The following is a 57,671-nucleotide window of genomic DNA, read 5'->3' on the forward strand; positions in this document are numbered from 1 at the left end:
TGATTCCTGCCGGCGTCTATTGCCGGATGGGAAAAAGATTACAATAGAACTTATCTTAGTTTATTCCGGTTGAAATGCGGACCCGCCTTGAACAGGAAGAATAGCGTGGACAGGATTGTCAGACATGCCCCGAACAGGTAAGCGTGGTTGAACCCTCCGAAGGCTTGCGCAATGCTTCCGCCCGCCATCAGTCCGATCCCGATGCCGACATCCCAGCTGGTCAGGTAAGTCGAGGTCGCCGTCCCGCGCTGGCTGTTGGGCGCCAGGTTCACAAACAGCGTGTTGAAAGCCGGGAACATAGTCCCGAAAGCAACCCCTTGTGAGAGCGCAATCCCGATATACAGATAAGAGGTAAAGCCCGGATTCCACCGCATCAGCCTTTCCAACGCCGCCAGCCCGAAGAAGCTCGCTGCTGCCAGATACATCCCTAATGAAATAACTAACGTGATCCTTCCTTTGTCCACCTGCCGTCCGGAGAATAGCCGGGAGACAGCCAGACCGATCGCCATAAAGGTAAAATAGAGTCCCGAATTGACGGAAATCCCGATTTCATCGGCATACATGGCGACGTATGTGGTTGTCATGCCGTATGGAATGGAGAGCAATAGCAGGGAGATTCCCGCCCAGGTCCCTTTCACTAAGAAGAAGCGGTCTAAGGAGATCGGCTCCTTCTTGATCGTTTGCTTCAGAGGCGTTTTAACCAGATAGGCCATGATGAATCCAAGAAAACAGGAGACGAGCGAGCAGGCAAAAATCGTTTCGTACGAGAAACTGGTGTGCATGAAAAGTCCGGTCATCGGCCCGAAACTCATGGCGATGTTGTTTGCTAACCCGTAATAACCGATCCCTTCGCCGCGGCGCGAGGAGGGCAGGATGTCGATCACGATCGTATTGCCCGACACCGTCACCATCCCGAAGGCGAAGCCGTGCAGGATGCGGAATACGATAAACAGGCTCAACAGGCTGGCAATCATATAACCGGCAAAAATAACCATGAAGACGGCGTAGGCGATCAGATACAGCGGCCGCCGGGCAAACGTGTCTAACAGATAGCCGGAGAACGGGCGGATGCACAGCGCGGCAATGGTGTAGCACGAGAGGATAAACCCGATCATCGACCTGTCCGCGTTGAACTGATCTTGCAGGTAAAACGGCAGGATCGGCAATATCAGATAGAATGCAAAGAACAGCAGAAAGTTGGCTGCCAGAATGTAGCAGAAGCTGGGTGAAACGAGTTTGTCTTGCGCCATTATATTACGTCTTATTACGCGTTATTATTGAATCCTGAATCCTAAATTCCGAAGCAGTGCGGCTTCGCCCGGCGTCGCGTGTGCGATTGTGTATGCCCGGTATTCCCGTGGATGGCGGTAATTCGCCCGGAACCATTCGAACTTGTCCGGCTCTTTGCGCAAAGCCTTGTCCACGGCGAGCGGGTCGAAGGTGGCAAGGATTGCCTGCTCGATCCGGTTTCCGGTGAATGCATTTAGGTCGATTATGGGGTTTGCGGGCGCGGGCGGCACGACTTCACCTATCTTTTCCACTTTCACGCCGAAGAAGGCTTCGATGTTTTCGAGGCACATACGCGTCCCGTTCGCTTTCCCGTCGGCGGAGAAACCGGCTATGTGCGGAGTGGCTATCGCTGCCGCCGCCAGCAGTTCGCGGTCGATGCGGGGCTCGTTTTCCCAACAGTCGATGATCAGTTCGCCAACCTTTCCTTCCTTCCGGGCCTGCAAGAGGGCTTGCGTGTCGTGGACGGCCCCGCGTGAGGCATTGATGAACCAGGGTTTGCGCCGGAGCTTCCCGAAGAATGCAGCGTCCGCCAGGTGACGGGTGGCAAAGCGGCCTTCCTTGGTCAGAGGCGTATGGAACGTGATGATATCAGCCTGTGCGGCAATGGTATCTAACGGTACGAAGCCGCTTTCCCCTTCCGCCTCTGCGCGTGGCGGGTCGTTGCGGAGCACTTTCATTCCGTAGGCTGTGCACAGTTTCTCCACCTCTTTCCCGACATGGCCGACACCGACGATCCCGATTGTCTTTCCCTGAAGTGTTTCCCCTTTGCGAAGTGCTGTCGTAATCAATCCGGCAAGCACGTACTGGGCGACCGAGACGGCGTTGCATCCCGGCGAGTTCTTCCAGGTGATGCCTACTTCGTCGCAATAGCGGGTGTCGATATGGTCGAAGCCTATCGTGGCGCTGGTGATCAGCCTGACACGGCTTCCTTCGAGCAGTTCGCGGGTGCATTTGTCGATGCTGCGTACGATCAGTGCGTCTGCATCGTGAATCCGGTCCGGTGTAAATTCGTTGGATGTGAGGTATGTTACATCAGCGATAGGCTCTGCGACCCCTTTCAGATAGGGAACGGTGTTGTCGGCAACTATTTTCATCTTTTTGTCCTTTTGTCGGGGACAAAGATAGACATTATTTGTTGAACTTGACATAATTCAGACGCGTGTACCTGACGCCATAACTCTCGTAAGTCGCCGCTATCCGGGCCGAGGCGATACGGAGAAATTCTCCCGGTTCGTAGGCATGTTCCAGCGAAGGCAACTGTCCGGATACGCGGCTCGGATGCCTGGACGGGAGCGTGAGACAGACCAGATTCCCGTCCCTGTCGATTGTCGTCAGGCGCTGGCGGACGTAAAAGAGCGGGATCGTGCCGTCGAGACCGGTCTTGTACGGATCGTCTTCTAACCTGACTTTGGTCACTTTCAGAGTCAGGCCGGTCAGCTTGTCGCCCGGCTTTCCTAAATACTGGCTTGGCGGGCGCGTCTGCTGTTTCTTTTTCAGCATCTTGTCGAGCTGTACCATATTATAGGCTTGTGCCATCTTGACGAACCGTTCCTGTTTCGGGATGCGCGCCGTGAACTTGCAAGCGATCCAGTTGATATAACCCGGATCGATCTTCGAGACTTCATACAGGAAATGTCCGCGGTATTTGCCGAACGGAACCAAGTCGTCGCCATGCGTGGACATCCTCTTTTCATTATAGTTGGTGATCAGGATGCACCGGTTGGAATACCACAGTTCCGACGTCACGAGCCGGAGCGAAGCGACGATGCCGGGTTTCAGGTCTTCGATGTACAGGAAGGAACGCCTGTCGAGCAGCGGCGTGTAAAACCAAAGGCTGTAGTTAGGATGTCCTTCGGTCGGAAGAACAACAAGATAGCATCCCGCCTCTTTGTAAGAAGCTTTTCCCTGATTGTAAGTATTCAACTTCTCATACAGAAGAATCTGTTCCTGCTCGGATATATCGGGTAACCTGGGATTTGCCATATCATTACCTCCTTTTTGTCAAATATAGGAAAAAGGATTGAGATATGCAAATTCCGGATTGCCGTTTACTTGCTCAGATTGTATTACTTTTTTCGATGCTCAGGTTAAAGAATAAACATGCATTATAGGTAATTCGGCAATTCTTTTTTCATTTGTCGGACTGTAGACAAGAGGGATATCAAATCTGTATTTATTATATTGAATATTTCTTCTTCATCAATCCGGTGATATTCATGAGCTATGATATCACGCAGCCCCATTATCTGATTCCACGGAATATCAGGATAGTTTGTTAAATAACCATGTAATGTTTTATTATCTATCGTTTTAATACTTTCTCCAATAAAGATTAGCTGCATACAAATTCCACTTAAAAGAAAAGTTCCTTCTTGATCTAATAAAAAATCATCTGGAGTTGAAATCTGTTGAACTTTACTTTGAATTAAGAGGATCGCACTCTCGACTCGATCCAACAAGGTCTGAATGCGAGCAATATCAAACATAAAGCAAGTCTTTTGATATATTTTGTAAAAAAGCAGTCCCCGTAAGTTGTTTACGCAAGCGAATGATATCGACTTTGCAGCCAAATAGAACCTCCAACTCCTGTTTCATTCGAGAACGTAGGAGAATATCGGGTTTCCCTTCATAGGCAACATCTATATCACTATCATTAGTCTGTTCACTACGGACTACAGAACCGAAAAGTGCCATTCGGACTACCCCGTAAGCTTTTGCCTGATTCTGGAAATAATCTCGCAACAACTCTATATATTCTTCTTTGGATCGCATAAACAGACTTTTTTACAAAGAAAAGCATAAATATCTATCTATACAAGGATGTAATTATATTTAATGTGCTGCTTTTGACGATTATTTTGCATCCCGCAGCCTGGATGTATTTGTTACCAAGCTTCGCAAATTGTTTGCGGACGATCCTTCTGTAGAGATCCAGACAGTCAGAGGGGTGGGGTTGATGCTGGTGGAAAACCCAGACGGTTTATCGTCCGGTACGCATCCTGGATGATTGCGGGTGGGAAGCCGTTTATCTCCAACAGGCGGATGGCGTTGCGGCGGTAGAGGGGGCCGCTTTTCAGTTTATAATCGAATGAGAAGGAGTTGCCGTGTATCACTTCGCTGAAATGATAGAGGTCGTATTCGGAGTCGAGCAGTGTGGCTAACTCCGTGTCGTGCGTGGAGGCGACGATGATGTTGTCCGGCGTGTTCAGGTAGGATAAGACAGATTTGGCTGCGGCGATCCGCTCTGTCGTGTTTGTCCCTTTGAATATCTCGTCGAAGAGGAACAGGTGGGTGTTTCCGTCCTGGCTCCGGTCGATCATGTCCTTGATTGTGTCGACTTCTTTCATATAAAAGCTTTTCCCTTCCGAAAGATTGTCGGCAAGCATCAGGGCGGAATAAATGTTTATGGGGGCGGAGAGGCGGAATGACCGGGCAAAGGCGGTGTGTAATGTCTGGGCCGTTAGGACATTGATCCCGGCTATGCGGATGAAAGTGGTTTTGCCAGACATATTCGAACCGTTCAGCAGCACTGATTTCCCTTCTATCGTAATGGAGTTTGCAACGCAGTCCTCGATCAACGGGTGATACATCTCTTCACTGGCTAACCTTTGCTTCCCTTCGGTTTTTCCCGGCAGGCAATAATAAGGTAGCTCTTCCCGCAGGAAATAAACAGACAGCAAGCTGTCCACCAGACCGACAAACCGGTATACCGTCTCGATTTCCCGGTTCTTGTTCTTCAGGATGGAGACGGATTGCAGGAAAGAGAGCGGTTCCGTCAGGAAGAATATATGGATCAGTTCGGTGAAAAACCAGACAAACGCTGCTATATCACTTTGCATCTTGTTCTCCATGCGGAGGAATAAGGCAGTCCGCCGGATGGGTTTGAGTGTGGCCAAAGCTTGGGGATATCTTTTGTCAGTTTGCTTAGTTCCGGATATTTGCACAGCTTGCCGGCGATACTCATAAGCTTGATCAACTGGGGAACGGAATAGATATAATCGATGCTTTTCATTTTAAATGTGTAATGAATGACAACATTTGCAATGATAGCGGTTAGGAACAGTATTCCGTACGCAGAAACTTGTGTTAACAGATAGAGAAGCAGGAACAGCGTTGGCAGGAATTTCAGGACTGTAAAGGCAATTTTCGCCTTTCCGGAAACGGTGGGAAGCTCATCTGTCAGCAACCGCACGATCATATAAGCCTCCGTGTCCCGCAAGCCGGACAATACTTTCGTCAGCCTCTCCCGCAGACCGTCGTCGGTTTGCAGGTGGCCGATGATGTCTTCGTTCTGTTCGATCTCCCCTGTCGTTCGGGGAACGGTGCATAATGTATGGTACAGGTATTGTTGACCGACCCCCGATTGTGTCCTGTCCACAAACGTAAACAGCTCCTCAGTCCCCAGGTCCGAGCAGGTCTGTTCGGACAAAGCATGACTCCCTTCCTCCTGCTTCTTATAAAGGAAGTAAGCCGCGATATCCATAAGGTTGAACTCCTCTGTCTTGATCTTGCCGGGGTGGTTGTTTGCTGTTTGTTTCATTTGTTGCACTTGCCTCTGTTATAGTTACAAAGGTAATAAAATATTCAGAACCTATACCGTGCCGAAACCATAAACTCGCGCGGGCGGATGTTGATCCAGGAGGTGTAGCTTTCGGTGGCGGAGTACTGCGTGTAGCTGTATTGCCGCTTGTTGAACAGGTTGGTGGCTTCGGCGGTGAACTGCCAGCTACCTGTTTTCCAGCGGAAGGAGAGGTCGGCGAAGAAGGCGTTGACGGCTTTGTCGCGGCTGACGTCGTTGTGGTAGTGGTCCACGGCGAGATTGATCTCCACCGGGAAAAGCTCGTAGGAGAGTTGCAGCTTCTGTACGACATTCAGCAGTGGGGTGAGGTCCGTATCACTGCCGATCTTCGATCTTCCTAAGTTGATGGTGGCCTGGTAGCTGGCGGCGAAACTGCGGACAGGTGTCCAGATAACCTTCGGTTCGTATTGCATGAAGTCGTATCGGTAAGGCAAGCGTTCGCCGGCACTCAACTGTTCCGCCTGGTTGCGACCTAAAAGGTAGTTGAGCGAGGTCTTCAGGCCGTAGTCGTAGAAGCCTTTGGAAAACGTCCCTTTCAGCGTCCAGCCGGAAGAGTGGTTCGAGAGGCGGTGGGAGACGAGGGCGATCTGTGCGTCGCGGACCTGTTGTTCGAAGATGCGGTCGGACCAGCCCCGGTTGTGCCCGAGCGAGAGGGTGGCGAAGAACTCGCGTATCGTGTTCTTATATTCCCCGTACAGCGAATAGCTCTGTGTGCGGTTGACCGGCATGATGGCGTTGTTTATCCGCACGTTGCGGTAGTCCGTGCGGTAGGCGTCCGGGTAGAAATCGGTGATGTCGCCGTACTTTTCCCTGTAGTTGGCATGGAAGGAGAAACGCCAGGCATAATTCAACTTATAATTAATGTAGAAGAACGGATTGACGGCCAATCGCGAAAAGTCCGCCTCCGGAAAGGCGGTCCATACGAGCGGAAGATTAAAGGAGAGATTCCATTTGTGCCGGTTCAACTGGTAGTTCGGGGTGAAATAGAGGCTTGTCCCGTTGCGGAGCGAGTTGAGATCGCCCGTCACGCCGGCCGTATATTGCCGCGTCAGGTTTCCTTTCTTGCGGAGGAAGGACAGGGAGTGGTCCATGTAGAGCTGCTGCAAGTCCAACGATTGCCTGTCCCCGTCGATGGTGATCCGTGCCGGCTGGTTGTGGTAGCGCAGCAGGGAACGGACTTCCAGTGTGTATTTATCCCGCGCCCAGATGTTTTGCAGATAGTTCTGTGCACCCATGTCCGGTGTCCGGATGCGCTGGTTGGCGGCCGAACTGCCGGTGATGTAAGAGGTGCCGTTCTCCCAGTTGCCGGACAGGTTGAAGTTGTTTGTCAAGTAATGGCTTTCGGCATTGTTTTCCAGGTTCACGGCCACTTCCGCGCGGTCGGTGCGGACGTGCGTATCGCTTTGCTCCGTCAGGGTGGCGGTGTCGCCCGTCTGGTAAAAGTTCGTGATGCTGCCTCTCTCCTGCCGCTTGAAGTCGTGCAGATAGTTGGCGTTAAGGCGCAGTTGCATCGTCTCGTTCAGCTTGTACACCCGGTTGCCGGAGAGGGAATGCACGTCGTTGAAGAGCAACCGCTCCTTCTTCAGCGGGGCGGAGAAAGATGGCTGGGAGAGGAAGGCGGGCAGAGCCGGTCCCGATTGCCTTTCCAGGCTGTTTTGTGTAAGGACATTCTGCTCGTCCGTCACATCTTTTCCCCGGTTGTTCCCTTTATAGATATAGGCCGACTGGCTTTTCCGGCTAAGCTGTAGCGCATTGCCCATGCCTTGCCACAAGAGGGGAGAGGCGCCCATGCCGCCTTCGACCGTCGTCATCCAGCGGTCGCGGAAGTTGTCTTTCAGCTTGAGGTTGATGGCGATGTCTTCGGTCGTCAGCTTCTTTTGCAGGGCGCGGATGGGCTGGTGGTTCTCCATCACCTGCACGCTCTTAACGGCGTCGGCCTGCAGGTTGTTGGTCAGTTGGTTATACCGTCCGCCCGTCAGGTCCATGCCTTCGACGTAAAACTTGCTGATGCTTTTCCCGTTGTAGGAAATCGTTCCCTCGTCGTCCACATCCACGCCGGGCAGCTTCTTCAACACATCCTTGATTGCCTCGTCACGCGGGCTGATGAACTGAGCGACGTCGTAATTGATCGTGTCCTGCCGCCCGTAGACGCGTCCCGGACGTATCTCGACCTCTTTCAAGGTGAATATCTCCGTTTCGAGGCGTATGTGGACTGTCGAACCGGCAGTGACTCTCTGCTGGACGGGCTTGTATCCCAATAGCGAGACATGGATCAGGAGCGAGTCGCCGGCCTGTCGGAGCGGCAGGTTGAACTGTCCGTTTGCGTCCGTCAGAGTGTAAGTCAGCGGAACCGGCTGTCCGGCTTTCCGTATCTGCACGGTCGCAGCGTCTACGGGTTGCCCGCTTTCGGCATCGGTCACGATCCCTTTTATGGATTGCTGGGCAGACAGGTTGCAGGCGATAAAGAGGAGAATGAATATGTATAGGAAGCTTTTCATCGTTTTATACTTGCTTATAATTTGAATGACTTAGGAGTAAATTAGCATAGACCCTTATCTTTGTTTGAATGGAGTCCCATCTAATCCTTGTCCGACCCGGGTCGAACGGTTGTTTGACCTCCGTCGAACAGCTGTCCCACCCTCGTCGAACAGCTGTCCGACCCGGGTCGGACAAGGTTTTTGTGGGAGCCGGATGGGAATGGGATGGGAACAGAGGAAAAATAGAAGGGAGCTGAGGGAAACTAAGTCCCTTGTGTTACTCTCTTTCTATGGGGTTGTAGGGCGTATTCTTCGGGTGATAGGGTTGCCCGTTCTCGTCTGTGACTGTGATCTGGACATGGGGCGCCGTATCTTTCAGGTAGCCGATCGGGTCGGCGGCGAAGCGTTCGTGCACCTTGCGGAGGTCTTTGCGGGAGATGGGCTCGTATTCGGTGCCGGTGAACTGGATCGTTTCTTCTTCGCGCACCTTCTCGATGCCGGTGCAGACGAAGGTGTAGTGCTGTTGGCTGTCGGAGGCTTTCAGGATCAGTCCGGGAAGGCCTTGCAGCTTCCAAGGACCTTCGCTCCGGGGAATCTCCGGCGTGTACCAGGCCTCGTAATCCCGTCCGCGGAAACGGCAGGTCGCTTTGTAGCAGGTGTACGTGAGGATGGTCGCCGTGTCGGGCAGTAATTCCCAGGCGGGTAGTTCGGTCTTTTCCTCGCAGCGGAAGTTGCTGGCGGCGATCGGTTCGAGCATGGTCAGCTTCCCTTCGGGATAGTTCTTGAAGATCTGGTAGTTCACATTCGCACTGCCTTGCTTCAGGTGTTCCTGGATGATTTCTTGTGATGCGCCGGATGCTTTGTCCGCCTCGATAAGCGAGTCCATGCGGAAGCGGGCGTAGCTGTAGAAGACGGAACTTTTGGGACCGACCTTCAGCATCATCGTCTCGTCGACCGGTTTGTCCGGATGGAGCGTATCGCCGACAAAGGTGGTGTTATACTGCGCAGTAAAGAGCACTTTGTCCACCGGCTTTGATTTGAGCACGTCATTGATATTGTACACATTGATATTAAATTGAGCCTGTGCGCCGAAGCAGCTCAACAAAAGAACTGTAGATAATACGAATCGTTTCATAACTTTATCGTTTTAGAGTGTTTGTCTGCTGCAAAAGTAGCGGGTAGCAGGGGGCCGGGACGAGTAAAGTTATTACTGAAATATTACGGCGGGATTATTATAGGCCTGCTTTCAGATGAGTAGCATATAAAAAGGTTGATAAACAGTGTTGTATTCGAGATAACATGGTTCTGTGCAAAAAACATCAAAATTAAAGAGGAAAAGTATATTTCGACCGAAAACTTTCTGGATGTCAGCCCTCTTTATTATCTTTGTAATTTTCGGTGTAAGTTACCCAAAGACGAGGATGTAATTTTTCCTCCGATAGAGTTGTTTGTTGAGATTTGGTACACATCGAGTATCAATTATAATGGATAAATTATGAAAGATTTGACAGTCTCCGACATCGAGCGTCAGAATGTGCTGAACAATCGTTTTGCAGTTGATGAGATACAAAAACATCTTGATATAACGGGAATGTTATTTGATGGAGAGTATCGATTTACAAAAAAAATGGTTGCCGATTTCTATGAAGTAGATATGTCTACCATAGACCGTTACCTTTCGCTGAATAGTGACGAATTAAAACATAATGGATATGTTTTATGTAAGGGTAAATCGTTGAAAGAGTTTAAGTTGCAGTTTGCTCACCTTATAAATGAGGCGAGCAAAACCACTCAACTCGGTTTATTCAATTTCCGAGCATTTTTAAACATCGGCATGCTGCTGACAGAAAGCGAAAAAGCAAAGGCTGTACGTAGTATGATTTTGGATTTGGTAATAGCTACCATCAATAAGAAAACAGGTGGAGGAACAAAATTCATCAATCGTAGGGACGTGTATTACATACCCGCTGCGATCACTGAAGAAAACTATCGTAGAAACCTTACTTCTGCAGTCAATCAATGCGTAAACGGGCATCAAACCTATAAGTATGCACAAGTTACGGACTTCATCTACAAAGCGGTATTCAAGGAGAACGCTAAAGAATACCGTGAAGTACTCAACTTAGATACCAAAGATAATGTGCGGCATACGCTTTATGCGGAAGTACTGCTTGTAATATCTTCTTTTGAAAATGGAGTAGGCGCAGTAATTCAAGAACGTTATAAAGCAAAACATAGTGTTAAGTTGACAATGAAAGAAGTCGAGGATATTGTCGATGAGCTTGCTGAGCATCCTATGCAGAAACCGTATTTAAATGATGCCCGAACAAAGATGGCTTCAAGGGATTACAGCTTCCGTGATGCTTATCATGGAAATATTGCCAATTATCTGAAAGCTGTAACGCCCGAAGAGTTCGAGCGTTTTATAGGCGACCAATCTATTGATTTTGATCACATCTTGGAGGAAAATAAGGATGTGCTTAAACGCTTAAAGCAAGCAGAGAATGAATGATAAAATAAAATATATCAACTATGACGAAACGTTGGATATTTATCATCGTATGATAGATGCCAGTGATGGTGGATTTGAAGGCGTGCGCGATGAAGGCGGTATCCTTGCCACCCTTGATTTCGTGCAAAATGATGTGTATTATCCATTGTTTGTAGATAAGTTGTCATACATTGTTTTTAAGTTTTGTTCCGGTCATTATTTCAACGATGGGAACAAGCGTATTGCCCTTACCCTGGGGGCTTATTTCTTACATAAAAATGCCTATTATTGGCAGGCGTGTGTTTTCATGCGTCAATTAGAATCTATTGTTTATCATGTTGCCGCTTCCAATATAGACCAAGAATTATTGTTGCGCATTGTGAATTGTTTCATGGATGGACAAGATTATGATGAAGAATTGAAGATAGATATTGCTAATGCAATGAGCAGAGGAGAACTTGGAATTAGAGGAGAGGATTACGAATTATGAATGGAAAACAATTTTTATTCGTCTATTCCACCGTTTTTCCGTAAGTTTGTGCAAACTTCTTCGCAGGAGGGGGTTAGGCGTTTGGGTAGCATGAAATTAAACAAACATTCATATATGAAGACTTTTAATGAACAGAAAAAGAGTGTCCGTGTTCTCACCCTTTGCGGGGCGGCGGTGGCGTCGTTAATCCTCTGGGGATGTGGTGGAACAGGCACGACGGCCGAATCGTTCGAGCGGTCGGACTATTACACGCGTGGTATCGGCCAGTATCCCGGCGATCCGAAGGAAGACTTCTCTCCTTCCTTAGCTCCGGATTGTTCGACTTACAGGAACATTGCCCTCCAACGGGCGGCTTATTCCTCTTCCAGCCATGACTACAACCTTGTAGCACAGTTGGCGACAGACGGGATCGTGACGGACAAGCAACCGCAGTATCTGAACCTATCGACTCCGGATGGCGACGTGCCGCGGCGTGAACGCGAGTGGATGATCGACGAAGGTCCGTATTCCCGCAACACCTTTCCCGGCGCGGATACCTATTTCCGGTTTACGCTGGCCAACTATAGCAAGGCGGTCGACAAGCTGTCGCTGGTAGGAACAGTCGTTTATGACGATGCCGTATCGAAAGGCGGTTATGAAATCGTCTGCGAAGGCTCCAACGACGGAGAGAACTGGACGGAAACCGGTAAACTGAGCGGAAACGACTTGCCTGGTAAGGCGGTGTCCGGACGGGTGACGGTGACCGACCCGAACAAGCAGACCGGAGAAACAACAATGCCGGTCCGCAAACTAAATGAAACGATTACATTTAATAAGGAGGCTAACTACTCGAACTATCGCGTCCGCCTGAAGATGGCAGGCGCGCACGACTGGGTGTTTACGGAGGCTAACTTCTACGATAAAGGGGAATTGGTGGAAATGAAACCGTCCCAGTTCTTCAACAGCGCCTGGATGAGCGCCACTACGGGAGAAGAATGGCTGTATGTGGATTTGGGCAGCACGTCCGAAGTAGACAAGGTCATCCTACACTGGATCAATAAAGCCGTTAAGGGTAAAGTCCAGCTGTCTGACGATGCCACGCAGTGGACAGACGCTTCCGAACTGCCGGGCGGCGACGGCCTGAGAGACGAAATCGACCTCGGCGGCAGACAGAAAGCCCGCTACGTGCGTGTCCTTATGCAGCAGCCGGCTAATGGCAGCCGTTATATCCTGAGTGAGGTGGAAGTGATGGGTAAAGGTGGACTGGTGGCACAGCCTGTTGCGACTCCTGCCGCGTCGAAAGGCGAGATCAACCTCTCCGGTGGTAACTGGAAGCTTCAGCGCGCTTCGGAAGTGAGCGCTTCCGGCGAAGAGATATCGACTCCCGCCTTCCAGCCTGCGAACTGGATTGTGGCGACTGTTCCGGGAACTGTCCTGAGCAGTTACAAGAATATCGGGGCGATCGGCGATCCGAACTATGCGGATAACCAGTTGCATGTTTCCGAATCATTCTTCTGGTCCGACTTCTGGTACAGGGATGAGTTTGAGGTGCCCGAAGGATTCAAGCAAGACCGCCTGTTCCTGAACTTCGATGGTATCAACTGGAAAGCGAATGTATATGTGAACGGTAAGAAGGTCGGACGCATCGAAGGCGCCTTCATGCGCGGCAAGTTCGACGTGACGGATGCCGTCGTTCCGGGAAAGAACGTGGTGGCCGTCGAGATCATCAAGAATACGCATATCGGAGCAATCAAGGAAAAGAATAAACAGAGCACGGACTTCAACGGCGGTATCTTAGGTGCTGATAACCCGACGTTCCATGCGACAATCGGTTGGGACTGGATCCCGACGGTTCGCGGCCGTAACATCGGTATCTGGAACGATGTCAGCCTGACGACTACGGGTAAGGTGACGGTTGCCGATCCGCTCGTACAGTCTGTCTTGCCGTTGCCCGACACGACATCGGCTACATTGACGGCTGAAGTGATCGTGAAGAACCACGATGCCAATGCCGTTAAAGGTACGTTGGAAGGCAAGGTCGGAGAGATCACGTTCCAGCAGCCGGTAGAACTGGCGGTCGGAGAAGAAAAGACGGTGGTTTTCGACGCCAAGGACTTCCCGCAGTTGAAGGTCGAGAACCCGCGCCTGTGGTGGCCGAACGGTTACGGAGCGCCGAACCTCTATGATGCGAACTTCACGTTCAAGATCGACGATAAGGTTTCGGATGCTAAAGACTTCAAAGTCGGTATCCGCCAGATGACGTTTAACGAAGACAATCATATTCTGACCCTCTTTGTCAACGGACGCCGCTTTATCGGTCGTGGCGGTAACTGGGGATTCGGTGAATCGAACCTGAACTACCGTGGCCGTGAATATGACATCGCCGTGGCTTATCATGCGGATATGAATTTCACGATGATGCGTAACTGGGTCGGCATGATCGGCGACAAGGAGCTGTATGAAGCCTGCGACCGCCATGGTATCATGATCTGGCAGGATTTCTGGCTGGCAAACCCGGCCGACGGACCTGATCCTTATTACCCGGAATTGTTTATCGCCAACGCGGAAGACTACGTGAAACGCATCCGCAGCCATGCCTCTATCGGACTGTATTGCGGACGTAACGAAGGTTTCCCGCCGGAGCAGATCGAAAAGGCGCTCCGCCGTATCATCAAGGCTGAACATCCCGACATCCATTATATTCCGAGCTCGGCAGACGATGTAGTGAGTGGCCACGGCCCGTACCGCATGCTCCCGGCAAAAGAATACTTTACGTTGAAGACCGGTAACGATAAGTTCCACAGCGAACGCGGTATGCCGAACGTGATGACCTACGAAAGTATGCTCCGCACCTTCTCACCGGAAGGAATCTGGCCGCAGGGCGACCAGTGGGGTATGCACGATTATACACGCGAAGGGGCGCAGGGCGCTACCTCTTTCAACGAGATTATCGCAAAAGGTTATGGCAATCCCCAAAGCGCCAAAGAGTTTGCCGAACTGGCACAGTGGGTGAACTACGACGGCCACCGCAGTCTGTTCGAATCGCGCAGCATGAACCGCAAAGGCTTGCTGATGTGGATGAGTCATCCTTGCTGGCCTTCTATGGTATGGCAGACCTACGACTACTATTTCGAACCGACAGCCGCCTACTTTGCTATCAAGAAGGCTTCCGAACCGTTGCATATCCAGTGGAATCCGGTAACCGACGAGGTGGAAGTTGTCAACTACAATGCCGGTGTACATAAAGGCCTGACGGCAAAAGTGCAGATCCTGAATATGGATGCATCCGTAGTCTGGGAAAAAGAAACGACACTCGACAGTAACGAAGACACAACCGATAAATGTATCAAGCTGGAATTCCCGGCCGACATCTCGAAGGTCCATTTCATCAAGATGACGCTGACCGAGAACGGCAAAGTTATTTCCGATAACTTCTACCACCGCAGCCTTGAAGAGAACAACTATCAGGATCTGGCCAAGTTGCCGAAGGTCGCTTTGCAATCCGACATCACGACGGATAAAGCCCCTGACGGAACCTGGAACGCGACAGCCGTTATCGAGAATACGACTTCCACCCCGGCCCTGATGATCCGCCTCAACGTGGTAGGTGAGCAGGACGGACAGCAGTTCCTCCCGATGTTCTATTCGGACAACTACTTCTCTTTGCTCCCGGGCGAAAAGAAAGAAGTCCGCATCCACTGGAAGGATGAAGACACCCGCGGCAATGCGCCGAAGGTGGTTGTTTTAGGATATAATGTAGAATAACAAAAGGATTATATTGTTTCTCATATATGGGGCAGGTTTCAAACCTGCCCCTGTTTGTTTTCGGTTATAATCATCAGCCCGATTCCTTTTACCGTCTTGATGCAGATTGTTTCGTCTTTTGACAACAGCTTGCGTAGTTTGGTTACGAATACATCGAGGCTGCGGGAGGCGAAATAATCGTCTTCCGTATTCCAGAACTTGTCTAAGATGACTTCGCGGCGGACCACTTCGCCCGGTTTGCGGAACAGGAGTTCCAGGATGCCGGTTTCGCGTGGGGTGAGCAGTTGGGTGCTGCCGGAGGTGTGGAGCAGTGTAGCCTAGATAGGATTCAAGGTGTAGTTGCCGACTGTAAAGGTTTGCTGTGCGGCGCTTTTCTCCGCCGTCCCTTGCTTCATGCGGAGCAGGGCGTGGACGTGGGCATCCAGCTCTTCGGGGAGAAAAGGCTTCTTTACGTAATTGTTGACTCCTAATTCGTAACCTTTTACCACATCTTTGGGTGAGACACGGGCGGAGGAAAACAGGATCGGAATCTCCTGGTCCGTTTCCCGGATGCGGCGTACCATCTCGTAGCCGTCCATGACCGGCATTTCGATGTCGGCAACAATCACATCCGGCTTGTCCCGATGGTAAGCTTCCAGCCCTTCTTTTCCGTTGTGGGCGATCGATACTTCATAATCGCCGATCATATCTTCCAAGGCGCTCTGAATAATATAACTCAGGTTCGCGTCGTCTTCTACTAATAGTAACTTTATCATATTGTTATTTCGTGTTCTGTGGGTAAAGGTAATGAGATCGTAAATTCGCTGTACTTCCCTTCCTGGCTCTCGACGCTGACGTAGCCGCCATGCGAGCGGGTGACGTTCATCACGTAGTTCAGTCCCAAGCCGAACCCGGTGACGTTGTTTGCCGCACTGCGACGGCTGGCGGAAGCGCGTTCGAACTTGTCAAAGATATGATTTTGTGCGGAGAGGGAGATACCGATTCCGTTGTCTTTTACCTTGATCTGTATAAATTTATTGTAGGTGCAGGAGCTGATTTGTATTTCGATTGTCTCTTTCGAGTACTTGATGGCGTTGTCTATCAGGTTGCTGACCGCCTCTTTCAGGTATTCTTCGTCTGCAAATATCTCTTCTGCTTCAATATTCAGGTTGAAGGTAACGGGTTTGCTTGTCTTGGCGGCAAACATCTGTGTCAGTTCCTCTATCATCGGACGGATGGAAATCCAATTCTTTTCCAGCAAGAGTTGCCCGTGTTCCAGTTTGGAAATGGTCAGAACCTTGTTGGTTAGCGCCAACAGGTGCTCCGTCTCCTTTTCCAGAATATCGAAGAACTTCTCTTTCTTCTCCGGCTTGTCGTCCAGCTTCCCGCTCCGGAGGATGCGGGCTCCCATCAGGATGGAGCTGAGCGGTGTTTTCATATCGTGGATCATGGCATAGGAAAAGTCTTCACGCATCCGGGCTACTTCATCCTGCCGTTTGATGATGTTGATTTGTTTCTGGATACCGATCAGCAGTATAATCAGTGCGATGGCTGTACCGAAAAAGTAATACAGCAGCCGGCCGATGGAGCCTGCGCGTGGATTGATGATATGGGCTTGTACGCCTTGCGTGTCGTTGATCGGATAGACAAATGTATGCCGTTCGTTGAACAACTGTTCGTAGTCGGAGAAATACCGGATGTCTTTCCTTAAAACGGTTTCCGGATCGCTGAGGGAGACGGTATCTATGCGGAACACAAGTTTGTCCAGTTCTCTTTTATTGAGTTCTTCCCTGAACAGGGCCGGAAATTCTTTTGTCTTATCTGCATCGTATTGTTCCGTCGTGTGGCAGAAGGCCTCGTACACTTGTCGTGCCAACAGCCCTTTTGTCAATGAATAGCTCCTGCCTATCCATTGCCCCATCAGGAAAAGGACGACAAAGACAGCGACGGCTGTTAATATAATATAGAATGATTTCGTCATAACTTCTTGATTTCACCGGCAAATATAGGTATTTCACCATTCCCTGCACCCTTTGTTTTCCATCTTAACGTAAAGATAACGTTGAGATAACTTTCTATCTCTTTCCTCTCCCGTATCTTTGCAGTGTAGAAATCAAAAAACAAATACGATATGGAAACGAAAGATAAAAGGATAGAAGAATATATACCTCGGGAGGAGTGGAAGTTAAGGCTCCTATGGGTAAGAGAAGGCTATGGATAGTTTTTTGTTTTGTACTTCTTATCATGAGTTTGATGTTATTCGATTATATATGGGGCGATTCGAAATATTCGGTTGGAGGTCTTGGCGGACTTTTCCTTATGTGTGCAACTTATATCTCTTTTCAGTTTCTTCTACTGTATTTTTTTACAGGAAGAGATATTCGGGCTCTTCGTTTTCGTATACATTGGGGAATAACAGGACTTTTTTTGAAAAAGCCAATGCCTTTGAAATATTATCGTGTGATGTTAGCACTGCCGGCTACAGTATTGGGTGTATTACCTTCCATACATGGATTGTGTACCGGGAATCCAACGTGCTATGCAGTAGGGTTGGTTCTACTATATACAGGTGCGATGGGTGATTTTGTCTATTTGTGGAAACTCCGCCATTTTAGCGGAGAAGACATGATCGTAGATGGAGAAGAACCTTATTCCGCAATAGTTTTTAAAGGGACATATATTAATTCAGATAAAATGTAACAACGATATGGAAACACAAGATAAAAGAATGGGAGAGTATATTCACCCGGAAGGAGTGGTAGTGGAAGTGAATGTTAGCCGAATAATTACGATATGTAGCTATTTATTTCTTTTCTTAGCTATGGCGGGAGGGCTATTATTTAACTCTGTATGGGGAGGAGTTCCCGAGTATCAGGCAGGGCGTGAAGTAGGAAAAATGTTGAGGATGTTTGTTTTCAGTTTGAAAGGCATATCGATTCTTTTTCTTTTTATGCTGGTTTATCACTTAATGCAATATGCATTGCTTTATTGGTTTTCCGGAAAAGACCGTCGGGCTATATGTTGGAATAAAGATTGGAAATGTTTCGGTCTCTTATTAGTGAAACCTCTCGCTTTGAGATACTATCGTCTGGTGTTGCTGGCTCCGTTCTTTATATTGGGTATTTTCCCTATGGTACATGGGTTCTGCTCAGGAAACCTGTTTATTTATGTTTTTGGAATTCTTTCTACTGGTATTGTTTTTGGAGATTGTTACTATTGCTGGAAACTCCGCTCTTTTAGGGCAGAAGATAAAATAGTAGATGGAAAGAAGCCTTATTCCTGTATGATTGTTAAAAGTACGTATTAATTCGGATAAAATGTAACAACGATATGGACACAAAAGATAAAAGATTAGAAGAATATATACATCCGGAGGGGATGGAGGTGAAAATGAAAGCTGGCTGGATAAATGGAAGAGGCGTGGTATTAATACTAATGGTCGTCATAATAGGTGGCTGGTTATTTAATTATATCTGGGGGAAAGGTTCTGCTTTTGATTCTGGCCATCAGTTGGGGTATGCAATCAAGTATATAGGGATTGTCTGTATATTGTTTGGTTTTGCAGGATATATTTTGATTCAGTATGCCGTGCTGTATTATTTTTCCGGCCGAGACCGTCATGCTTTACAATGGAAGATGGATCAGGGGGCGTGGCGATTTCTACTGGTTAAGCCAATGGCATTGAAGTATTATCGCGTGGCGTTATTATTGCCTTTCCTTGTGATGGGGTTACTGCCTATGTTACACGGATTTTGTATGGGAAACCCCTTAGTCTACTATTTCGGCGGTTATTGCCTTATTTGTAGCAGCAATGACTTTTGGTATTTCCTAAAACTTCGGTCTTTTAAAGACGAGGATAAGATTGTTGATGGAAAACGGTCGTTTAATGCTACTATTATCAAAGAAACTTATTAATACATATATATATTATGGAATCAAAATTACACCAACTGATTGTGCGTTATTACGAGGACAAGAGATACCGAAATGGCATAAATATACTGTTATGCTTAGTCTCTTTGGCAATGATCTATCGTTTAGGTTATGTCGTAGGGAGATTTTTCTATTATGTGCAACAAAATTTCTTTTCCTGATTTATTACTAAAATATTACGCTGCCCGAAAAAGAGCCGTCTCCATACGGGACTTATCGGGCAGCCTTTCTATCTTTGCCGGAAAGAAATAAGACGGGCAGATGGAAAAGCGGATCAAACTGATTTATATATTATCCTTGCTTTCGGCATTGGTAGCAATCGGCGTACAGGGATATTGGCTGTATAACCAATATTACTATGAGGCTGAACGGTATGCGGACGAGGTAGCTGCCGATGTATTGCGTGTCGGAGATGAAGAATTTGCCGGGCGTAAGAAGGTGGCGTTAGGGGATGATACTTCGTTTATTCTCGGCCGGAACTCGCAAACCAAATCAAAGCAAGATACTGTTTCACGGAATGTCCTGACACAGCTTAGCTTGAACTTCGACAGGAAGGGGATGCCCGATACAGCAAACGAAGACCAGGTGAATATAACAAAGCTTCGTATCTCTTTTGACCCATATCTTCCAGAGGACAGTATTATTCATGGCGTGGAGCGTAGTGTGGTCAATCACCATATACCTTTTCGGACGGAACGGCTCGACAGTCTACTTAGGGAACGTTTGCCGCAGTATGATTTCCGGGTATCATTTTTGCCGGAGGGAGATACGTTAAGCCGGTTCGCTTCTTGGGAAATCTTGCCGGGGCATCTATTCCCGCCTTGCTTAGGTGTCAAATACCGCTATGCGCCGTTAGAAAGAAAAGGAGTGATGATCGAGGTTGGCTTCACTGCTAATTCTTTATTGAAGAAGATGGCTTGGCAATTGGTATTCAGTCTTTTCCTGATTGTCTTATTATTGGGCTGTTTAGCTTTCCTGATCAAAACGATCCTTACACAGAAGAAGTTAGGCGAATTGCGCGAAAGCTTCGTCCACACAATGATTCATGAGTTGCGCCGTCCGGTGCAGACTATCAAGATGTGCATCGCTTTTCTGAATGACAAGCAGATGCGGACGGATGAGGCGGCGAGCGATGAGGCTGTGCAGGATGCGATGTTCGAGTTGGATAATCTTTCTGCTTATTTAGGGAAACTGAAGAATATGGTGAGTGCCGACGGTAGTGCGACGCTATTGCATCCTGTCGCGTTTAATCTACAGGAGTTGGTGGAAAAGGTCATTCGCCTGATCCATATCCCTTCCGGAAAACAGGTTACGTTCTCCACGGCTTTCCCTCCGGAACTTCCGCCTGTTACGGCTGATCCGGTACATATCGCCAATATCCTCAGTAACCTGATCGAGAATGCGATTAAGTACTCCGGTCCGGAAGTGAATATCCGGGTGGTTATTATCCGCAATGAACAGTCGGTCGTGTTGACGGTTGCCGATAATGGCGTGGGCATTGCTCCGGATGAACAAAGAAAAGTGTTTGATAAATTCTACCGTTCTGCCCGTCTGCCGGATAAACAGATTCCGGGATTAGGACTGGGGCTGAGCTATGTGCGCCAGGTTGTCGAGGCGCATCACGGGCATGTATCGCTCCGCAGTGAAGTCGGGAAGGGAACGGAAGTAACAGTGGAAATCCCTAATATAAGATGAGTATGGCAGCACCTTTGAAAATACTTTTTGCGGACGATGACCTGAAATATTCCCTTCTTCTGAAGCGTTTTCTGGAGAAGGAAGGATACGATGTGACCTATACCGGCAACGGGACGATGGCGCTTGAGCAGTTTCCGGTCGTTAAGCCCGACCTGGTCCTGCTGGATATCAATATGCCGGGACTGAACGGTTTTGAAGTGGCGGAAAAGATACGCGAAGCCGACCGCCATGTCCTCATCTTCTTCCTTTCCGACCGCTCAGACAAGAGCGACCGTCTGAAGGGCTTTAGCCTGAAAGGGAATGACTATCTCGCCAAACCGTTCTATCCGGAAGAGCTATTGGCGCGTATCAAAGAACGTCTGGAAACGAATCCCGAAGTGGAGGTCGAAGAAGAAACCTACCATTTCGGCAATACCGTATTCGATTACTCCACGAACGAGATACGGACCGGCAACAGCAAGACATTGATCACTTCCCGCCAGGCGGAAATCCTCCGTATCCTGGCCCGCAACCCGAATGTGGCGATCGACCGCGAAATCCTCCTTTCCACCGTATGGGGAAATGCCTCTTATGCCAATTCCCTCGCCTTGAATGTCCAAATCACTTATCTCCGCAAAGCTCTCCGCAACGACCCCTCCACCGGCATCGTTTCTTTGACAAAAAAAAGGCTATATGCTGAAAGGATGAAAAAACTTGCTATCTTTGTACACTGGTATTTACAAAGAGATTCATGCGGTACAAATGAAAATGTACGATAAAAAATAATGGCAAAAATATTAGTCATACGACTTGCTGCTATTGCCGATGTGGCGATGACACTTCCGGTCATCTATTCTGCAGCCAAAGCTAATCCACAAGATTCGTTTACGGTGTTGACTCAGGCGTTTATGATGCCGGTTTTCATGAACCGTCCTTCCAATCTGGAGGTGATAGGCATCAGTACGAAAGGAGCCGAGAAAACACTGGTCGGGCTGTTACGCTTTACTTCCGCCTTGGTGAAATTCGATTATGATGTCGTATTGGATTTGAATGATGTCATTCGTACGATGATTATCCGTACACTCTTTTGGGTGAAAGGCAAGCCGGTTTATGTCCTGGATAAAATCCGGAAAAGATATCCGCCGCTTATGCGGAAGGAGAATAAGAAGATGGAACCGCTACCGACTGTTATCGAGCGCTATGCTGATGTTTTCCGGGCTGCGGGACTGGCTTATACCGAGTCGTTTACCTCCCTTTATGAATCGCGTCCGGCAGACTTGTCCAAGATGGAAGCCATTGCCGGTGCCAAGACAGGTAAATGGCTGGGAGTTGCACCTTTTGCACGTTATCGGGGAAAGGTTTATCCGATAGATGAAATGGAACAGGTCGTGGCGACTCTTTCCCGGCGGGAAGATATAACGCTGTTTCTGTTCGGGGCGAAAGGATACGAAGAAGCGATACTGGAAGAATGGGAATATCGTTACCCGCATGTGAAGAATGTGGTCGGGAAATATACGCTCGACAACGAATTGGCGTTAATAAGTCAGTTAGACTTGCTGTTGAGCATGGATTCGGCTAATATGCATTTTGCATCATTGGTCGGGACGCGTGTCCTGTCTGTCTGGGGAGCGACGCATACATATACCGGCTTTTACGGTTATCGTCAGCGTCCGGAAGATGTGATCGGGCTGCCTTTGCCTTGTCGTCCCTGTTCGCAGTTCGGGCAGAAAGAATGTTCCCGGGGAGACTGGGCTTGTCTGACACAGTTACCGGCCGAGACAATCGTCTCCCGTGTGTTGGATGCTTTGAGCGAAAAACAGCAGGTCACAGCCGGTTTATCCGAATAGTACAAATAAAGTTGCATATGAAACAATTACATATTATCACTCCGGTAAAAGATTCGATCGAGCTGACTTTGCAGACAATCGAATCGATACTTGCATCCGACTTTACCGTGCCTTATCGTTATTTTGTATATAATGATTTCAGTACGGAAGAAAACACGGAAAGGCTGCGCGAAGCTTCGGAAAGACTGGGCTTTGAACTGGTGAATCTGTCGGATCTGACCGAACATCCTTCTCCCAACTATCTGTTAATCCTTCAGACGGCACAGGAAAAGGCGATTGCGGCGGAAGCCGGATTGCTGATCGTGGAATCGGATGTTATCGTGAAGAAACATACCTTGCAGGCTTTGTTCGACGGTGCGTCGGATCGTCCGGATTGCGGGATTGCCGCTGCCGTTACTGTCGACGAGCAGGAGAATATCAACTATCCTTATTTATATGCCAAAGGCAAAGAAGGACAGGTCTTTCCGGAAAAGAAACATCTGAGTTTCTGCTGTTCGTTGCTTACATTCTCTTTCCTGAAGACGTTCGATTTCCATCTGCTGGACCCTTCAAAGAACTGGCATGATGTGACGATTTCGCACCGTTCCCTGGAAAAGGGTTTTACGAACTATCTGTTTACTACGCTCACCGTGTGGCACCGTCCGCATGGCAGCCGCCCCTGGAAACAGCTTAAATATACAAATCCCCTGAAATATTACTGGCTGAAGTTTACGAAAGGCCTGGATAAAATCTGATTTGCTTATGAATCATTCACCTTTGGTTTCGGTAATCGTGCCCGTGTACAACATGGAACAGTATTTGAGTGAGACGCTCGATTCTGTTTTAGCTTCCGACTATCCTTCGTTTGAAGTGATTGTCATGGATGACGGTTCGAAAGATTCCTCCCTGCAGATTGCAAAAGCGTATGCATCGAAGGATGCACGGGTGAAAGCGTACACGCAACCGAATGCCGGCGCCTGTGCCGCCCGTAACCATGCGATAGCGTTGGCGGAAGGAGAGTTGATCCTGCCGGTCGATGCGGATAATACGATTACCCCGGTTTTTATCCGTAAAGCGGTCGAGGTAATCGTGCAGGATGATGAGATCAAGGTTGTCTGTCCGCGTGCAGACTTCTTCGGTGACCGTTCGGGCGAGTGGGTTTTGCCTCCTTTTTCCTTGAAACTGCTGGCCAGGAAGAATATCATGGACACGTGCGCCCTGTACCGGAAGTCCGATTGGGAGCGGGTGAAAGGTTATTGCGAGGAAATCATTGCCCGCGAAGACTGGGAGTTCTGGATATCGATACTGAAAGACGGTGGGAAAGTCGTGAAGCTTCCTGAAATCTCCCTGCATTACCGGATCCGGAACAGTTCGAAACGCGTGACGGACCGTTCATTGAAAAAGCACGTCATCGACGTCTTGAATAAGCGTCATCCGGAATTCTTTGAACGGGAATTAGGCGGCCCTCTGCGATATAGGAGAACTTGGTCGAAGCTGATAAATAAGGCTTATCGCCTGTTTCACCCTCGTGTGGTCTTTGTGAATAAGGACTTTGCGGACTTTACTTCTTTTATAAAGGCGCTTCCTGTTTATTTTAAGAATAATGAGGCCGGATCATTCATAAAGGTCGTAATGAGTTGCGTGAGATTGATTATAAAGGGAAAGAATTGGTCATAAAGTCTTTTTGCAAACCGAACCCGGTTAATCAAATCGTCTATGGCCTCTTCCGTTCTTCCAAGGCGCAACGTTCGTATGAGTATGCAGAACTATTGTTGAAATCGGGTATCGGAACACCTCAACCGGTGGGCTATTATACCGAACGTACAGGTTTGCTGTTTATGCGCAGCTATTACGTTAGCCTGAAATCGGAATGCCCTCACATATATTATGATTTGGTGAAAAGCCATTTTACCGGACAGGAACGGATTCTCCGTGCGATAGCCCGTGCTACGGCGGCCATGCATGAACATGGCTATTTGCATAAAGATTACTCACGTGGCAATATCCTGTTTAAGGAAACAGAACAGGATGTGAAAGTGGAAATTATTGATTTGAACAGAATACGTTTCAGAGAGATCGGGATGGAAGAAGGATGCAAGAATTTTGAGCGATTGCCCGGCACGCATGAAATGTTTGCCGTGCTTGCCGATGAATATGCAAAAACAAGGGGATATGATGCAGACGAATGCTTCAAACTGATTGTAAAATTTAATACGGTACATTTATGAGACTTATAAAAATGATCGGAGGATTAGGGAATCAGATGTTTATTTATGCTTTTTATTTGAGGATGAAAAAACTTTATCCTGATACGAGGATAGATCTTTCGGATATGGTTCATTATAATGTGCATAACGGTTATGAAATGAACCGGATTTTTAACTTGCCTCATATAGAGTTTTGTATAAATCGTGTATTGAAAAAAGTATTGGAGTTTCTTTTCTTTAAGAAGATATATGAACGTCGTCAAGATCCATCTACTCTTGTGCCTTATGAGAAAAGATATTCTTGGCCATTGCTCTATTTTAAGGGATTCTATCAATCGGAGCGTTTCTTTTTTGATATAAAGGAGGACATCCGGAAGTCGTTCTCTTTTAATTTGGATATTGCAAATGAAAAAAGCCTTGAAATGCTGAGGCAAATAGATGCAGATGGTCAGGCTGTCTCGATTCATTTTCGACGTGGAGATTATCTTTTTCCACGTCATTGGGCAAACACTGGAAGTGTTTGCCAATTACCTTATTATATTAATGCTTTAGAAGAGATGGAACATCGTTTCCCTGATCCCACTTATTATGTGTTTTCAGATGATATTACTTGGGTGAAAGAAAACATTCCTTTTAAGAAAGCGGTATATGTTGATTGGAATAAGGGAAAAGATAGTTGGCAAGATATGATGTTAATGAGCCATTGCCGCCATCATATTATATGTAATAGCACTTTTAGCTGGTGGGGAGCTTGGCTGAATCCAGGAAAAGACAAGATTGTAATTGTACCGTGTCGTTGGTTCCAACATAAAGATACTCCTGATATTTATCCGGAAGAATGGGTTAAGGTATCAATAGATGAAAAATAGAAAAGAAATGAATTTGTTTTTGTTACAAAAAATAGGTATCACCATAACTGAATGCTTTCATGCTTTTAGGAACAAGACAGCACCCCGTTTGATTATGACCTTATTGGTTAAGAACGAGGAGGATATGTTGGAAGAGAATCTCATCTTTCACAAATTGATGGGTGTGGACGGTTTTATTATTACAGATAATAATTCATCGGACCGGACACCTGAAATCATTCGGAAATATATGGATAAAGGATGGGTTTTGGAGACTATCGATGAGAAAGCCACGAATTACGAACAAAAGAAATGGGTCGATCGCATGATCTGGAAAGCAAAATCTGTTTATCAGGCTGACTGGATTATTAATGCGGATGCTGATGAGTTGTGGTATGCCCCGTCCGGGAACTTAAAGACGGAACTTATTTCCACTGCTGCAAATGTCCTGACTTGTGAGATGAAATGTGTTTATCCGGAAGAGGATAAACCGTTTTGGCAATGGAATCGGACGGTGGAAGTCGTTGCTGATCCTGAACTTTATAATCTTTCTCGTTATTCTCTTTTTACCCGACAGAATCAAAAAGTAATCCATCGCACAACAGGATATATTCAAATCTCGATGGGCAATCATAAAGTGACCATGTTTCCGAAACGGACTGCAGCAAGTGAAATCCGTATTTATCATTATAATATTCGGGGAAAACAACCGTTTTTAGAGAAGATGATCAACGGAGGAAAGCAACTGGAGCAAAATCCCAAGAAGCATGGCGGACGCCATTGGCGTTATTTCTACCAGTTGTATAAGGATGGTTTGTTGGATGCCGAGTATGATAAGGTGATAGGAACTGCTTCTTATGAGCAGCTTTGCCGGGATGGTATTATACGGGCGGATAATACTATTCCTGAGGTCTTTAAGCAAGATAGGATGCGGGCGTTTTATAAGTGATAAAATGAATGATAGCACGATGGGAAAGATAAGAGTTGCCGTTATCGGCTTAGGATATGTGGGGTTGCCGTTAGCGCGGTTGTTTGCTACGCTTTATCCGGTTGTCGGATTTGATGTGAAGCGGGAGCGGGTGGCTGCCTTGATGGCCGGACAGGATGCGACGCAGGAAGTATCCGGCGAGTTGTTGCAGTCCGTATTGCTTCCGCATCTTCCGGGCGAAGGGGAGAAAGGTTTGTACTGCACTTCCGATGCGGAAGAGCTTCGTTCGTGTAACTATTATATTGTAGCGGTTCCTACGCCTGTGGACCTGCATCACAGCCCGGATCTGACACCTTTGTATTCGGCCAGCGAGACGGTTGGGAAAGTATTGGGGAAAGGCGACATTGTGATTTATGAATCGACAGTCTGTCCCGGTATTACGGAAGAAGAATGTGTTCCGATTCTGGAAAAGACATCGGGGCTCGTTTTCAACCGTGATTTCTTTGCCGGATATTCTCCGGAGCGTATCAATCCCGGTGATAAGGAGCATACTGTAGAGAAGATTATGAAAGTCACCTCCGGTTCCACTTCCGAAGCGGCAGCAAAAGTGGATGCGTTGTATCGCTCGGTGATTACGGCCGGAACTTTCCCTGTCTCCAGTATAAAAGTGGCCGAAGCCGCCAAGGTGATCGAGAACTCCCAGCGCGATATCAATATTGCTTTTATGAACGAGTTGTCCAAGATATTCCATCTGATAGGCATCGACACGAATGAGGTGTTGGCCGCGGCCGGAACAAAATGGAACTTCCTGCATTTCAAACCCGGACTGGTTGGCGGTCATTGCATCGGTGTCGATCCTTATTACCTGATTCGCAAGGCACAGGACTACGGTTTTCATCCGGGACTGATCTTGTACGGACGCCGCATCAATGATACGATGGGCGAATATATCGCCGGGCGTGTCGTGAAATGTATGATTAAGAAAGATGTCCCGGTGCGGAATGCGGAAGCGTTGGTGTTGGGCTTTACTTTTAAGGAAAACTGTCCGGATGTCCGTAACTCCAAGGTTGGCGATGTCGTCCGCTATCTGCAGGATTACGGCATAAAGGTTACGATTTATGATCCTTGGGCTCGGCAGGAAGATGTGCGGCGCGAATACGGGCTGGAAGTCCTCTCTTCTCTGCCGGATAAGAAATTCGATGTAGTCGTGCTGGCTGTTGCCCATACGGATTTCCTATCTTTGGATGTCCCGGCTCTGACAAAGGAGCACAGCGTCGTCTATGATGTGAAAGGCTGTCTGAATCCGGCTTGGGTGGATGACAGATTATAAAGAGGAAGATTCATTTGCCAGCCGGATGTTTAGTTCTTTCAGCAGGTGAACGAAAATGTTGGCGATATCGGATGCAATTTGGTTTATTTGTCCTTCGTCATAAGTATGAGACATCAATTCCCGCGATTTCTTCATCTTACGCCAACCGTCGGCGTCCGTAATGTAGCCGTCTTGCAGGGCTAATGATAAAGTCGCATTAGGTCCTGCAAAGTCTATATAGCCTTTGTAATGCAGGAAATCTTGTAAAGTCTTCCACGCTAATTCGTATGTATATTTAAAACGTTGTGTAAATCCCTCTTTCTCTAAATCCGATAGAGAAGTTAAATCAGTTGCTTGTACCATTTGAAGGCGGGCTAAAGCTTTTTGGTAGTTTGCAAGTCGTTGTTTCCAACGAACATCTTCCGTCATAATTCTACCCTTCAAATCTATGTTATAGATTTTTCAGCCATTTCTTACCGGAAGGAGTGTAAGACCATATTACCAGCCTGCACCTATAGCACTTGTAAATAAAAAAATAATTCCTAATGCATCCATATTATTACTGTTTTAAAATTCTGTTGGCAAAAAAAGCAAATATATATGATGAGAATACTCCTAACAATATAGTTACCCAATCTACCTCGTTTAAAATATTTGCGTACAAAGGCGCAATGCCTCCTAATACAAGTGATGCAAATGTCAACTTAGACAAATCGAAGAAATATCCGGCAAGCTTTTCACGTCTCACTTTGTCTTTCTCCTTGCCGCTTTGCTTCTCCTCTTGCTGTTTTTCCCAGTTGCTCATTATGGGTGCAAGATATAAAATATTTGCATATAATGTATTATTTCCGTCTACTTTATTTGTAAGAGTAACAATCGGTTCAGTCTTTCCCCTTCTTTATTTCCTCCCGAAATCCGCCGGAATCTCGCCCCATTCCGAGGTTTCCCATTTGAGGATGGTAGTTGTGTAAGTGTTTGTGTTGAGCCATTTCTCCGCCCGCTGGATCAGGTCGAAGACCGGTTCGTTCTCCGGTACGCGTTCCAACAGCGTCTTGCATTTTTTCTTTTTCACCCAGCCGATAGCGTTTCGGCTATCCGAATAGATCGGTAGGTTGCTGCCCATTTGCTTCAACAGGGCGAGGCCGTGCACGAGTGCCAGAAACTCTCCGATGTTGTTTGTCCCTTTCTTCAACGGCCCGATGCGGAAGACCTCTTGCATGGTCGGTGGATAAACGCCCCGGTATTCCATGTCGCCCGGATTGCCGCTACAGGCGGCATCGACACAAAGGCTTTCCCAGACCGGCTTTCCAACGGGCGCTTTTGGGGTAAGATTGGCGGCCGCTTGGCGGAGGATGCTGCTTTCAGATAATGTTCATATCCTCCATTAAAAGCCTTTGTCGCCTCTTCCTCGGTCTCGAACGACTTATATTTGGCTCCGTCCTGTCCTTCCACCTGCGCTTTGCATTCGGCCCAGTTGTCATAGACGCCGGGATTCAGCCCTTTCCATACTACATAATATTTATTTTTTGCCATTATTTCCTGTTTAAAAGATCCGCATCAAACTCTTCCGTTCTCAGGAAGAAGTTTGGATTCCTTGCTGAGGAAATCGGGAATGCATGGGGTCAAAGATAAAAATTTATCCGGCATAAAACGGGCGTTCTTAGCGGAAAAAGTATACATTTGCAGGAAACAATCGTTTAGATATGAAGCGTATATTTCTGATTGGATATATGGGAGCCGGAAAAACTACTGTGGGAAAGGTGTTGTCAAGGCAGTTGGGGCTCTCGTTTATTGATCTGGACCATTATATAGAAGGCCGTTATCATAAAACCGTCGGTCAGCTTTTTGCTGAAAGAGGGGAAGAGGCGTTCCGGGATGTCGAACGGAGGATGCTCCGCGAAGTGGCTATGTTTGAAGACGTCCTGGTGTCTACCGGAGGCGGTGCGCCCTGCTTTTTCGATAATATGGAGTTTATGAATGAAGCCGGACAAACCGTTTATCTCAAGGTCTCGGTCGATGAGCTGGCAAAACGCCTGGAACTCTGCAAAACGACGCGTCCGGTGTTAAAAGGGCGTTCGGGCGATGAGTTGAGAGCCTTTATCGCCGAAAGCTTAGAGAAAAGGGAACCTTTCTATTCGAAGGCATCTATCGTCTTCAATGCGGAAGAGATGATGACTGATCAGGATGTGCAGAATATATCACAAGCATTGGCAACGCTATTTTCAACTTTCAACTGATATGACAGTAGGCAAACAAGGACAGGGAGTTTATATTCCCCAGGAATTATTGAAAGAACTCAGTAAGGTAAACAATCGCTTGCTGATAGGTATTCCCTGTGAGCGGGTAGAAGACGAACGGCGTCTGGCTTTGACTCCGGAAGCTGTCGATATGCTGACTGATCGCGGGCATCATGTCCTGGTCGAAACCGGGGCCGGGTTAGGAATCAACTATTCTGATAATCATTACTCGGAAGCGGGTGCTGAAATTGTGGCGACGCCGGCCGAAGTCTATCAGGCGGATGTTATCCTGAAGATATTGCCGCCGCTTGCCGCTGAGGTGGCGATGATGAAACAGCGAGCTACGTTGTTCTCCACTGTCCAGTTCAACGTCTTTTCACAGGAAGCTTTCGAGCTCATGATGTCAAAACGGGTTACGGCGATTGCTTACGAGCTGCTGGCGGACGAAACGCAGTGCTGTCCGGTGTTGAATGTGATCTCAGAGATTGAAGGGACGGCCTCCATTTCCATTGCATCCGAGCTGTTGAGCAATACGCAGGGAGGAAAGGGTATTTTATTGGGAGGCATACCTGGCGTTTCTCCGACGGAAGTCGTGATTATCGGGGCCGGCAATGCCGGGACCGTTGCCGCTCGTGCTGCGATGGCGTTGGGAGCTTCTGTGAAAGTTTTCGATGACGATATCAATAAGCTTCGGACGATCCAGCAGGTTTTGGGACAGGGATTGTTTACTTCCACCTTCCACCCGAATGTTTTGCAGAACGCTTTCCGCAGCGCAGATGTGGTAATCGGGGCAATGCGTTATATAAATTCCCGCCACCGCTATATAATTGCCGAAGATATGATCCGGACTATGAAGCGCGGTGCGCTGGTCATCGATCTCAGGATCAACCAAGGCGGTTGCTTCGAGACGACCTGCTGTCTTTGCCCTTCCGATCCGGCCATTTTCGAGCAGTATGGCGTGTTGCATTATTGCAAGCAGAATATCAGCAACTATGTGGCGCGTACCACATCGATGGCGTTGAGCAATATCTTTGTTCCGATGCTTTTCCAGTTGGGCGACGCCGGTGCCGTGCAGGGAATGGTCAAGAGTGATCCCGGGTTCAAAAGCGGCGTGTATATGTATTGCGGGAAGCCCGTTAACAACTACGTTTCCAATAGATTCGGTCTATCTTCTAATAACATCGATCTATACCTGTCTGCGTTTTAACCCTTAAAAGTTTTGAACTCGCGAAGTTTATGCTTTACTTTGCGGGAATCTTAAATATAAACAGGCGATTAAGCTAATAAATTATATTATGGCAGAACAGACAAAAGTAACAACTCTGGAAAAGGTTGTCATCCGTTTCTCCGGGGACTCCGGGGACGGAATGCAGTTAACCGGAACAATCTTTTCGAATCTGTCGGCTATTTTTGGGAATGAAATATCTACATTCCCCGATTATCCGGCAGAAGTACGTGCTCCCCAGGGAACACTAAGTGGCGTATCAGGTTTCCAGGTTCATCTGGGATCCCGTAAGATTTTTACTCCCGGTGATAAGGCGGATGTATTGGTGGCAATGAATCCCGCTGCGCTGAAAGTAAATGTAAAGAACTTGAAGCCCAATGCTATCGTCATTATCGATACCGATTCGTTCCAGAAGAGTGACCTGGATAAAGCGCTGTTTACGACAGACGATCCGTTCAAGGAACTGGGACTCGGAGGTGTTCAGGTTGTGGCAGCTCCTATCTCGACAATGGTGAAAGACGGTCTGGCTGAATTTGGTCTGGACAATAAGTCTGCGCTCCGTTGCAAGAATATGTTCGCATTGGGATTGGTTTGTTGGCTGTTCGAACGTCCGCTGGAAGAAGCCATGCATATGCTTCAGAATAAGTTTGCCAAGAAACCGGCAATTGCTCAGGCTAACATCAAGGTGTTGACGGACGGTTACAACTACGGACATAATATCCACGCTTCGGTTTCGACCTATCGTATCGAAAGTAAGAAAGCCGAACCGGGTTTCTATACCGATGTAAACGGAAACAAGGCTACTTCTTACGGTCTGATTGCAGCAGCCGAAAAGGCAGGCTTGCAGCTGTTCCTGGGAAGTTACCCGATTACACCGGCAACCGATATCCTGCATGAATTGTCGAAACGCAAAGATTTAGGTGTCGTTACTGTACAGGCAGAAGATGAGATTGCAGGTATCTGTACTTCCATCGGTGCCAGCTTTGCAGGTTGTCTGGCTGCCACATCAACATCCGGTCCCGGTCTGGCGCTGAAGAGTGAAGCGATCGGTCTGGCTGTTATTGCCGAATTGCCGCTGGTTATCATCGACGTACAGCGTGGCGGTCCTTCTACGGGTATGCCGACCAAGAGCGAACAAACCGACTTGATGCAAGCGCTTTACGGACGTAACGGTGAAAGTCCGGTTGTCGTAATTGCTGCCTCCACGCCGACAGACTGTTTCGATGCTGCTTATTGGGCCGGTAAACTGGCTGTCGAACATATGACTCCGGTTATCCTGTTGACAGACGCTTTCATCGCAAACGGTTCTTCCGCCTGGAAGTTGCCGAACCTGGATGAATATCCGGAAATCAAGCCGAATTATGTCTCCAACTACGACGCAAGCGAAAAGGTATGGAAAGCCTATCGCCGCGATAAGGATAGTTTGGTTCGCTATTGGGCTATCCCCGGAACGGAAGGCTTTGCGCACCGTCTGGGCGGTCTTGAGAAAGACTACGAAACAAGCGCCATTTCGACTGACCCGGTTAACCACCAGAAGATGGTTAACACCCGTCAAGCCAAGATTGATAAGATTGCCGATTATATTCCTGATGTAGAAGTGATCGGTGATGAAGATGCCGACCTGTTGATCGTCGGATGGGGCGGAACATACGGACACCTGTACGAAGCAATGGAAACGATGCAGGAACAGGGAAAGAAGGTGGCTTTGGCTCACTTCAAGTTTATCAGTCCGTTGCCTAAGAACACTGCTGAAGTGCTGGGTAAATATAAGAAAGTGGTTGTTGCCGAACAGAACAACGGCCAGTTTGCAAACTACCTGCGTGGGCGGGTGGCCGGATTCAATCCGTACCGTTTTAACCGCGTAAAGGGACAACCTTTTGTCGTAGCGAGATTAGTTGAGGAATTCACGAAAATATTGGAGGCTTAAAAGATGGCAACTGAAGAAGTAAAATTTCAACCGAAAGATTATAAGAGCGATCAATATGTACGCTGGTGTCCGGGTTGCGGAGACCATGCCGTGTTGAACTGCTTGCACAAAGCAATGGCCGAAGTAGGAGTGGCTCCTCATGATATGGCTGTAATCTCGGGTATCGGGTGTTCTTCCCGTTTACCTTATTATATGAATACATACGGCTTTCATACCATTCATGGACGTGGCGCCGCTATCGCTACCGGTGTGAAGACGGCTCGCCCGGACCTGAACGTCTGGTTGATTACCGGCGACGGAGACTGTCTGGCTATCGGTGGTAACCATTTTATCCATGCCGTACGCCGTAACATCGATTTGAACATCGTTTTGTTTAACAATAAGATCTATGGTCTGACGAAAGGACAATATTCACCGACTTCCGACCGTGGTTTTGTATCCAAGAGTTCTCCTTATGGAACAGTGGAAGACCCGTTTGTGCCGGCAGAACTGGCATTGGGCGCCCGCGGTAACTTCTTTGCACGTGCGATCGATGTGGATCTGAAGAATACGACAGAAGTGCTCGCTGCTTCAGCCCGCCATAAAGGGGCTTCCGTTACGGAAGTGCTCGTAAACTGCGTGATCTTCAACGATGGTATCCATAAAAAGATTGTCGACAAAGAATTTCGTGCCGACCGTACGATTTTCCTGCGTCACGGTGAAAAGATGCTGTTCGGTAAGGACAACGAAAAAGGTATTGTGTTGGAAGGTCTGAAGCTGAAAGCTGTAACAATCGGACAGGATGGTTATACACTGGACGATGTGCTGGTACACGATGCACATGAAAAAGATAACACTTTGCACATGATGCTTGCCATGATGAGCGGCGATATGCCGGTTGCTTTAGGTGTGATCCGTGATGTCGAGGCCCGACTTATGATGAAGCTGTCCATCAGCAGATCGCTGAAGTCCAAGCTAAGACCCCGACCCGCAAACTGCAGGATTTCCTGATGAGCGGAGAAATCTGGGAAGTGAAGTAAGAAACCCTATCTCAAATGACAATACGAAGCTGCAGGCGCCGGAAAAATAATCCGGCGGTTTGCAGCTTTTCTTGTATGAAAGCTGTACTTTATCGTATCGTTGATGATCTAAATGCAGGTAAACACGATGCAATTTTTCAAGAAAAGGTCTGATTTGTAAACTATAGATTGCAAAATGACGGGGTTTAATGTTAACAGCCTGGAAAAGTGTAATTATTACTGAAAAATTTCCTTAATACGGTATGTACTATGAAAATTTGTATTACTTTTGTACCGCGATTAACAAGGCGAGGGAACAGCAAGTAAAAAAACAATGATGATGAGCCTTGTGGTTTTAATAGAGTAGAGAGAAAAAGTTATATAAAGTCAATCAATTAAATTAATTACAAGATGGCTACATTAGATTTAAGCAAGTACGGAATTAAAGACGTGAAGGAAGTTCTTCACAATCCGTCTTATGACGTTCTGTTCGCAGAAGAAACAAAACCAGGTTTAGAAGGCTTTGAAAAAGGTCAGGTAACTGAACTGGGTGCTGTAAACGTAATGACTGGTGTTTATACAGGTCGTTCTCCTAAAGATAAATTTTTCGTAAAGAACGAAGCCAGCGAAGATTCTGTATGGTGGACTTCTGAAGAATATAAAAACGATAACAAGCCTTGTTCTGAAGAAGCTTGGGCTGATCTGAAAGCTAAAGCTGTAAAAGAATTGTCAGGCAAACGTCTGTTCGTTGTCGATACTTTCTGTGGCGCTAACGAAGCAACTCGTATGAAAGTACGTTTCATCATGGAAGTAGCATGGCAGGCACATTTCGTAACTAACATGTTCATCCGCCCGACAGCTGAAGAACTGGCTAACTACGGAGAACCTGATTTCGTATGTTTCAACGCTTCTAAAGCAAAAGTTGACAACTACAAAGAACTGGGCTTGAACTCTGAAACTGCTACAGTTTTCAACCTGAAGACTAAAGAACAGGTTATCCTGAACACTTGGTACGGTGGTGAAATGAAGAAAGGTATGTTCTCTATCATGAACTACATGAACCCGTTGCGTGGTATCGCTTCAATGCACTGCTCTGCTAACACAAACATGGAAGGTACAAGCTCTGCTATCTTCTTCGGTTTGTCTGGTACAGGTAAGACTACTTTGTCTACAGACCCGAAACGTAAGTTGATCGGTGATGACGAACACGGATGGGATGACGAAGGTGTATTCAACTATGAAGGTGGTTGCTACGCTAAAGTTATCAACTTGGATAAAGAAAGCGAACCGGATATCTACGCTGCTATCAAACGTGACGCTCTTCTGGAAAATGTTACAGTTGCTGCTGACGGTAAGATCGATTTCGCTGATAAGAGCGTAACAGAAAACACTCGTGTTTCTTATCCGATCTATCACATCGAAAACATCGTTAAACCGGTTTCTAAAGGCCCGCACGCACAACAGGTTATCTTCCTGTCTGCTGACGCATTCGGTGTATTGCCTCCGGTATCTATCCTGAACCCGGAACAGGCTCAGTACTACTTCCTGTCTGGTTTTACAGCTAAATTGGCTGGAACAGAACGTGGTATCACTGAACCGACTCCTACATTCTCAGCTTGCTTCGGTGCTGCTTTCTTGTCATTGCACCCGACAAAATATGCTGAAGAACTGGTTAAGAAGATGGAAAAGACTGGTGCTAAGGCTTATTTGGTTAACACTGGTTGGAATGGTTCTGGCAAACGTATCTCTATCCGCGATACTCGTGGTATCATCGATGCTATCCTGGACGGTTCAATCGACAAAGCTCCGACAAAAGTTATCCCGTACTTCGATTTCGTTGTACCGACAGAATTGCCGGGTGTTGATCCGAATATCCTTGATCCGCGTGATACTTATGCTGACGCTGCTCAGTGGGACGAAAAAGCTAAAGATTTGGCTGGTCGTTTCATCAAGAACTTTGCTAAGTTTACAGGTAACGAAGCTGGTAAGAAGCTGGTTGCTGCTGGTCCGAAATTGTAATTACATACATAACGACTATAAAGCGCAGGACTTCGGTTCTGCGCTTTTTTTGTATATATACATTAATTTTAGCACAAATGTTAGGATGTTTTAAAATCTATTTCTATCTTTACACCAAATTATCTGTTAATGTGGGATGTGAGGTATAAAATGATAAAACGTTTATTGCTGATCGTAGGAATTATTGTGTCTTTGTCATCATGTGGCGAAGATATTGCTTACCGGATAGAGGGCAAACTGACCAATCTGGAAGATCAGACCTTATATGCCGTTTTTGAGAATGATGATATAAAGGCGGTAGACACTGTCATTTGCGAGAAACCGGGTCAATTCCTGATAGAACGAAAACAAGGTGATTTCCGGGAAGTCACAATTTTCTTTGAGGATAAGACACATTGGGTCACTGTTTATCCTGAAAAAGGGGAGAAGGTGACAATTACCGGTGATGCCAATTACCCGACTATGCTGCGCGTGAAAGGAGGACACATAAACGATCGTCTTTCAGCCATAAAAAAAGAGTTGGCTTCTTTGTTGAAAGAGCAGGCTGATCTGATTCACCAACTTCATAATAGAGGAAAGGAGAGCGTTAACAATACGATAGAAGAGACAGATGTCGCTTCTCGTCTGGCGAATGTGAATCATTTGTTGAGTGAGGAAGTCGCAGCTGCCGTTAAGAAATATCCGGATGAGGAAGCTTCTGTGATATTGATCCAGAATTATTTTATGCATCCGGATGATACAAGGCGGATGGATGAACTGCTGGCTGTGTTGAATCCTAAATTGAAAGATTTCTATCTGGTACAGAAGTTACAGGAATATAGTGCACGGGCAAAGCGTACAGCTTTAGGAGCAGAAGCTCCGGGATTTAATGTGAAAAACATATATGGAGCGCCTGTTAGCCTGGATTCTTTCCCCCAAAGATATTTATTGCTTGCCTTTACGGCTCCTTGGTGCGATATGTGCCAGACGGAAGATCTGTATTTGGATAAAGTCGCAACAAAATATCCGAAGGACAAAGTGGATATGTTGTTGATTAGTTTGGATGACAATCAGAGTGAAGTTCGTAAAGTCCTTGCAAAAGACAGTATCGATTGGAATTTGGTTACTGACTCAGCCGGACAAGCGGCTATGTTGGTCGATTTATATAATGTAAGTGCTCTACCCCGTTGCTTCTTGATTGATGAAGAAGGGAAAATTATTCTGAAAACGGATAATGGAATGGAGATCAAGCACACACTGGAAAACTTAATAGAATAATGGATTTATTATTCATTGATTCTTAGTCTATAAGTCATAATTTATAATTCAAAATTCTTAACTATGTTAGTCAAGTCTTATGCTGCCGCCGTGCAGGGTATATCGGCAACGATCGTTACGATCGAAGTGAATTGCACAAAAGGTATCCAATTCTTTTTGGTAGGTCTTCCGGATGTAGCTGTCCGTGAAAGTCATGAACGTATCATTTCAGCCCTTCAGGTGAGTGGCTATAAATTCCCCCGTAACCGTATCGTGATTAATATGGCTCCTGCCGATATTCGGAAGGAAGGTTCTGCGTATGACCTGCCACTTGCAATCGGTATTTTGGCCGCTGCAGAAGCATTGGATGCTTCTCGTCTGGACCAGTTTCTGATGATGGGTGAACTGTCGCTTGATGGTAGCCTGCAACCGGTCAAAGGAGTACTTCCGATTGCGATTAAGGCCCGGGAGGAAGGTTTCAAAGGCTTCATCGTGCCTAAGCAGAATGCACGGGAAGCGGCTGTTGTCAATGATTTGGAAGTATATGGCGCCTCTACAATTAAAGAGGTAATCGAGTTTATTGCCGGGAAGCGGGATTTGGAACCAACTGTTGTCAACACGCGCGAAGAGTTCTACGCCCGCCAGTTGCAGTTTGAATCTGATTTTTCGGATGTGCGTGGACAGGAAAACGTAAAGCGTGCGATGGAAGTGGCGGCAGCCGGTGGCCACAATCTGATCCTGATCGGCCCGCCGGGCAGCGGAAAATCGATGCTTGCCAAACGCCTCCCATCTATTTTACCCCCTTTTACCTTACAGGAGTCGCTGGAAACAACAAAAATACATTCAGTCGCCGGAAAAATAGGTCTGGAGACCTCTTTGATGACACAACGTCCGTTCCGTTCCCCTCACCATACGATTTCGAATGTGGCAATGGTTGGCGGAGGCGCTTTTCCCCAGCCGGGGGAGATCAGTCTGGCGCATAACGGTGTTTTGTTTCTTGATGAGCTGCCGGAGTTCAACAGGAGTGTTCTCGAAGTTATGCGGCAGCCTTTGGAAGATCGGACGATCACGGTTTCCCGTGCCCGTTTCTCTGTCGATTATCCGGCAAACTTTATGTTGGTGGCCTCTATGAATCCTTGTCCATGTGGTTATTATAATCATCCCGATCGTCCATGCCTCTGTTCACCGGGAGCTGTCCAGAAATATATGAACCGTGTTTCCGGTCCCTTGTTGGATCGTATCGATATCCAGATAGAAGTCGTACCTGTCCCCTTTGAGAAGATATCCGAACAGCGTCCCTCCGAATCCAGCGAAGCGATCCGTGAACGGGTGATGCAAGCCCGTGCCATTCAGGAAAAGCGTTTTGCCGGTTGCGAAGGCATTTACAGCAATGCGCAGATGACCTCCAAACTGCTCCACGAATATGCCGTGCCGGATGCTGCCGGCCTCTCCCTGCTGAAAGTGGCGATGCAACGTCTCAACTTGTCTGCCCGGGCCTATGACCGTATTCTAAAAGTATCCCGTACCATTGCCGACCTCGAAGCCTCTCCAAGTATTGAAGCACGCCATCTGGCGGAAGCAATCAACTATCGTAACCTGGACCGGGAGACATGGGGACAGTAAGAATTTTCTTTCTCTTCGTCTTTATGCTTCTTTTTTTCGTTTTCCTTCTTTAAGCAGGTAAAGTAATGATTATTTTCTTTTCCTTTGTTACTGAAAAGAAGATGTTATGGACTCGTTCGATATTTATATTACCCGGAAGCTTCCACTGGTCGGCCTGATCAGTGCGGTGTTTATCGTATATCCCAACATCGCCTGTATTCCCTGGGAGCTGAGATTCCTCAAAGCATCCGAACATGCCGGCTTTCTTGCGTTTTTTGTCTACCGCTTCTTTTTCTTTTGGGGGCTGATCTGCCTTCTGATACACTATAATCTGAAGAAGATGCCGGCCGCCCTGTTCCGGCAGCGACTGATGCGTAATTTCCTGTTTTCGCTGGTTGCTATCTGATCTATGCCTCTGTTTCATACGGAGTCTCTTCCATGGGGATTCATACGGATGCGTTGGGTAGCATCCTGATCTTCCAGTTTTTCGTGACCTGCTTCCTTTGTACGTTTATCGGATATATATCGATGCTCTATTCCAGGCAGCGGGAAAAGGAGTCGGAGATCGAGCGCCTGCGTTTCGAAAATCTCCAGAGCAGGTGTGACGCGCTTGCCAACCAGATCAACCCGCACTTCTTCTTTAATTCGCTGAACGGGATATCCGCTCTGATCCGCAAGAAGGATGACGAGAAGACGCTGATGTATGTCTATCAGTTGTCCGACATCTTCCGGTATATCCTCCAGAGCGACAGGAAGGGACTGGTCTCCTTGCGGGAGGAGCTGGAGTTTATGCTTTCCTTCCAATATGTGATGGAAGTCCGCTTTGCCAACAAACTGGTCTTTTCCGTCCGGGTGGATGAGGAACGGAAGGACCGGCTGATGTTGCCCGTTCTTTCTTTGTTGCCATTGGTCGATAACGTGGTTGTACATAACACGATAGATAGCGAGCATAAGATGGAGATTTCGATTGTGCTCAACGAACTGGACGAACTGGTCGTCTCGAATCCGGTCTATCCGAAGCTATCCATCCCCGATACGAACGGGACCGGGCTGAAGAACCTGGAAAGCCGTTTTGCTCTGTTGATGGACAGGCAGATACGGATAGAGTCCACAGAAGAGACCTTCCGCGTTTATCTTCCTTTAAAATGAAAGTCGTATGAGAGTATTGATTGTAGAAGACGAAACTGCTGCTTATGAGAACCTGGTGGATATATTGAAAGAGGTGGCGCCGGATATCCGGATATCCGGGAATACGGAAAGCGTCACGCAGACTGTCCACTGGCTTCAGGAGAATCCTGCCCCGGAGCTGATTTTTATGGATATCCATTTGTCGGACGGCTCGGCGTTCAACATTTTTGATAAGATCGAGCTTGAGACGCCGATCGTGTTCACGACCGCCTACGACCGCTATGCGATAGAGGCGTTTAAGGTGAACAGTATCGATTACTTGCTGAAACCGATAAAGGTGGAAGACATCCGGCATGCACTGGCCAAATACGGCAAGCTGAACCGGCAGGATATTCTTCAATACCTGTCCCAATTGGCACGGTTAGCGCCTGCCCCCAAATACAAGGATAAACTGCTGATTCCCTATAAAGACAAGCTGTTGCCGGTCAACCTGAAAGAGGTCTCCTGTTTCTATACCTCCGACAAAAGCACATGCATCTATTTGAAAGACGGGACGCAATATCCTTATTCCAAGACACTCGAACAGATCATGCCTTCACTCGATCCGGCGGATTTTATCCGGGCGAACAAACAGTTTATCGTCAACAGAGACAGCATCTCCGACATAACGGTCTGGTTCGATAACCGTCTGTTGGTGACCCTGGATGTGGAAGTCCCCGAACGTATCTATGTAAGCAAGAACAAGGCTTCCGAATTCAAGTCGTGGTTGGTGAGCGACTGAGCGGCATTTCGCGATGATCCACCTTTTTTTCGTTTTAGTGAAGTGCCTGTGTATATGTAAAGTAGAATTTTTGCATCTTTGTAGTTATATTTTTAACCAATAATGAGATACGCGATGTTAAGAAAGATTAGACTAATGGCGGCCACGTTGTGTTTCGTGCTTATCACACTACTGTTCCTCGACTTTACGGGGACGTTGCACGGATGGTTCGGATGGCTTGCCAAGATCCAGTTCTTGCCTGCCGTGCTGGCTTTGAATGTGGGTGTTGTGTTACTTTTAATTCTCCTGACGCTGGTGTTCGGACGTATTTACTGCTCCGTGATTTGTCCGTTAGGTGTTTTTCAGGATGTGATAGCGAGGTTCGGCAGGATAGGGAAGAAGTTGCCCTATTCCTATTCGCCTGCGCTTTCCTGGTTGCGCTATGGAGTGCTGGCCGTTTTTGTGGTGGCTTTGGTAGCCGGGGTCGGTTCCTTTGTCGCTTTGCTGGCGCCTTACAGTGCCTACGGGCGTATTGCCAACAGCTTGCTCCAGCCGCTTTGGATGTGGGGAAACAATTTGTTAGCCTATCTGGCGGAACGGATGGACAGCTACGCTTTCTACGAGGTGGATGTCTGGATGAAGAGCCTGCCGACGCTTTTGGTTGCGGTCGCTACGGTGGTCGTGCTTTTCGTATTGGCCTGGCGGAACGGGCGTACGTACTGCAATACGATCTGTCCGGTGGGGACAGTGTTGGGCTTCATCTCCCGCTTTTCCCTCTATCGCATCACGATCGATACGGAGAAATGCAACAGTTGCGGCCTCTGTACCCGCCAATGCAAGGCAGCCTGTATCGACGGCAAGCAGCATAAAGTGGACGGCAGCCGTTGCGTTGTCTGCATGAACTGCCTAGATGTTTGCCGCAAAAATGCGCTTTCGTATGCTCCGGTATGGAAAGCGAAGAAGCAGGAAACGGACCAACCGGCAGCGGAAGACAAAACAAACCTTTCCCGCCGCAGAGCCTTGTCGACAACAGCCCTCGTGCTTATGGGCGGTGCGTTGAAAGCGCAGGAAAAAAAGGCGGAAGAGGTCGAGATGAAAAGAGACGGCGGACTGGCGCCGATCAAGGAACGGAAAGAACAGGAACGGCTGACGCCTATCGTCCCGCCCGGTGCACAAAGCATACGCAACATGAGACAGCATTGCACCGCTTGCCAGTTGTGCGTTTCGGTCTGTCCCAGCCATGTGTTGCGCCCTTCCGGTGGCCTGATGACCCTGATGCAGCCGGAGATGTCTTACGAGCGCGGCTATTGCCGTCCCGAATGTACGAAATGCTCCGAAGTATGTCCGGCGGGTGCGATCCTGCCGATCACGAAAGAGGATAAGTCGTCTGTCCAGATCGGCCATGCCGTATGGGTGAAAGCTAACTGTGTGCCGATCACCGACGGTGTCGAGTGCGGCAACTGTTCCCGCCATTGTCCGACGAATGCGATCGAGATGGTGGCATCCGACCCTGCCGATCCGAAATCCTTGAAGATACCGGCTATCAATGTCGAACGATGCATCGGTTGCGGCGCTTGCGAGAACCTTTGTCCTTCGCGCCCGCTGACGGCTATCTATGTGGAAGGCCATGAAAGGCATCGAGTTATATAATCCGTTTTTAAAGAATAAATCTATGAAAGATCAATATATCAACCGCCGTGATTTTCTGAATATCGTAGGTATCACGGCTGCGACGACAACAGCCGCCCTTTACGGCTGTGCCCCGAAAGATCAAAAAGGTTCCGGCAGCAAGGGCTCTTCGCCTGTCCCGACCGACAAGATGACGTACCGTTCGTTCCCCAGCTTGGGAGATGATAAGGTTTCCCTGCTGGGCTATGGTTGTATGCGCTGGCCGACAATCCCTTCTCCCGACGGAAAAGGCGATCTGATCGATCAGGATGCGGTCAACGAACTGGTCGACTATGCCATTGCCCATGGTGTGAACTATTTCGATACGGCCCCCGTCTACGTGCAGGGCTGGTCGGAGAAAGCTACGGGGATCGCCCTGAGCCGTCATCCGCGCGAATCGTATTATCTGGCGACCAAACTGTCTAACTTCTCGAACTATACGCGCGAGAACTCGATTGCCATGTACCGCCGCTCGCTGAGCGAACTGCAAACGGACTATCTGGATTACTACCTGCTCCACTCGATCGGTGGCGGAGGGATGAAGATGTTCAACGAACGTTACATCAACAACGGAATGCTCGACTTCGTGATGAAGGAACGTGAAGCGGGACGTATCCGCCACTTGGGCTGGTCATTCCACGGAAAGCCGGATGTCTTTGATGAAGTGCTGGCTTTGCACGACACGGTGCATTGGGACTTCGTGCAGATACAGATGAATTATGTCGACTGGCGTCATGCCACGGGAAACAATGTAAACGGCGAATATCTGTATCAGGAGTTGGAAAAACGGAATATACCCGCCATTATCATGGAACCGTTGTTGGGTGGCCGCCTGTCGAATGTTCCCCAGCATATCATGATGCGTTTGAAGGAGCAGCGTCCCGAGGACAGCGTTGCTTCGTGGGCTTTCCGCTTTGCCGGTTCTCCCGAACTGGTCCTGACGGCATTGAGCGGTATGACCTATATGGAACATTTGCAGGATAATATCCGTACATACTCCCCGCTGGTCCCGCTGACGGATGCGGAAAAAGACTTCCTGGAAGAGACGGCGCAATTGATGATCAAATATCCGACAATCCCTTGCAACGACTGCAAGTATTGTATGCCATGCCCGTATGCGATCGATATCCCGGCTGTGCTGCTTCACTATAATAAGTGTGTGAACGAAGGAAATGTCCCGAAAAGCCGGACGGACGAGAACTACCGGAAAGCGCGCCGTGCCTTCCTGGTGGGTTACGACCGTAGCGTGCCGAAGCTGCGCCAGGCCGATCATTGCGTCGGGTGCGACCAATGCAACGAGCATTGTCCCCAATCGATCGACATACCGAAAGAGTTGCAGCGCATCGATAAGTTTGTCGAACAGTTGAGGCAGGAGACGCTATAAAACCGGAAATCATCTCATTAAACAGGAATAGGCCATGAAGAAAAAACTAATTGCACTGCTCGTCGTCCTGATTCTGATCCCCGGTTGGGTATCCGCCCAGCAAGCCTATTTTATAGACGGATATCATGGTGGAATCTACGGGCATTATCCGGTCGGACAGACCGCCTTTATCGCCCTCAAGTTGCGCCAGAATCCGGATTGGCACGTGAACCTCGAGATCGAACCGGAGTCGTGGGACGTGGTCAAGCAACGTGACCCCGAAGGATATACCGCCTTTAAGCGCTTGTTCAAAGACCAGTCGGTGGAGACCGGGCGGATCGAATATGTTAATCCGACGTATGCGCAAAGTTATTTCTTCGGCACTTCGGGCGAAAGCACGATCCGGCAGTTTGAATATGGGATGCAGCTGATACGGAAACATTTTCCGGAAGCTGTATTCACCACTTATTCGGCTGAAGAGCCTTGCTTCACGAGCTGTCTGCCCACGATCCTGAAGTCTTTCGGTTTTTCGTACGCTTCCACCAAGAACCCGAACACGATGTGGGGCGGATATGTCAATGCTTACGGTGGGGAACTGGTGAACTGGGTGGGACCGGACGGAACGAAGTTACTCACTGTTCCCCGCTATGCCTGCGAGAATTTGTCGCCCAACTCGACTTGGACATCTGTTGCCAGCTACAATTCGAAAGAATATATACGTAAATGCCTGGCAGCAGGTATCGGGAATCCGGTGGGAATGTGCATCCAGGATGCTGCCTGGAGCCATGGTTGGGATAACGGGCCCTGGCTGGGACGGGATACTTCCGCCTATTACACGCCGACGGCCTATAAGACCTGGCGCGATTATATCCGGAACTGTTCTGTCGGAACGACTACGGATGACTGGCACGCAACGCAGGAAGATTTCTTGCCCGGCTTGATGTGGGGAACCCAGGTCATGCAACGCCTGGCAACGGAAGTACGCACCTCGGAAAACGCAATCGTGCAGGCTGAGAAAATGGCGGCTTACGGACGTTTGTATAAAGGCATGGAATGGCCTGCCGAACGGATTGACGGAGGATGGCGGACACTTCTGTTGTCGCAACACCACGATTGCTGGATTGTCCCGTACAATAATTTAAAGGATAACAAGAACTGGGCGGAAACAGTCACGGACTGGACCGCTTCGACAAACCGGATCAGCCGCGAGGTCATCCGGGAAGCGTTCGGTTTGATGACCGAAAAGGGACAGACGGCCGTGCGTGTCTATAACACGTTAGCGACAGAGCGCGATGAGCTCGTCTCCGTCGAGGTCCCCGGCGCCTGGGCAAGTGACAAATGGGTGGTAGCCGACAGAAAAGGCAAGACCTATCCTGCTCAGTTGGTTACGGAAAACGGGCATACCCGGTTGTTCTTCCGGGCACAAGTCCCTTCTGCCGGTTACGCCTCGTACGCCCTTCGCAAAGCGGAGCCTGCAAAGACGAACGGTCCCCGGATCACACAAAACGCGGATGGTACCTATCTGCTGGAAAGTGATTTATACGCCTTGGTTATCGACCCGTCCCGGGGAGGGATTATACGCAGCCTGAAGTCTGCGAAGGCCCGGGGGTACGAGTATGTCGACCGGATGGATGAACGTAGTTTCAATGAGATGCGCGGTTATTTCGTGGACGAAGGACGGTTTATTTCCAGTACGGAACAGCCGGCAAAAGTCCGGATAGTCGAACAAGGACCCTGTTTGCCACTGTTGCGATAGAGGGCCGGATCGGCAATCATCCGTTTACGCAAACCATCCGCCTGGTGCAGGGCGATCCGCGTATCGAGATGCGTGTGAAGTTAGATTGGAAAGGCAATCCGCATATCGGTGAACCGGGTATCCCGTTTGATTCGAAAGATCCCCGGAAAGCTTTTTATGATGACCGCTACAAGCTGTTAGTGCATTTCCCTGTCAACCTTCCGGAACAACAGATTTATAAGAATGCGCCTTTCGATGTTTGCGAAAGCCGTCTGGAGAACACTTTCTTCAACCGGTGGGACAGTATCAAGAACAACCTTATCCTGAACTGGGTCGATTTGGGAAGCCGGAATAAGCCGTACGGTCTGGCTCTTTTCACCGACCATACCACCTCTTATGCACACGGACAGGATTTCCCGCTCTCGTTAGATCTTCAATATGCCGGAAAAGGTCTTTGGGGAAGGGACTATGATATCACCCGTCCAACGGAGATCACCTACGCTATCATGCCCCACACCGGCACATGGGAAAAGAGCCGCCTGTGGACTTGGAGCGAGCGGCGCAGTGAACCGCTGTTGGCAACCCTTACCGACGATTCTTCTCCCGACTCCGGTTCTTTCTTCCGGATAGAAGATCATGCATACGAGCTGGTGTCCATGACCTGCAAGGGAAATGATCTGTATATCCGCCTGTTTAATGCACAAGGAAATCAAGCCCCCAAAACGCTGACCTTCTCGGTGGAAGACATGAAGGCCTGCCTGGTGGAACTGGACGGACGTCCGGCGGGGGATTTAGCTGTGTCCAAAAAGAACAAAGCTTCATCCGTCACGTTCTCCATCCCCCGGTATGGAATAAGGACATTGAAAATAAGCGATATCTTCTAACTGTTTCTGTATTCCAACGGTCCCATTCCGACATTGCGTTTGAAATATTTGCCGAAGAAGGACATGTTGGTGAAGTTCAGCGAATAGGCGATATCGTGGATGCTCAGGTTTGTCGATTTCAACTGTGTTTTGGCATCCATAATCACCATCAGGGTGATGATCTCGACACAGGTTTTACCGGTTGTCTGTTTGACGATCGTACTGAGGTGTGCCGCAGTTATGCCAAGCTTTTTGGCATACCACGCAACGTTTCGTTGCGTGGTATAGTTCTGCATCACCAGGCGGCTGAAGTTCTTGCTGATCTGTTCGGCTTTGGATATGTTTGCCTTGCTTTGGATTTTGTCCTTGTGCATGGCGCCCACTCCCATCAGTATTCCGGACAGAAGGTGGTTCAGAATATCTTTGTTTAACCGGGAGCCACAAACCTCGTATGTTTTAAGAAGCAATGAGAAGTAGTCTTTCAGCAGTTGTGCGTGCTGCTCTTTCAACTCGATGATCGGGTTGTCTTTGACTGCATAAAGCATATCCATTGCCGATTTACCGATATTGGAATGTTCGATAAAATCCGACGAGAATCCCATAAAATAGATCTGTAAATCCCCCTCTACCTTGTGGATTTGTAAGATCGTACCCGGCAATATCGTGATAAAGCTGCCCGGCTTCACCTGCTTGCGCGTCAGATTGACAGAGGCTTCAATTTCCCCTTGCATGCAAAGCACGAATATCTCCGCTTTCAACCGGCACGGATAATTGACATACAGGCTGAGCAAGCCGATATCGTTGTGAGTAAGATTTCCGATGATCCAATCCTCGGGAAGGTCTATTTTAGGAATGTCGTTCTCCATATTTGTGTTTATTATCTCCTTCGCAAAGATAAACGGATTTTGCGGAAAATCTATACAAGTATTGAAAAATAGGACATAAAGTAAATGGAAAAGGTTGAGAACTGCAACTTATTAGTCCGTTTTCAGTCTGTATAATTCCGTAATGTCTAAAAAATAGGACACGTAATCGGATAAATAGACCTTGTAGGAATTTGCGAGTTGTCGTTATTTTGCACCGTTTTTAGTATAGGGTATGTTATTTAAAGGCTGATAGGCTGTTTATGAAGGACAAGAATCTTTGTAAGATGTGCTCCGTAGGAAAAGTCATGTTCCTGATTGGGAGTGTTTTCGTTCTGTTGATATCTATATTTTCATGTGATTCGGAAAAAGCAGGGGTGTTTGAGCATCCCGGCCTGTTGCAGTTTGGACTTTCGGCTGATACTGCCGGTATTCAGGGAAGCCAGGTACTGACGAAGGCTGTTTTGCCGGACCTGACCCCTTATCTCAACACGAACCTCTATAAGATAGAAATTCTGCAAGGAGAGGAGGAGACAGTCGTCTCTTCTTTCGAGCATTATGAGGATATGCCGGATCTTGTAGAGTTGGAGCGGGGTAACTACCGGATTCGTGCCTCTATGGGCGAACTGAAGGCGGCCGCTTTCGAGGCTCCCCGTTTTGAGGGTGTGTCGGATTTCATTATTAAGGAAAACATGACAACCAAGCTGGATGTGACTTGTTCGTTGGCAAATGCGCGGGTGACGGTTGCGTATACGGATAGTTTCAAAGTCGTTTATCCCACATATACACTTGGCATAGAAACCTCCCATACGACAGAACCTTTTGAGTTTGTGCAGGATGAAGCACGTTCCGGATGGTTTCAGGTAAATACAGAGGGAGAGGATCTGAAAGGGATTTTGACCGTAAAGCCTGATACTGGCGAAGTAAAGCAGTTTACCGTAACAATCCCCTCCGTAAAACCCAAAGACAATGTGATGCTCACCTTTAACTCTACCCCTAATACACGTCCGGATCAGGGGCTGACGGTGAAAGTTACGATTAATGAAGAGACAGAGGAAAAGCCTGTTTATGTGTATATTCCGGATTATATGCTTCCCGTAGATGCGGCGTTATTAGAGGCGCATGGGTTTGCGCATGCGGACCCGATCGTTCTGGGAGCAAGTGACGTGGTGACAGAGGCAAATGTAAAGATGTATGTTCCCGGAACTATCGAGAATTGCAAATTGTCAATATGGGAAGATGAAGGGAAGGCCATGGAGTACGACCTGGCTCATTTGAGTGATGGGGAAAAGATGAACTTAACGGCTAAAGGCTTTAATCTCCCCGAAATTTGGCATAAGAAGCAGGTGACATTAGACTTCAAGCCTGTAGTAGAAAAACTTCCTCGTATAGAAGAAGGTAAAACAGAGGTGAAACAATATAATTATCAGCTTATCGTGACAGATTCGCTGGTGAATCCTCATGTGAGTAGACCTTTGACGCTAAGCGTGAAGATGATACCGGATGTAGCTCCGAAGATCTTGTTTTCGGATGGTTTTATCAGTTCGCAGGTTATTCGTGTAACGGAAGGTGGCATTGTGTATAGCGATGGTATAAAGAATGATTCTGAATTTAAAGCGACAATCAAATCGAGTACAACGCTTTCTGCCTGCATGCTGAAAATAACGGATGCAACGGGAACATCACGTGAGTATAATTTGCTTGCAGGCGAATCTGTTGCGGGTGTGAAATATGATTTAAGTGCTTCGACTCCTTATGTAAACTTGAAAGAGCTTATTTCAGCTTTGGTACTGGATGATGACAACATAAAGCGATACGAATATGAACTCACTGTCCGAACTGAATTTGATGGTTCGACTTACGAAGATGTGAAAACATTTATCGTAGATTTGATTCCTCCTAAGTTTGAAATGTCAATGAACGGCGATACGGAAGAGAATGGAGATGCCTTTGCCAAACGTGCTGTGCTGAGAGCCAAGACAACAACAGGTGATGCAGAGAAATTATCTTTCCAGTTATATGAGGATGGACAATGGAAAGACCTCACAAAAGAACGGATCGATGGCGAAGTTTCGATAAAAGAGGATGTCGCCTCTGCTGTGGTAACGGGGCTTAAGCCGGAAACACAGTACAGGGTCCGGGCGAAGTATGGAAAGCATATTTCGGGGGAGATGACGTTTACGACAGAAAAAGAGGTTTATTTACCAGCTAATATATCTGGTATTGAAGATTGGTATAGTGAAAATGGAAATGGAGGAAAATGGAAGAAATGGTATCCCTATAATCAAGGAGAAACTAATCCTGCTTGGAATACATTGAATCCCAAAACGACATCTCCAAATAGCAAGTATGCATATGCATCAAGTTCAGGAACATTACAAGCTTCTGGTAGTGATGCGGTTTCTGGATATTCAGCATTGTTGCAAACAATTGCTTGGGGTAGTGGGGTTACTGCTGCAGGCTCAGCTTCGGCAGGAAATGTAAATGATCATAATGTGGATCCTGGGTTTCTGTATTTAGGGAAATATAATGAGAATCCAGGATATACCTTAGGAGATGGATATAGCTTTGAATCTAAACCATATGGTGTCTATTTTTCCTATAAATATTATCCATATAAATCGGATGACCAATTTACAGTGGAAGTGGTAGTTGCAAATGATGATGAAATACTGGGGCGATGTATTAAGACAATAGGTGGCAGACAAGAGGAATTTAAAATGGATGAGGTAATAATTAATTATAATTGGTTTAAAAAACTTTCTAAGGCGACTCATGTGTATATATTGGTGAAATCAGGTGAGGTTGTTGGCAGTAAGAGTAGTAATGTGAATTTAGTGTTTGATGCAAGTATATTCTCTTCAGGGTCGGTCCATATTGGTAGTAAATTATATATAGATAATATTCAGTTGAAATATGAGTAATGAGATTAAATATTTGTCTTTTTTATTAATCTGCATTTTATTTTCTTGCCAACAAGAAAATATGCAATATAATCAGCACGGTTCCCTCTCCCTCCTCATGGACACCAAGAGCGGAACTGACATCCCTGCCATAATGAAATCGACATCTACGGTAGATGTCGATACCTTCCACATCGTGATAAAAGATGCCGGCGGGCAGCCGATAAAGCAGAACTTTGACACCTTTGCCGAACTGAAAAAGGAAGGTCTGCCTTTATTGCTCCCGATAGGCGCTTATATGGCAGAAGCCTCTTCCGGCGATCTTCCCGAAGCAGCCTTCGACAGCCCTTGCTATAGGGGGCAGAAGGAGTTTGTCATTGAAGAAAATACGGTTACCGAAGTGAAGCTGCATTGTACGCATCAAAGCATTAAAGTATCATTGAAGTATACGGATGCGTTTTTGAATATGATCAATCCCGACTTTAAAGTGATGGTGACAAACAGCAGGGCGGAATTGCTCTTTACGAAAAGTGAAACGCGTTCCGGCTTCTTTACCGTAAGCCAGCTGTTCACGGTGCATGTGACGGGAACGGCAAAAGAATTCGGGACACGGGTCGATTTTGCCGGTGATCTGAAGCATCTGGAAGACGGTGTGGAACAGGAATTGAAAGCCGGCGATCATTTGATTGTGACATTGGATGCCTATAAAGAAACACCTACAGTAAAATCAGTACAGGTATTATGAGGACAATAGCATATATCATTCTGCTTTTTTCGCTCTTGGGCGGACTGACCTCCTGTGAGATGAAGAAGGAACTGACCGGAGGTTTGAAACCCGGTAATCCGGGAGAGGCACCGGTTGATCCGACGGTAACAGGTGCTCTGGATCTTAAATTGAATCTGCGTCCGGAGACCGATACGCAGGAAACAAAAGCTAAGGCCGATGTGGCTGCAACAGTCGATGTGAACGACTTTAACATCCAGATTATTGACTCGACGGGAACAGTAGTCCGTAGTTTCGACTCCTATCGTGAATATCAGGATGCTGACGAACTGCTGCTAAAAGAGGGTCTGTACACGGTCCGTGCCACATGGGGCAAACTGTATGAGGCCGCTTTTGATGCACCCTATTTTGTCGGAGATACGGTTTGCCGGATAGAACCGGGAGTCGTCAGCTCGATCAAGACCGATTGCAGCCTGCAGAACGCCAAAGTAAACATCGATTATACGGAAGATTTTCTGAAAGTGTTCAAAGATGATTATGCCGCTATCGTGACAAATGGAGTAGGAGCTTTGACGTTGGACAAGAAGGAACAGCGTGTGGCCTATTTCCGCTCAAATAATAATATCCATCTGACAATCAATGCGACAACCGTGAAAGGCCTGGATGTAATCTCCAAGCATAAGATAGAGGAAGCCCGCCCCAACGCCTTGTATAATGTCGTGTTGGGTATCGACATGAGTGTAGACTCCGTTATCGACCAAGTACTGAAACCCGGCATTACGGTCGACATCACGATGCACGACCGCGATACGGTGATCGACATTGAAGCTCCCGCCCTTCCTCCCGATCCGGATGAGGGAACGGGTGAACCGGGAGAGGATGCCGCGATTACAATAACGGGTAACGGACTCGATTCTCCGATTGAAATGACAGAGACAGAGGCTAATGCCAACAGTGTGCCGGTAAAAGTTGTGATAAAGGCTCCAGCCGGTTTGTCGAAAGTTTTGGTGAAGATAATCGCTCCGGAACTGGAGGCGATATTAGGGAAGGAGAACCCGTTTGATTTGGTTAATCCTACGGAAGAGATAAAAACCATTTTGGATGGAGTCGGGTTAGTACGTCCGTTGGCAGGTGATTCGGAATATGCTTTGGATGTAACCGGGTTTATGGGAATGTTGGGTGGTCCAGGTACATATAAATTTGATGTCACGATTACCGACAGTAAGAGTAATAACCTGTCTAAAACGTTGACCGTAATTATCAAATAAGTATGAATATGAAGCAATATATATATTGTCTGCTTGTAATGCTGATTCTCTTTCCTTCTTGTGAGGAGAAAGAGAGCTTGTTGGAGACAGGTTTCCTCTGTGTGAATCCGTCGGTGGATTATACTTTGGTGACAAAAGCCGCAGAAAGTGATAGTTTGCCGATGAGTGTTGCGATCTGTAAAGCGTCTACCGGCGATACTGTAAAATATTTCGAGAATTATAAAACGGATCCGGGGAATGAAAAGATTACTCTCGCTGTAGGCCAATATCATGTAAAAGCCAGTCTGCTGCATTCGGGTAAGGCTGCTTTTGACAAACCTTTCTATTTTGGTGTAGACACGATAGATGTGGTGAAATCGACTATAAAGGAGTCTGAGGTCGTTTGTACGCTGGCAAATGTCAAGGTAACAGTGAATTATTCGGATATGCTAAAGAAATTCTTTACCGGATATAAAGCGACAATCGGTAATGCCAGTGGCGAATTGACCTTTGAAGAGGATGAGAAGCGTGCTGGCTATTTCGCTCCGGGTAAACTGAACGTAACGCTGAATTTAGTCAATAACGATGGTACCGCTTACAAAATAGTAAAAGAGATACCGGATACAAAAGCGCGTGAGCATTACCGTCTGACTTTCTCGATCGGTGAAGAGCCGGAAAGTCCGGAAGCGGGTGGAGACTTTGACATAACGGTGAACGAAGAAACGAACGATATTGAATGTACATTGAATGTTCCTGTCTTTACGGATGATTATGGGCGGAATGTTCCGAAGATAAATATTGATGCATCTAAAATCACTGAAGAGCATTTAGTAAATGTTGTTGCCGGCAAAGCAGGAGATGAACATTTGCAAATTAATGTGTCATCAGAAAAGACAGGCTTGTCTCTTGTTGCGTTAAGTCTGAAATCGGATTATTTTGATCAAAAAGGTGTGTCCGGTTATTGGGATTTGACAAAGCTGGATGATAATGCAAAGAGTTTGCTAAGTAGTGTCGGCATTATGTGTACGCCCATCGATGATAATACGAAAACGGTTGTAATAGATTTAAATGGTTTGTTGAGAGATAATCCGTTTGATGAACCGCTGTGGGCCGAACATGGACCGATTGTCAATGAAATAACGGTTATTGTCCGCGATATATTGGGACAGCAAATAGAAGAATCTCTCACTGTTCGCCTAAGACCGGATGTTGCCGTTCAAACATTGGAACCGACACCCTGGCCATATCGTGCCTACTTGAAAGGATTGGCAGGAGATAATACAGATCTGGGATTTAAGTTCAGGAAAGCAGGGGACGATGATTCGGCATGGCAATCTGTGTCTGTCGCATCATCCGATATTAGGGAAACAGAGAATGGATATGAATTTTATGCCATTATCAAAGATTTACCTATGAATACGGACTATGAGTTCAAAGCGGTTGCCGGAGAATCCGAAGGCGTGGTTATTCCTTTTACAACCGAAGGGGTTAATGGTAAGTTCACTGTACCGAATTTAAGCTTTGATGAATGGACGAAAAATGGTAAGAATTGGTTCCCGAATGCGACTTCAGACCGTGGTAACAGTAGTTTCTGGTGGGATTCCGGTAATCAGGGTGCGAATACTATTGGAGAGAATAATCCGACATCTCCCGAAGAATCCGATGTTAAAAAGGGGAAAGCTGCAAGGTTAGGCAGTACAGCTGTTGCGGGTGTATTTGCGGCAGGAAGCCTATTTACCGGAACTTTCGGAAAAGTAGAAGGGTTGAGCGGAGCTTCTCTAAACTTTGGACATCCGTACACCGGGCATCCGACAAAATTGAAAGGCTATTATAAATATAATTCGGGTAAGATAACTAATACGAAGAAAGATTTTATCAAGAAAGACGATCAGGATAGTTGTCACATTTACGTCGCTTTGTGTAATTGGAGTTCGGCATATCCTGTCAATACGAATACAGGTTCTTTTGTTGATTTATCCGATGAAAGAATTGTCGCTTTCGGTGAGTTCAAAAGTAATACGACCGTCTCGGCCTATACTGAGATTACAATTGATATTAAATATCGTCATCCTGAGGTGAAACCCACATATATTCTGATTGTGGCTTCTGCCAGTAAGTATGGAGATTATTTTACAGGAAGTACAAGTAGTGTCTTGTTACTTGATGAGTTTGAATTATTGTTTGATGATCCTGTTGAGTAAAAGATGCGAATGAAAAGGATAATAGTATTTATATTTTGTATGTTGCCATTGGTCGCTTTCTCGAAAACAGCCAAAGAAGCCAAATACGACCGCGGGATCGTGATGAAAACATTTATACCGAAAGGGCAATGGATGGTGGGGACGACTTTCTCCTATTCCGAGCATGTGGACGATAATTTTGAGTTCCTATCCGTCCTGAAAGATATAAACAGTGAAGGGTATACATTCAAGGTGACTCCGTTAGTGAGTTATGCGATCCGCAATAATATAAGTATAGGCGGACGGTTTGCCTATTCCCGTTCTTATACGAAACTGGATAATATCGACCTGTCGTTGGGCGACGACCTGAGTTTTCAGGTGGAGGACTACCATGATGTGTCCAACACCTTTTCGGGAGCAGTCTTTCTTAGGACATACCTGAACCTGGGCGATAGCAAACGCTTCGGCCTTTTCAATGAAGCAAGGGTGACATACGGGTATTCGACAAGCAAGTCTACCACCGGGACCGACCTGGACCTGAGCGGGATGCATCAGTTGAAACATTCGCTGAATATCGGCGTGGCTCCCGGACTGACGGTCTTTATCAATGATTTTTCGGCGGTAGAGGCTTCCGTAAATGTGGCGGGGCTGGACTTTAAATGGTACGATCAGACGAAGGATCAGGTGTATAAAGGCTCTCGCCGATCAAGTTCCGCCAATTTTAAGATTAATCTGTTGTCTATCGATTTGGGTATTGTCTTCTACCTTTAAACTGAGTTACGATGTATAGAAAGGAAATATGGATATACCTCTTGATCGGGATAGCAACTCTTCTTCAGAGTTGTATAGAAAATGATATTCCTTATCCGAGGATAAAGGCCGAGATAGAAAAGATCGACGTGGAAGGAATGGTCACAGCCAAGATCAATGGCGAGATGAACACAGTAACGGTGAAAGTCGCGGATACGCTCGACCTGAGAAATGTACAGGTCAGGACGCTGGAAGTGACGGCTGGTGCGACCGTGATGCCTGATTCGTCATCATGCCTCGACTTTGTCCATTTCCCCGATACCGGCTTCTCTTCGGTCGACAGCTTGCCGGGGACGGTGAATACGCGGATGAATTTCAGGAAGCCGGTTTCTTTCCTGCTTCGTATCTATCAGGATTATTTGTGGACGGTCTCGGTAGAGCATGATATTAACCGGATCATCAAAGTAAAGAACCAGGTCGGGACACCTCTGGTCGATGAACATAATAAACAGATTGTCATCTATGTGGATGAAGCGGCTCAACCTGCATTCTCCAATATTGAGATCGAGACGTTGCAGTTAGGCAGCTCAATTGCCGTCACAACCCCTCTGCCCGAAACGGTTCATGACTTCCGGCGCCCCCAGACCTTTACGGTTGCCGCATTCGGCGAAACGGAAACATGGACGGTCAGCGTTCTCCATCCGGGCGATGACGTGCAGACAAACACCGTCTCTGCATGGTCGAAGCGGGTCTATATCGAAGGAACAACCAAGACAGGGCAGGTCTCGGCCCGTTACCGTATAGTTGACACAACGACAAAAGCCGGGGGAGAAGGAGAGTGGGAGAATGTATTATCCAATGAAATCGAGATTCGCGAAGACGGCACCTTCCTGTTGACTTTCACGCATCTGAAGCCGGGCAGCACATACGAATATGAGTTGACAGTAGATGGAAAGACCGACGGAGTGCAAACCTTTACAACGGAAACGATAGATCCTGTCCCGAACCTCTCGTTCGATGATTGGTATAAGGATGGGAAAAGCTGGTATGCCAATAAAGACCTGACAGAAGCCTATTATTTCTGGGATTCGGGAAACAAAGGCTCTAACTCGGTCGGAGAAGCGAATCCGACCTCACCCGAAACGAATGACGTTGTGAAAGGGAAAGCCGCGCGGCTGGAAAGTAAAACAGTAGCAGGCGTATTTGCAGCCGGAAGCCTTTATACCGGAACATTCGGAAAGGTCGAAGGATTGAGTGGAGCCTCACTCAATTTCGGGCGTCCCTATACATCCCGTCCTTCTGCCTTGAAAGGCTATTATAAATACAATGCCGGAACGATAGACAAGGCGAAAGCTCCTTATGAAGCGTTGAAAGGCCTCAAAGATTCCTGCCATATTTATGTCGGGCTGTTTGCTTGGGATAAGCCTTTCCCGGTAAGTACGAGTGACGGAGTGTTTGTCGATCGTACGTGGAACAATGAGACGATGGTGGCTTACGGTGAACTGGTTTCCGGTGAGACCGTAAGGGATTACACAGTTTTCACAATCCCGCTGAAATACCGGAATTATTCCACAAAGCCTACCTATATCCTGATTGTCGCTTCGGCCAGTAAGTATGGGGATTACTTCACTGGTAGTACAAGCAGTGTTTTGTTATTGGATGAGTGTGAACTGGTTTTTGAATAAATAGGGCAAAACCGTTCAACCTTTCACTCTGTCTATAACGTATAAATCAAAGCGTATAAAAAAGCTGAAAGGTTGGGTTGGATATGTATTCTCTTTCCAGATTCATTTTTTTATTCTCTATTTTTCATTACTTCTTTCCCGTCCCGTAAAATATAGCCTATATCCTGTTCGGCAACAGGGTATAGGATGCTCGTCAACAGGGTATAACCTTTCCCTAAAAAGGCCGGCATCTTTTTAGAAAGCGATGCCGACCGCTTTAGGAAAAGCTGCCTATCCTTTGTTTTTATCCGGTCCTCTATTGCATGTCACAACCGTATTCTTTTCATGTTACAACTGTCTTCCTTCTGTGTCACAGCTGGGTTTCTTTTGTTTCACAGTTGTAACATGAATAGCGGGCAGGTGTTGAGGAACCACGCATTCTGCATAATTGACTCGGTTTACCGGGTTGTTCCTTCCTTTACGGACTAAATGCATTGGTTGATAAATCGGGCAGGTTGGGTACCTGCCCCTATGAGGTCTGTTTGTTTCAATACTGCAAAATTGTGACCCCTTCCGTTTTTCTGTCTCATAGTAATGGTTCAGGCAAATCATAGTTATGATCCGCTAAAACCATACCAGTGTTTTGGGGTGGATACCATAAAACAGAACACTGTATAATGCTAAATGAGGCCTTTACTTTTGCTGTATTCATTGATTTCTAAAGAAAAGAACACGTAATCGGATAAATAGACCTTGTAGAGTTTTTGAGGTTGTTGTTACTTTGCAACGTTTTTTATTAGGGTA

The 57,671-nt window shown here is 47.4% G+C and carries 46 protein-coding genes and 5 pseudogenes (1 of these 51 only partly in view); 36 read left to right on the forward strand and 15 right to left on the reverse strand.

What is annotated here, in order from left to right:
* Positions 1 to 47 carry the 3' end of an SDR family NAD(P)-dependent oxidoreductase gene (locus DW083_RS03655; RefSeq protein ID WP_122331466.1) on the forward strand. Its footprint begins 685 nt before the window's first position, so 47 of the gene's 732 nt are visible here — the last part of the coding sequence; its start codon lies beyond the left edge, outside the window; the stop codon is at positions 45 to 47.
* Between the two features lie 3 nt (positions 48 to 50).
* Here DW083_RS03655 and DW083_RS03660 read toward each other — a convergent pair whose 3' ends face one another.
* From DW083_RS03660 to DW083_RS03680, 5 genes are all read right to left on the reverse strand, one after another.
* Positions 51 to 1,250 carry an MFS transporter gene (locus DW083_RS03660; protein WP_122331467.1) on the reverse strand — a complete coding sequence of 400 codons (1,200 nt, stop codon included), beginning with the start codon at positions 1,248 to 1,250 and terminating at the stop codon, positions 51 to 53.
* A gap of 24 nt (positions 1,251 to 1,274) precedes the next feature.
* Positions 1,275 to 2,384, reverse strand: coding sequence for a 4-phosphoerythronate dehydrogenase PdxB (gene pdxB / locus DW083_RS03665; protein ID WP_122331468.1), 1,110 nt, complete (start codon positions 2,382 to 2,384; stop codon positions 1,275 to 1,277).
* Between the two features lie 34 nt (positions 2,385 to 2,418).
* A complete protein-coding gene (locus tag DW083_RS03670) occupies positions 2,419 to 3,273 on the reverse strand; it encodes a hypothetical protein (protein WP_122331469.1) in 855 nt (284 codons plus the stop codon).
* Between the two features lie 122 nt (positions 3,274 to 3,395).
* Complete coding sequence (locus tag DW083_RS03675; RefSeq protein ID WP_122331470.1) at positions 3,396 to 3,776, reverse strand: DUF86 domain-containing protein; 381 nt, start codon at positions 3,774 to 3,776, stop codon at positions 3,396 to 3,398.
* A complete protein-coding gene (locus DW083_RS03680; RefSeq protein WP_122331471.1) occupies positions 3,769 to 4,062 on the reverse strand; it encodes a nucleotidyltransferase family protein in 294 nt (97 codons plus the stop codon). Before DW083_RS03680 ends, DW083_RS03675 begins: the two co-directional genes overlap by 8 nt.
* A 76-nt stretch (positions 4,063 to 4,138) precedes the next feature.
* Between DW083_RS03680 and DW083_RS03685 the strand changes: the two are divergent.
* Positions 4,139 to 4,297 (forward strand): annotated as a pseudogene (locus DW083_RS03685) (helix-turn-helix domain-containing protein); the annotation flags it as partial.
* Here DW083_RS03685 and DW083_RS22525 read toward each other — a convergent pair.
* From DW083_RS22525 to DW083_RS03700, 4 genes are all read right to left on the reverse strand, one after another.
* Positions 4,230 to 5,129: a hypothetical protein gene (locus DW083_RS22525; protein WP_233551744.1), complete on the reverse strand. Its 900-nt coding sequence runs from the start codon at positions 5,127 to 5,129 to the stop codon at positions 4,230 to 4,232. The pseudogene DW083_RS03685 and the gene DW083_RS22525 sit on opposite strands and share 68 nt — an antisense overlap.
* On the reverse strand, positions 5,114 to 5,830 hold the full coding sequence (locus tag DW083_RS22530; RefSeq protein WP_233551745.1) for a hypothetical protein: 717 nt from the start codon (positions 5,828 to 5,830) through the stop codon (positions 5,114 to 5,116). The genes DW083_RS22525 and DW083_RS22530 overlap by 16 nt, the downstream gene beginning before the upstream one ends.
* A gap of 44 nt (positions 5,831 to 5,874) precedes the next feature.
* Positions 5,875 to 8,367: a TonB-dependent receptor gene (locus DW083_RS03695; protein WP_122331472.1), complete on the reverse strand. Its 2,493-nt coding sequence runs from the start codon at positions 8,365 to 8,367 to the stop codon at positions 5,875 to 5,877.
* Positions 8,368 to 8,623: 256 nt separating this feature from the next.
* Positions 8,624 to 9,481 (reverse strand): GLPGLI family protein, encoded by an 858-nt coding sequence (locus tag DW083_RS03700; RefSeq protein WP_122331473.1) that lies wholly within the window; start codon positions 9,479 to 9,481, stop codon positions 8,624 to 8,626.
* A 360-nt stretch (positions 9,482 to 9,841) separates the two neighbouring features.
* On the opposite strand from DW083_RS03700, the gene DW083_RS03710 reads away from it, so the two are divergent.
* The 3 genes from DW083_RS03710 to DW083_RS03720 all read left to right on the forward strand — a co-directional run bounded on the left by DW083_RS03710 (position 9,842) and on the right by DW083_RS03720 (position 15,071).
* Positions 9,842 to 10,858: a DNA-binding protein gene (locus DW083_RS03710; RefSeq protein ID WP_122331475.1), complete on the forward strand. Its 1,017-nt coding sequence runs from the start codon at positions 9,842 to 9,844 to the stop codon at positions 10,856 to 10,858.
* On the forward strand, positions 10,851 to 11,327 hold the full coding sequence (locus DW083_RS03715) for a Fic family protein (protein WP_122331476.1): 477 nt from the start codon (positions 10,851 to 10,853) through the stop codon (positions 11,325 to 11,327). Before DW083_RS03710 ends, DW083_RS03715 begins: the two co-directional genes overlap by 8 nt.
* A 114-nt stretch (positions 11,328 to 11,441) precedes the next feature.
* Positions 11,442 to 15,071 (forward strand): sugar-binding domain-containing protein, encoded by a 3,630-nt coding sequence (locus DW083_RS03720; protein WP_122331524.1) that lies wholly within the window; start codon positions 11,442 to 11,444, stop codon positions 15,069 to 15,071.
* Between the two features lie 38 nt (positions 15,072 to 15,109).
* Here DW083_RS03720 and DW083_RS03725 read toward each other — a convergent pair.
* Both DW083_RS03725 and DW083_RS03730 read right to left on the reverse strand, forming a co-directional pair.
* Positions 15,110 to 15,826, reverse strand: a pseudogene (locus DW083_RS03725) (response regulator transcription factor).
* A complete protein-coding gene (locus tag DW083_RS03730; protein WP_122331477.1) occupies positions 15,823 to 17,031 on the reverse strand; it encodes a sensor histidine kinase KdpD in 1,209 nt (402 codons plus the stop codon). The pseudogene DW083_RS03725 and the gene DW083_RS03730 overlap by 4 nt, the downstream one beginning before the upstream one ends.
* Positions 17,032 to 17,369: 338 nt before the next feature.
* Here DW083_RS03730 and DW083_RS22535 point away from each other — a divergent pair, with 338 nt between their 5' ends.
* The 12 genes from DW083_RS22535 to DW083_RS03785 all read left to right on the forward strand — a co-directional run bounded on the left by DW083_RS22535 (position 17,370) and on the right by DW083_RS03785 (position 27,796).
* Positions 17,370 to 17,750, forward strand: a complete 381-nt coding sequence (locus DW083_RS22535) for a metalloprotease family protein (RefSeq protein ID WP_370038685.1) — start codon at positions 17,370 to 17,372, stop codon at positions 17,748 to 17,750.
* A gap of 7 nt (positions 17,751 to 17,757) precedes the next feature.
* The gene (locus DW083_RS03740) at positions 17,758 to 18,357 is read left to right on the forward strand and encodes a DUF3267 domain-containing protein (protein ID WP_122331479.1); all 600 of its coding nucleotides are present in this window, start codon (positions 17,758 to 17,760) and stop codon (positions 18,355 to 18,357) included.
* 23 nt (positions 18,358 to 18,380) lie between these two features.
* Positions 18,381 to 18,965 (forward strand): metalloprotease family protein, encoded by a 585-nt coding sequence (locus DW083_RS03745; RefSeq protein WP_122331480.1) that lies wholly within the window; start codon positions 18,381 to 18,383, stop codon positions 18,963 to 18,965.
* A 279-nt stretch (positions 18,966 to 19,244) separates the two neighbouring features.
* Entirely contained in the window at positions 19,245 to 20,678 is a 1,434-nt protein-coding gene (locus DW083_RS03750) for a sensor histidine kinase KdpD (protein WP_122331481.1), read from the forward strand.
* 2 nt (positions 20,679 to 20,680) lie between these two features.
* Entirely contained in the window at positions 20,681 to 21,436 is a 756-nt protein-coding gene (locus DW083_RS03755; protein ID WP_122331482.1) for a response regulator transcription factor, read from the forward strand.
* 6 nt (positions 21,437 to 21,442) lie between these two features.
* A complete protein-coding gene (locus tag DW083_RS03760; protein ID WP_122331483.1) occupies positions 21,443 to 22,504 on the forward strand; it encodes a glycosyltransferase family 9 protein in 1,062 nt (353 codons plus the stop codon).
* A gap of 17 nt (positions 22,505 to 22,521) precedes the next feature.
* Positions 22,522 to 23,238, forward strand: a complete 717-nt coding sequence (locus tag DW083_RS03765) for a glycosyltransferase family A protein (RefSeq protein ID WP_122331484.1) — start codon at positions 22,522 to 22,524, stop codon at positions 23,236 to 23,238.
* A gap of 7 nt (positions 23,239 to 23,245) precedes the next feature.
* A complete protein-coding gene (locus DW083_RS22540) occupies positions 23,246 to 24,160 on the forward strand; it encodes a glycosyltransferase family A protein (protein WP_233551747.1) in 915 nt (304 codons plus the stop codon).
* Positions 24,121 to 24,711, forward strand: coding sequence for a lipopolysaccharide kinase InaA family protein (locus DW083_RS22545; protein ID WP_233551748.1), 591 nt, complete (start codon positions 24,121 to 24,123; stop codon positions 24,709 to 24,711). Before DW083_RS22540 ends, DW083_RS22545 begins: the two co-directional genes overlap by 40 nt.
* Positions 24,708 to 25,559: an alpha-1,2-fucosyltransferase gene (locus tag DW083_RS03775; RefSeq protein ID WP_122331485.1), complete on the forward strand. Its 852-nt coding sequence runs from the start codon at positions 24,708 to 24,710 to the stop codon at positions 25,557 to 25,559. Before DW083_RS22545 ends, DW083_RS03775 begins: the two co-directional genes overlap by 4 nt.
* A 7-nt stretch (positions 25,560 to 25,566) precedes the next feature.
* The gene (locus DW083_RS03780) at positions 25,567 to 26,487 is read left to right on the forward strand and encodes a glycosyltransferase family 2 protein (RefSeq protein ID WP_122331525.1); all 921 of its coding nucleotides are present in this window, start codon (positions 25,567 to 25,569) and stop codon (positions 26,485 to 26,487) included.
* 19 nt (positions 26,488 to 26,506) lie between these two features.
* A complete protein-coding gene (locus tag DW083_RS03785) occupies positions 26,507 to 27,796 on the forward strand; it encodes a nucleotide sugar dehydrogenase (RefSeq protein ID WP_122331526.1) in 1,290 nt (429 codons plus the stop codon).
* Here the strand turns inward: DW083_RS03785 and DW083_RS03790 are convergent.
* The 3 genes and pseudogenes from DW083_RS03790 to DW083_RS03800 form a co-directional block, all read right to left on the reverse strand.
* Positions 27,791 to 28,204, reverse strand: a complete 414-nt coding sequence (locus tag DW083_RS03790) for an HI0074 family nucleotidyltransferase substrate-binding subunit (protein WP_122331486.1) — start codon at positions 28,202 to 28,204, stop codon at positions 27,791 to 27,793. The two genes, DW083_RS03785 and DW083_RS03790, sit on opposite strands and share 6 nt — an antisense overlap.
* 130 nt (positions 28,205 to 28,334) lie before the next feature.
* Positions 28,335 to 28,580, reverse strand: coding sequence for a hypothetical protein (locus DW083_RS03795; protein ID WP_122331487.1), 246 nt, complete (start codon positions 28,578 to 28,580; stop codon positions 28,335 to 28,337).
* A gap of 93 nt (positions 28,581 to 28,673) precedes the next feature.
* Positions 28,674 to 29,308 (reverse strand): annotated as a pseudogene (locus DW083_RS03800) (viroplasmin family protein).
* Positions 29,309 to 29,478: 170 nt separating this feature from the next.
* Here DW083_RS03800 and DW083_RS03805 point away from each other — a divergent pair.
* From DW083_RS03805 to DW083_RS22550, 13 genes and pseudogenes are all read left to right on the forward strand, one after another.
* Positions 29,479 to 30,012: a shikimate kinase gene (locus tag DW083_RS03805; RefSeq protein WP_115498298.1), complete on the forward strand. Its 534-nt coding sequence runs from the start codon at positions 29,479 to 29,481 to the stop codon at positions 30,010 to 30,012.
* Between the two features lies 1 nt (position 30,013).
* The gene (locus tag DW083_RS03810; protein WP_122331488.1) at positions 30,014 to 31,219 is read left to right on the forward strand and encodes an alanine dehydrogenase; all 1,206 of its coding nucleotides are present in this window, start codon (positions 30,014 to 30,016) and stop codon (positions 31,217 to 31,219) included.
* Positions 31,220 to 31,307: 88 nt separating this feature from the next.
* Positions 31,308 to 33,164, forward strand: a complete 1,857-nt coding sequence (locus DW083_RS03815; protein WP_122331489.1) for a 2-oxoacid:acceptor oxidoreductase subunit alpha — start codon at positions 31,308 to 31,310, stop codon at positions 33,162 to 33,164.
* Between the two features lie 3 nt (positions 33,165 to 33,167).
* Positions 33,168 to 34,183 (forward strand): annotated as a pseudogene (locus DW083_RS03820) (2-oxoacid:ferredoxin oxidoreductase subunit beta).
* A gap of 390 nt (positions 34,184 to 34,573) precedes the next feature.
* Entirely contained in the window at positions 34,574 to 36,181 is a 1,608-nt protein-coding gene (gene pckA, locus DW083_RS03825) for a phosphoenolpyruvate carboxykinase (ATP) (RefSeq protein WP_115498303.1), read from the forward strand.
* 150 nt (positions 36,182 to 36,331) lie between these two features.
* Complete coding sequence (locus DW083_RS03830) at positions 36,332 to 37,438, forward strand: TlpA disulfide reductase family protein (protein ID WP_199659135.1); 1,107 nt, start codon at positions 36,332 to 36,334, stop codon at positions 37,436 to 37,438.
* Positions 37,439 to 37,501: 63 nt separating this feature from the next.
* Entirely contained in the window at positions 37,502 to 39,040 is a 1,539-nt protein-coding gene (locus tag DW083_RS03835; protein ID WP_115498305.1) for a YifB family Mg chelatase-like AAA ATPase, read from the forward strand.
* 106 nt (positions 39,041 to 39,146) lie between these two features.
* A pseudogene (locus DW083_RS03840) lies at positions 39,147 to 40,168 on the forward strand (sensor histidine kinase).
* A 7-nt stretch (positions 40,169 to 40,175) separates the two neighbouring features.
* Complete coding sequence (locus DW083_RS03845) at positions 40,176 to 40,928, forward strand: LytTR family DNA-binding domain-containing protein (protein ID WP_122331491.1); 753 nt, start codon at positions 40,176 to 40,178, stop codon at positions 40,926 to 40,928.
* 114 nt (positions 40,929 to 41,042) lie between these two features.
* Positions 41,043 to 42,557, forward strand: a complete 1,515-nt coding sequence (locus DW083_RS03850) for a 4Fe-4S binding protein (RefSeq protein WP_122331492.1) — start codon at positions 41,043 to 41,045, stop codon at positions 42,555 to 42,557.
* Positions 42,558 to 42,579: 22 nt separating this feature from the next.
* Positions 42,580 to 43,959 (forward strand): aldo/keto reductase, encoded by a 1,380-nt coding sequence (locus DW083_RS03855; protein WP_115498309.1) that lies wholly within the window; start codon positions 42,580 to 42,582, stop codon positions 43,957 to 43,959.
* Positions 43,960 to 43,993: 34 nt separating this feature from the next.
* On the forward strand, positions 43,994 to 45,694 hold the full coding sequence (locus DW083_RS03860) for a hypothetical protein (protein ID WP_233551749.1): 1,701 nt from the start codon (positions 43,994 to 43,996) through the stop codon (positions 45,692 to 45,694).
* A gap of 35 nt (positions 45,695 to 45,729) precedes the next feature.
* Positions 45,730 to 46,557 (forward strand): hypothetical protein, encoded by an 828-nt coding sequence (locus DW083_RS22550; RefSeq protein ID WP_370038686.1) that lies wholly within the window; start codon positions 45,730 to 45,732, stop codon positions 46,555 to 46,557.
* Here DW083_RS22550 and DW083_RS03865 read toward each other — a convergent pair.
* Complete coding sequence (locus tag DW083_RS03865; protein ID WP_122331493.1) at positions 46,554 to 47,402, reverse strand: AraC family transcriptional regulator; 849 nt, start codon at positions 47,400 to 47,402, stop codon at positions 46,554 to 46,556. The two genes, DW083_RS22550 and DW083_RS03865, sit on opposite strands and share 4 nt — an antisense overlap.
* 260 nt (positions 47,403 to 47,662) lie before the next feature.
* On the opposite strand from DW083_RS03865, the gene DW083_RS03870 reads away from it, so the two are divergent.
* The 6 genes from DW083_RS03870 to DW083_RS03895 all read left to right on the forward strand — a co-directional run bounded on the left by DW083_RS03870 (position 47,663) and on the right by DW083_RS03895 (position 56,888).
* Positions 47,663 to 50,323, forward strand: a complete 2,661-nt coding sequence (locus tag DW083_RS03870) for a DUF4493 domain-containing protein (protein ID WP_122331494.1) — start codon at positions 47,663 to 47,665, stop codon at positions 50,321 to 50,323.
* 61 nt (positions 50,324 to 50,384) lie between these two features.
* Positions 50,385 to 51,047, forward strand: coding sequence for a DUF4493 domain-containing protein (locus tag DW083_RS03875; RefSeq protein ID WP_158582084.1), 663 nt, complete (start codon positions 50,385 to 50,387; stop codon positions 51,045 to 51,047).
* Entirely contained in the window at positions 51,044 to 52,294 is a 1,251-nt protein-coding gene (locus DW083_RS03880) for a DUF4493 domain-containing protein (RefSeq protein WP_122331496.1), read from the forward strand. The genes DW083_RS03875 and DW083_RS03880 overlap by 4 nt, the downstream gene beginning before the upstream one ends.
* Positions 52,295 to 52,302: 8 nt before the next feature.
* Positions 52,303 to 54,474 carry a PCMD domain-containing protein gene (locus tag DW083_RS03885; RefSeq protein ID WP_158582085.1) on the forward strand — a complete coding sequence of 724 codons (2,172 nt, stop codon included), beginning with the start codon at positions 52,303 to 52,305 and terminating at the stop codon, positions 54,472 to 54,474.
* 9 nt (positions 54,475 to 54,483) lie between these two features.
* The gene (locus tag DW083_RS03890; RefSeq protein WP_199659136.1) at positions 54,484 to 55,224 is read left to right on the forward strand and encodes a hypothetical protein; all 741 of its coding nucleotides are present in this window, start codon (positions 54,484 to 54,486) and stop codon (positions 55,222 to 55,224) included.
* An 11-nt stretch (positions 55,225 to 55,235) separates the two neighbouring features.
* Positions 55,236 to 56,888 carry a PCMD domain-containing protein gene (locus DW083_RS03895; RefSeq protein ID WP_122331499.1) on the forward strand — a complete coding sequence of 551 codons (1,653 nt, stop codon included), beginning with the start codon at positions 55,236 to 55,238 and terminating at the stop codon, positions 56,886 to 56,888.
* Positions 56,889 to 57,671 lie beyond the last annotated feature (783 nt).

It is taken from the genome of Parabacteroides sp. AF48-14 (genome assembly GCF_003477465.1).
In the GTDB taxonomy this organism is placed as follows: Bacteria; Bacteroidota; Bacteroidia; order Bacteroidales; family Tannerellaceae; genus Parabacteroides; species Parabacteroides acidifaciens.

What these genes read in the sequence shown, in the direction of transcription:
- DW083_RS03660 (WP_122331467.1), bottom strand. Translation starts at nt 1,250, where the DNA reads ATGGCGCAAGACAAACTCGTTTCACCCAGCTTCTGCTACATTCTGGCA.
- pdxB (WP_122331468.1), bottom strand. Translation starts at nt 2,384, where the DNA reads ATGAAAATAGTTGCCGACAACACCGTTCCCTATCTGAAAGGGGTCGCA.
- DW083_RS03670 (WP_122331469.1), bottom strand. Translation starts at nt 3,273, where the DNA reads ATGGCAAATCCCAGGTTACCCGATATATCCGAGCAGGAACAGATTCTT.
- DW083_RS03675 (WP_122331470.1), bottom strand. Translation starts at nt 3,776, where the DNA reads ATGTTTGATATTGCTCGCATTCAGACCTTGTTGGATCGAGTCGAGAGT.
- DW083_RS03680 (WP_122331471.1), bottom strand. Translation starts at nt 4,062, where the DNA reads ATGCGATCCAAAGAAGAATATATAGAGTTGTTGCGAGATTATTTCCAG.
- DW083_RS22525 (WP_233551744.1), bottom strand. Translation starts at nt 5,129, where the DNA reads ATGCAAAGTGATATAGCAGCGTTTGTCTGGTTTTTCACCGAACTGATC.
- DW083_RS22530 (WP_233551745.1), bottom strand. Translation starts at nt 5,830, where the DNA reads ATGAAACAAACAGCAAACAACCACCCCGGCAAGATCAAGACAGAGGAG.
- DW083_RS03695 (WP_122331472.1), bottom strand. Translation starts at nt 8,367, where the DNA reads ATGAAAAGCTTCCTATACATATTCATTCTCCTCTTTATCGCCTGCAAC.
- DW083_RS03700 (WP_122331473.1), bottom strand. Translation starts at nt 9,481, where the DNA reads ATGAAACGATTCGTATTATCTACAGTTCTTTTGTTGAGCTGCTTCGGC.
- DW083_RS03710 (WP_122331475.1), top strand. Translation starts at nt 9,842, where the DNA reads ATGAAAGATTTGACAGTCTCCGACATCGAGCGTCAGAATGTGCTGAAC.
- DW083_RS03715 (WP_122331476.1), top strand. Translation starts at nt 10,851, where the DNA reads ATGAATGATAAAATAAAATATATCAACTATGACGAAACGTTGGATATT.
- DW083_RS03720 (WP_122331524.1), top strand. Translation starts at nt 11,442, where the DNA reads ATGAAGACTTTTAATGAACAGAAAAAGAGTGTCCGTGTTCTCACCCTT.
- DW083_RS03730 (WP_122331477.1), bottom strand. Translation starts at nt 17,031, where the DNA reads ATGACGAAATCATTCTATATTATATTAACAGCCGTCGCTGTCTTTGTC.
- DW083_RS22535 (WP_370038685.1), top strand. Translation starts at nt 17,370, where the DNA reads ATGTGTGCAACTTATATCTCTTTTCAGTTTCTTCTACTGTATTTTTTT.
- DW083_RS03740 (WP_122331479.1), top strand. Translation starts at nt 17,758, where the DNA reads ATGGAAACACAAGATAAAAGAATGGGAGAGTATATTCACCCGGAAGGA.
- DW083_RS03745 (WP_122331480.1), top strand. Translation starts at nt 18,381, where the DNA reads ATGGACACAAAAGATAAAAGATTAGAAGAATATATACATCCGGAGGGG.
- DW083_RS03750 (WP_122331481.1), top strand. Translation starts at nt 19,245, where the DNA reads ATGGAAAAGCGGATCAAACTGATTTATATATTATCCTTGCTTTCGGCA.
- DW083_RS03755 (WP_122331482.1), top strand. Translation starts at nt 20,681, where the DNA reads ATGGCAGCACCTTTGAAAATACTTTTTGCGGACGATGACCTGAAATAT.
- DW083_RS03760 (WP_122331483.1), top strand. Translation starts at nt 21,443, where the DNA reads ATGGCAAAAATATTAGTCATACGACTTGCTGCTATTGCCGATGTGGCG.
- DW083_RS03765 (WP_122331484.1), top strand. Translation starts at nt 22,522, where the DNA reads ATGAAACAATTACATATTATCACTCCGGTAAAAGATTCGATCGAGCTG.
- DW083_RS22540 (WP_233551747.1), top strand. Translation starts at nt 23,246, where the DNA reads ATGAATCATTCACCTTTGGTTTCGGTAATCGTGCCCGTGTACAACATG.
- DW083_RS03775 (WP_122331485.1), top strand. Translation starts at nt 24,708, where the DNA reads ATGAGACTTATAAAAATGATCGGAGGATTAGGGAATCAGATGTTTATT.
- DW083_RS03780 (WP_122331525.1), top strand. Translation starts at nt 25,567, where the DNA reads ATGAATTTGTTTTTGTTACAAAAAATAGGTATCACCATAACTGAATGC.
- DW083_RS03785 (WP_122331526.1), top strand. Translation starts at nt 26,507, where the DNA reads ATGGGAAAGATAAGAGTTGCCGTTATCGGCTTAGGATATGTGGGGTTG.
- DW083_RS03790 (WP_122331486.1), bottom strand. Translation starts at nt 28,204, where the DNA reads ATGACGGAAGATGTTCGTTGGAAACAACGACTTGCAAACTACCAAAAA.
- DW083_RS03795 (WP_122331487.1), bottom strand. Translation starts at nt 28,580, where the DNA reads ATGAGCAACTGGGAAAAACAGCAAGAGGAGAAGCAAAGCGGCAAGGAG.
- DW083_RS03805 (WP_115498298.1), top strand. Translation starts at nt 29,479, where the DNA reads ATGAAGCGTATATTTCTGATTGGATATATGGGAGCCGGAAAAACTACT.
- DW083_RS03810 (WP_122331488.1), top strand. Translation starts at nt 30,014, where the DNA reads ATGACAGTAGGCAAACAAGGACAGGGAGTTTATATTCCCCAGGAATTA.
- DW083_RS03815 (WP_122331489.1), top strand. Translation starts at nt 31,308, where the DNA reads ATGGCAGAACAGACAAAAGTAACAACTCTGGAAAAGGTTGTCATCCGT.
- pckA (WP_115498303.1), top strand. Translation starts at nt 34,574, where the DNA reads ATGGCTACATTAGATTTAAGCAAGTACGGAATTAAAGACGTGAAGGAA.
- DW083_RS03830 (WP_199659135.1), top strand. Translation starts at nt 36,332, where the DNA reads ATGATAAAACGTTTATTGCTGATCGTAGGAATTATTGTGTCTTTGTCA.
- DW083_RS03835 (WP_115498305.1), top strand. Translation starts at nt 37,502, where the DNA reads ATGTTAGTCAAGTCTTATGCTGCCGCCGTGCAGGGTATATCGGCAACG.
- DW083_RS03845 (WP_122331491.1), top strand. Translation starts at nt 40,176, where the DNA reads ATGAGAGTATTGATTGTAGAAGACGAAACTGCTGCTTATGAGAACCTG.
- DW083_RS03850 (WP_122331492.1), top strand. Translation starts at nt 41,043, where the DNA reads ATGTTAAGAAAGATTAGACTAATGGCGGCCACGTTGTGTTTCGTGCTT.
- DW083_RS03855 (WP_115498309.1), top strand. Translation starts at nt 42,580, where the DNA reads ATGAAAGATCAATATATCAACCGCCGTGATTTTCTGAATATCGTAGGT.
- DW083_RS03860 (WP_233551749.1), top strand. Translation starts at nt 43,994, where the DNA reads ATGAAGAAAAAACTAATTGCACTGCTCGTCGTCCTGATTCTGATCCCC.
- DW083_RS03865 (WP_122331493.1), bottom strand. Translation starts at nt 47,402, where the DNA reads ATGGAGAACGACATTCCTAAAATAGACCTTCCCGAGGATTGGATCATC.
- DW083_RS03870 (WP_122331494.1), top strand. Translation starts at nt 47,663, where the DNA reads ATGAAGGACAAGAATCTTTGTAAGATGTGCTCCGTAGGAAAAGTCATG.
- DW083_RS03875 (WP_158582084.1), top strand. Translation starts at nt 50,385, where the DNA reads ATGCAATATAATCAGCACGGTTCCCTCTCCCTCCTCATGGACACCAAG.
- DW083_RS03880 (WP_122331496.1), top strand. Translation starts at nt 51,044, where the DNA reads ATGAGGACAATAGCATATATCATTCTGCTTTTTTCGCTCTTGGGCGGA.
- DW083_RS03885 (WP_158582085.1), top strand. Translation starts at nt 52,303, where the DNA reads ATGAAGCAATATATATATTGTCTGCTTGTAATGCTGATTCTCTTTCCT.
- DW083_RS03890 (WP_199659136.1), top strand. Translation starts at nt 54,484, where the DNA reads ATGAAAAGGATAATAGTATTTATATTTTGTATGTTGCCATTGGTCGCT.
- DW083_RS03895 (WP_122331499.1), top strand. Translation starts at nt 55,236, where the DNA reads ATGTATAGAAAGGAAATATGGATATACCTCTTGATCGGGATAGCAACT.